At 64.9% G+C, this 57,671-nt stretch carries 50 protein-coding genes (1 of these 50 running past the window's edge); 35 read left to right on the top strand and 15 right to left on the bottom strand.

The window, feature by feature from the left end; genetic code table 11:
* Positions 1–223 precede the first annotated feature (223 nt).
* Complete coding sequence (locus tag C4S71_RS12035; protein ID WP_086510618.1) at positions 224–745, bottom strand: peptidylprolyl isomerase; 522 nt, start codon at positions 743–745, stop codon at positions 224–226.
* Positions 746–1,145: 400 nt separating this feature from the next.
* Here C4S71_RS12035 and C4S71_RS12040 point away from each other — a divergent pair, with 400 nt between their 5' ends.
* From C4S71_RS12040 to C4S71_RS12080, 9 genes are all read left to right on the top strand, one after another.
* Complete coding sequence (locus C4S71_RS12040) at positions 1,146–3,149, top strand: heme lyase CcmF/NrfE family subunit (protein WP_103969274.1); 2,004 nt, start codon at positions 1,146–1,148, stop codon at positions 3,147–3,149.
* Positions 3,149–3,724, top strand: coding sequence for a DsbE family thiol:disulfide interchange protein (locus tag C4S71_RS12045; RefSeq protein ID WP_103969275.1), 576 nt, complete (start codon positions 3,149–3,151; stop codon positions 3,722–3,724). Before C4S71_RS12040 ends, C4S71_RS12045 begins: the two co-directional genes overlap by 1 nt.
* Positions 3,721–4,194, top strand: a complete 474-nt coding sequence (locus C4S71_RS12050; RefSeq protein ID WP_086510602.1) for a cytochrome c-type biogenesis protein — start codon at positions 3,721–3,723, stop codon at positions 4,192–4,194. The genes C4S71_RS12045 and C4S71_RS12050 overlap by 4 nt, the downstream gene beginning before the upstream one ends.
* Positions 4,195–4,208: 14 nt before the next feature.
* Complete coding sequence (ccmI, locus tag C4S71_RS12055) at positions 4,209–5,102, top strand: c-type cytochrome biogenesis protein CcmI (protein WP_103969276.1); 894 nt, start codon at positions 4,209–4,211, stop codon at positions 5,100–5,102.
* Between the two features lie 30 nt (positions 5,103–5,132).
* On the top strand, positions 5,133–5,897 hold the full coding sequence (locus tag C4S71_RS12060) for a Crp/Fnr family transcriptional regulator (protein ID WP_160113381.1): 765 nt from the start codon (positions 5,133–5,135) through the stop codon (positions 5,895–5,897).
* Between the two features lie 256 nt (positions 5,898–6,153).
* Positions 6,154–7,770 (top strand): nitrite reductase, encoded by a 1,617-nt coding sequence (locus C4S71_RS12065; protein ID WP_103969277.1) that lies wholly within the window; start codon positions 6,154–6,156, stop codon positions 7,768–7,770.
* Positions 7,771–7,965: 195 nt separating this feature from the next.
* Positions 7,966–9,600 carry a NapC/NirT family cytochrome c gene (locus C4S71_RS12070; RefSeq protein WP_103969278.1) on the top strand — a complete coding sequence of 545 codons (1,635 nt, stop codon included), beginning with the start codon at positions 7,966–7,968 and terminating at the stop codon, positions 9,598–9,600.
* Positions 9,601–9,619: 19 nt separating this feature from the next.
* A complete protein-coding gene (locus C4S71_RS12075) occupies positions 9,620–10,006 on the top strand; it encodes a cupredoxin domain-containing protein (RefSeq protein WP_103969279.1) in 387 nt (128 codons plus the stop codon).
* A 31-nt stretch (positions 10,007–10,037) separates the two neighbouring features.
* Positions 10,038–10,586 (top strand): hypothetical protein, encoded by a 549-nt coding sequence (locus C4S71_RS12080; protein WP_103969280.1) that lies wholly within the window; start codon positions 10,038–10,040, stop codon positions 10,584–10,586.
* A gap of 70 nt (positions 10,587–10,656) precedes the next feature.
* Here the strand turns inward: C4S71_RS12080 and C4S71_RS12085 are convergent, their stop codons facing one another.
* From C4S71_RS12085 to C4S71_RS12140, 12 genes are all read right to left on the bottom strand, one after another.
* Complete coding sequence (locus tag C4S71_RS12085; RefSeq protein WP_103969281.1) at positions 10,657–11,019, bottom strand: DUF6164 family protein; 363 nt, start codon at positions 11,017–11,019, stop codon at positions 10,657–10,659.
* Positions 11,019–11,597: a hypothetical protein gene (locus C4S71_RS12090; protein ID WP_103969282.1), complete on the bottom strand. Its 579-nt coding sequence runs from the start codon at positions 11,595–11,597 to the stop codon at positions 11,019–11,021. Before C4S71_RS12090 ends, C4S71_RS12085 begins: the two co-directional genes overlap by 1 nt.
* A gap of 91 nt (positions 11,598–11,688) precedes the next feature.
* Complete coding sequence (locus C4S71_RS12095) at positions 11,689–12,078, bottom strand: c-type cytochrome (protein ID WP_160113382.1); 390 nt, start codon at positions 12,076–12,078, stop codon at positions 11,689–11,691.
* A gap of 28 nt (positions 12,079–12,106) precedes the next feature.
* The gene (locus C4S71_RS12100) at positions 12,107–12,703 is read right to left on the bottom strand and encodes a nitrous oxide reductase accessory protein NosL (protein ID WP_103969284.1); all 597 of its coding nucleotides are present in this window, start codon (positions 12,701–12,703) and stop codon (positions 12,107–12,109) included.
* Positions 12,704–12,868: 165 nt separating this feature from the next.
* Positions 12,869–13,693 (bottom strand): ABC transporter permease, encoded by an 825-nt coding sequence (locus C4S71_RS12105; RefSeq protein WP_103969285.1) that lies wholly within the window; start codon positions 13,691–13,693, stop codon positions 12,869–12,871.
* On the bottom strand, positions 13,690–14,637 hold the full coding sequence (locus C4S71_RS12110; protein WP_103969286.1) for an ABC transporter ATP-binding protein: 948 nt from the start codon (positions 14,635–14,637) through the stop codon (positions 13,690–13,692). The genes C4S71_RS12105 and C4S71_RS12110 overlap by 4 nt, the downstream gene beginning before the upstream one ends.
* Complete coding sequence (locus tag C4S71_RS12115; RefSeq protein ID WP_235014351.1) at positions 14,634–15,941, bottom strand: nitrous oxide reductase family maturation protein NosD; 1,308 nt, start codon at positions 15,939–15,941, stop codon at positions 14,634–14,636. The genes C4S71_RS12110 and C4S71_RS12115 overlap by 4 nt, the downstream gene beginning before the upstream one ends.
* Positions 15,942–15,998: 57 nt before the next feature.
* Positions 15,999–17,894 carry a TAT-dependent nitrous-oxide reductase gene (gene nosZ, locus C4S71_RS12120; RefSeq protein WP_103969287.1) on the bottom strand — a complete coding sequence of 632 codons (1,896 nt, stop codon included), beginning with the start codon at positions 17,892–17,894 and terminating at the stop codon, positions 15,999–16,001.
* Positions 17,895–17,897: 3 nt separating this feature from the next.
* Positions 17,898–20,039: a transcriptional regulator NosR gene (gene nosR, locus C4S71_RS12125; protein ID WP_103969288.1), complete on the bottom strand. Its 2,142-nt coding sequence runs from the start codon at positions 20,037–20,039 to the stop codon at positions 17,898–17,900.
* 284 nt (positions 20,040–20,323) lie between these two features.
* On the bottom strand, positions 20,324–20,635 hold the full coding sequence (locus tag C4S71_RS12130) for a c-type cytochrome (RefSeq protein WP_086510589.1): 312 nt from the start codon (positions 20,633–20,635) through the stop codon (positions 20,324–20,326).
* A gap of 97 nt (positions 20,636–20,732) precedes the next feature.
* Positions 20,733–21,179: an Rrf2 family transcriptional regulator gene (locus tag C4S71_RS12135; RefSeq protein ID WP_086510588.1), complete on the bottom strand. Its 447-nt coding sequence runs from the start codon at positions 21,177–21,179 to the stop codon at positions 20,733–20,735.
* Positions 21,180–21,245: 66 nt separating this feature from the next.
* A complete protein-coding gene (locus tag C4S71_RS12140; RefSeq protein WP_086510587.1) occupies positions 21,246–21,641 on the bottom strand; it encodes a YbaN family protein in 396 nt (131 codons plus the stop codon).
* A 64-nt stretch (positions 21,642–21,705) separates the two neighbouring features.
* On the opposite strand from C4S71_RS12140, the gene C4S71_RS12145 reads away from it, so the two are divergent.
* Positions 21,706–22,923 carry an NnrS family protein gene (locus C4S71_RS12145; RefSeq protein WP_255408529.1) on the top strand — a complete coding sequence of 406 codons (1,218 nt, stop codon included), beginning with the start codon at positions 21,706–21,708 and terminating at the stop codon, positions 22,921–22,923.
* A gap of 70 nt (positions 22,924–22,993) precedes the next feature.
* Positions 22,994–24,379 carry an oxygen-independent coproporphyrinogen III oxidase gene (hemN, locus tag C4S71_RS12150; protein WP_103969290.1) on the top strand — a complete coding sequence of 462 codons (1,386 nt, stop codon included), beginning with the start codon at positions 22,994–22,996 and terminating at the stop codon, positions 24,377–24,379.
* A 65-nt stretch (positions 24,380–24,444) separates the two neighbouring features.
* Here hemN and ytfE read toward each other — a convergent pair whose 3' ends face one another.
* Positions 24,445–25,101: an iron-sulfur cluster repair protein YtfE gene (gene ytfE, locus C4S71_RS12155; protein ID WP_010626212.1), complete on the bottom strand. Its 657-nt coding sequence runs from the start codon at positions 25,099–25,101 to the stop codon at positions 24,445–24,447.
* A 151-nt stretch (positions 25,102–25,252) separates the two neighbouring features.
* Between ytfE and norR the strand changes: the two genes are divergently transcribed.
* The 4 genes from norR to C4S71_RS12175 all read left to right on the top strand — a co-directional run bounded on the left by norR (position 25,253) and on the right by C4S71_RS12175 (position 30,450).
* Positions 25,253–26,797: a nitric oxide reductase transcriptional regulator NorR gene (norR, locus tag C4S71_RS12160; protein ID WP_103969291.1), complete on the top strand. Its 1,545-nt coding sequence runs from the start codon at positions 25,253–25,255 to the stop codon at positions 26,795–26,797.
* A gap of 214 nt (positions 26,798–27,011) precedes the next feature.
* Positions 27,012–27,494: a ubiquinone anaerobic biosynthesis accessory factor UbiT gene (ubiT, locus tag C4S71_RS12165; protein ID WP_103969292.1), complete on the top strand. Its 483-nt coding sequence runs from the start codon at positions 27,012–27,014 to the stop codon at positions 27,492–27,494.
* Between the two features lie 37 nt (positions 27,495–27,531).
* Complete coding sequence (locus C4S71_RS12170) at positions 27,532–29,643, top strand: adenosylcobalamin-dependent ribonucleoside-diphosphate reductase (RefSeq protein ID WP_086510582.1); 2,112 nt, start codon at positions 27,532–27,534, stop codon at positions 29,641–29,643.
* Positions 29,644–29,694: 51 nt separating this feature from the next.
* Positions 29,695–30,450 carry a ribonucleoside-diphosphate reductase gene (locus tag C4S71_RS12175; protein WP_086510581.1) on the top strand — a complete coding sequence of 252 codons (756 nt, stop codon included), beginning with the start codon at positions 29,695–29,697 and terminating at the stop codon, positions 30,448–30,450.
* Between the two features lie 342 nt (positions 30,451–30,792).
* On the opposite strand, the gene C4S71_RS12180 is transcribed toward C4S71_RS12175, so the two are convergent.
* Positions 30,793–31,542 (bottom strand): DeoR/GlpR family DNA-binding transcription regulator, encoded by a 750-nt coding sequence (locus tag C4S71_RS12180; protein ID WP_086510577.1) that lies wholly within the window; start codon positions 31,540–31,542, stop codon positions 30,793–30,795.
* Positions 31,543–31,694: 152 nt separating this feature from the next.
* Here C4S71_RS12180 and C4S71_RS12185 point away from each other — a divergent pair, with 152 nt between their 5' ends.
* The 20 genes from C4S71_RS12185 to C4S71_RS12280 form a co-directional block, all read left to right on the top strand.
* Positions 31,695–32,132: an arsenate reductase/protein-tyrosine-phosphatase family protein gene (locus C4S71_RS12185; RefSeq protein ID WP_103969293.1), complete on the top strand. Its 438-nt coding sequence runs from the start codon at positions 31,695–31,697 to the stop codon at positions 32,130–32,132.
* 389 nt (positions 32,133–32,521) lie between these two features.
* Positions 32,522–33,703, top strand: a complete 1,182-nt coding sequence (locus C4S71_RS12190) for a polysaccharide export protein (RefSeq protein WP_103969294.1) — start codon at positions 32,522–32,524, stop codon at positions 33,701–33,703.
* A 42-nt stretch (positions 33,704–33,745) separates the two neighbouring features.
* Positions 33,746–36,001: a polysaccharide biosynthesis tyrosine autokinase gene (locus C4S71_RS12195; protein WP_103969295.1), complete on the top strand. Its 2,256-nt coding sequence runs from the start codon at positions 33,746–33,748 to the stop codon at positions 35,999–36,001.
* A gap of 6 nt (positions 36,002–36,007) precedes the next feature.
* Positions 36,008–37,810 (top strand): ABC transporter ATP-binding protein, encoded by a 1,803-nt coding sequence (locus C4S71_RS12200; RefSeq protein WP_103969296.1) that lies wholly within the window; start codon positions 36,008–36,010, stop codon positions 37,808–37,810.
* Positions 37,811–37,831: 21 nt separating this feature from the next.
* On the top strand, positions 37,832–39,004 hold the full coding sequence (locus tag C4S71_RS12205; protein WP_103969297.1) for an O-antigen ligase family protein: 1,173 nt from the start codon (positions 37,832–37,834) through the stop codon (positions 39,002–39,004).
* Positions 39,005–39,017: 13 nt separating this feature from the next.
* Positions 39,018–40,097, top strand: coding sequence for a phytase (locus C4S71_RS12210; protein WP_103969298.1), 1,080 nt, complete (start codon positions 39,018–39,020; stop codon positions 40,095–40,097).
* Between the two features lie 28 nt (positions 40,098–40,125).
* On the top strand, positions 40,126–42,114 hold the full coding sequence (locus tag C4S71_RS12215) for a polysaccharide biosynthesis protein (RefSeq protein WP_103969299.1): 1,989 nt from the start codon (positions 40,126–40,128) through the stop codon (positions 42,112–42,114).
* A gap of 1 nt (position 42,115) precedes the next feature.
* Entirely contained in the window at positions 42,116–43,099 is a 984-nt protein-coding gene (locus C4S71_RS12220; protein WP_103969300.1) for a ParB N-terminal domain-containing protein, read from the top strand.
* Complete coding sequence (locus C4S71_RS12225) at positions 43,077–44,969, top strand: hypothetical protein (RefSeq protein WP_146064599.1); 1,893 nt, start codon at positions 43,077–43,079, stop codon at positions 44,967–44,969. The genes C4S71_RS12220 and C4S71_RS12225 overlap by 23 nt, the downstream gene beginning before the upstream one ends.
* Before the next feature lie 65 nt (positions 44,970–45,034).
* Positions 45,035–45,742, top strand: coding sequence for a hypothetical protein (locus C4S71_RS12230; protein WP_103969302.1), 708 nt, complete (start codon positions 45,035–45,037; stop codon positions 45,740–45,742).
* 41 nt (positions 45,743–45,783) lie between these two features.
* Positions 45,784–46,713, top strand: a complete 930-nt coding sequence (locus C4S71_RS12235) for a hypothetical protein (RefSeq protein WP_146064600.1) — start codon at positions 45,784–45,786, stop codon at positions 46,711–46,713.
* A complete protein-coding gene (locus C4S71_RS12240; RefSeq protein ID WP_146064601.1) occupies positions 46,661–47,620 on the top strand; it encodes a glycosyltransferase family 2 protein in 960 nt (319 codons plus the stop codon). Before C4S71_RS12235 ends, C4S71_RS12240 begins: the two co-directional genes overlap by 53 nt.
* Before the next feature lie 57 nt (positions 47,621–47,677).
* On the top strand, positions 47,678–48,139 hold the full coding sequence (locus tag C4S71_RS12245) for an adenylyltransferase/cytidyltransferase family protein (RefSeq protein ID WP_103969305.1): 462 nt from the start codon (positions 47,678–47,680) through the stop codon (positions 48,137–48,139).
* A gap of 67 nt (positions 48,140–48,206) precedes the next feature.
* Positions 48,207–50,240, top strand: coding sequence for an HAD family hydrolase (locus C4S71_RS22305; protein WP_235014352.1), 2,034 nt, complete (start codon positions 48,207–48,209; stop codon positions 50,238–50,240).
* A 239-nt stretch (positions 50,241–50,479) separates the two neighbouring features.
* Entirely contained in the window at positions 50,480–51,787 is a 1,308-nt protein-coding gene (locus C4S71_RS12255) for a glycosyltransferase (protein WP_103969307.1), read from the top strand.
* 57 nt (positions 51,788–51,844) lie between these two features.
* Positions 51,845–52,855 (top strand): UDP-glucose 4-epimerase GalE, encoded by a 1,011-nt coding sequence (galE, locus tag C4S71_RS12260; protein ID WP_103969308.1) that lies wholly within the window; start codon positions 51,845–51,847, stop codon positions 52,853–52,855.
* A 375-nt stretch (positions 52,856–53,230) separates the two neighbouring features.
* The gene (locus C4S71_RS12265) at positions 53,231–54,502 is read left to right on the top strand and encodes a NupC/NupG family nucleoside CNT transporter (RefSeq protein ID WP_086510575.1); all 1,272 of its coding nucleotides are present in this window, start codon (positions 53,231–53,233) and stop codon (positions 54,500–54,502) included.
* 39 nt (positions 54,503–54,541) lie between these two features.
* Positions 54,542–55,315 (top strand): deoxyribose-phosphate aldolase, encoded by a 774-nt coding sequence (deoC, locus tag C4S71_RS12270; protein WP_103969309.1) that lies wholly within the window; start codon positions 54,542–54,544, stop codon positions 55,313–55,315.
* Positions 55,315–56,676 carry a thymidine phosphorylase gene (deoA, locus tag C4S71_RS12275; RefSeq protein WP_103969310.1) on the top strand — a complete coding sequence of 454 codons (1,362 nt, stop codon included), beginning with the start codon at positions 55,315–55,317 and terminating at the stop codon, positions 56,674–56,676. Before deoC ends, deoA begins: the two co-directional genes overlap by 1 nt.
* On the top strand, positions 56,673–57,671 hold the 5' portion of the coding sequence (locus C4S71_RS12280) for a phosphopentomutase (RefSeq protein WP_086510572.1). The gene runs 240 nt beyond the window's last position; the window shows 999 of its 1,239 coding nt (coding positions 1–999); its start codon is at positions 56,673–56,675; its stop codon lies beyond the right edge, outside the window. The genes deoA and C4S71_RS12280 overlap by 4 nt, the downstream gene beginning before the upstream one ends.

The following is a 57,671-nucleotide window of genomic DNA, read 5'->3' on the forward strand; positions in this document are numbered from 1 at the left end:
CTTCGGGGCCAGCCTACGGCTGTTTGTCGCTTCGCTCGGTACTGTGCTCCGTGCGCCTTGCGACCCACAGGGATGTGGGAAGTGCGTTGGTTCGTAGGGAACGAACCTAGCCGCTTCATCCCGCTCGTCGATTTGTTCAGCGCTTCCCTAAAATACCCAAGCCCATACGACGACGCCCGCCATCGACCGATGGCGGGCGTCGTCGTGTCTGGGTGGTGCTCGTTTACTGCACTTCGGCGCGCTCGATGATCACGGCCTCGCGCGGCACGTCCTGGAACGGGCCGCGGCTGCCGGTGGGCACGCGCTTGATCGAATCGACCACGTCCATGCCTTCCACCACGCGGCCGAACACCGCATAGCCCCAGGCCTGGCCGGAGTGGGTGCCCTGGTGGTTGAGGAAGGCGTTGTCGCTGACGTTGATGAAGAACTGCGCGGTGGCGGAGTGCGGGTCGCCGGTGCGGGCCATGGCCAGGGTGCCGCGCTCGTTGCGCAGGCCGTTGTCGGCCTCGTTGACGATCGGGTCGCGGGTCGCCTTCTGGCGGAAGTCCTGGTCGAAGCCGCCGCCCTGGATCATGAAGCCATCGATCACGCGATGGAACAGGGTGCCGTCATAGTGACCATCCTGCACGTAGGTGAGGAAGTTCTCGACGCTCTCGGGGGCCTGGTCCTTGAACAGCTCGATGCCGATGGGGCCGTGGTTGGTGTGCAGCACGACGTCGGCCGCCTGGGCGTGGGCGGCGGCCAGCGGCAGGCTGGCGGCGGCGAGCAGGGTGATCAGAGTTCGCTTCAGCACGGTAGCTCCTGTTGTTCGTGATGAGTGTTTGAGATGAGTGTTTGCGGTGAGTGTGAGGCGGGGAAAAACGCTGTGCCTAGCTTACGTCCAGACGTGTCCGCTGTCAGGCTTTCGTCGCCCGAAGTAGGGCGCGACATCCGGCCGCGCCCGTTTGTTTGACATGGATCACAACCCCACCGTGAAAAGAAGTATTGTGTATGGATATTTAACGCCATTGGTCGGACCATTCCTTTCATGCCGGCCGGGGCGCATCCGCTTGCAGCTTCTCATCGTCCGCCTCGGCCACCCTAGTCGTCAGTGACCGGTCGCCGCGCTTCTCTTCGGCACCGGGGAAAGCGGGAGGTACCGGCCCATGGTGGCGGAACTCGGAAATTTTGCCCTTATCCTGGCGCTGTGCCTGGCGCTGGCTCAGAGCGTGCTGCCGCTGGTGGGCGCCCAGCTCGGTAACGCCCGGCTGATGCGCACCGGGCGCTTCCTGGCCACCGGCCAGTTCGTCTTCCTCTCGCTTTCGCTGGCGGTGCTCACCTGGGCCTTCGTGGTCGACGACTTCACGGTGCGCTATGTGGCCAGTCACTCCAGCCTCACCCAGCCGCTGATCTACAAGGTCACCGCGGTATGGGGCGGTCACGAGGGCTCGCTGCTGCTGTGGGTCTTCACCCTGGGCGCCTGGGGTGCCGCCGTGGCCTACTTCAGCCAGTCGCTGCCCCGGGAGATGCTGGCGCGGGTATTGGCGGTGCTGGGCATGGTCTGTGTCGGCTTCATCGCCTTCACGATCTTCACTTCCAATCCTTTCGAGCGCATCGTACCGGGTCCCATGAATGGACGCGGCATGAACCCGCTGCTGCAGGATCCGGGCATGATCCTGCATCCGCCGCTGCTCTACATGGGCTACGTGGGCATGGCGGTGGTCTTCGCCTTCGCCATGGCGGCCCTGCTCGGCGGTCGCCTCGATGCCGCCTGGGCGCGCTGGTCGCGACCCTGGACCACGGTGGCCTGGGTGTTCCTGACGCTGGGCATCGCGGTGGGCTCCTGGTGGGCCTACTACGAGCTGGGCTGGGGCGGCTGGTGGTTCTGGGATCCGGTGGAGAACGCCTCCTTCCTGCCCTGGCTCACCGCCACGGCGCTGATCCACTCCCTGGCGGTGACCGAGAAGCGCGGTGGCTTCAAGGTCTGGACCCTGATGCTGGCGATCATCACCTTCGCCCTGACGATACTCGGCGCCTTCATCGTGCGCTCGGGAGTCATCACCTCGGTGCACGCCTTCGCCACCGACCCGGAGCGCGGTGTGTTCATTCTGGGCATGCTCACCCTCACCCTGCTCGGCTCGCTGACCGTCTATGCCTGGCGGGCGCCCAGGGTGGGCCTTGGCGGCGCCTTCGCCTGGTACTCCCGCGAATCCCTGCTGCTGGCCAACAACGTGCTGCTGACGGTGGCCTGCACCGCGGTCTTCATCGGCACCCTCTATCCGCTGGCGCTGGATGCCTTCGGCCTGGGCAAGATTTCGGTGGGCTCGCCCTACTTCGATGCGGTATTCGCGCCGGTGATGCTGCCGCTGCTGCTGCTGGTGGGGCTCGGCCCCTCGGTGATGTGGAAGCAGGCCAGTCCCGGCGAGACCTTCCGCCAGCTGCGCTGGGTGCTGGCGGTCAGCGTGGTGGCCGGCGGGCTGTGGCCGCTGACCGTGGGCGCCTGGCGCCCGATGACGGCGCTGTCGCTGATGCTGGCCACCTGGATCGTGCTCACTGCGCTGCTGGACATGCACAAGCGCATGGGCTCGGCGCGCCAGCCTCTGGCCGCGCGGCTGCGCAAGGTCATGCGGCCGAGCTTCCTGGGCATGCACCTGGCCCATGTCGGCCTAGCGCTGATCGTGGTGGCCATCGCCATGGTCAACACCTACGAGGTCGAGCGTGACGTGCGCCTGCAGCCGGGGCAGAGCGCGTCGGCGGCGGGCTTCGACTTCACCCTGCTGCGCATGGAAACCGTGCGCGGCCCCAACTGGGATGCGGACCAGGCCGTGGTCGAGGTGCAGCGTAACGGCCGGCTGGTGGCCACGCTGCTGCCCCAGCGCCGCTATTACGACACTCACGCCGAGATGCCCATGAATCAGGCCTCGCTGCATCGGGCGCCGACCCGTGACGTCTACGTCTCGCTGGGCGAGCGGCTGGTGGGCGATGCCTGGAGCTTCCGGCTCTACTACAAGCCCTACATGTTCTGGATGTGGTCCGGCGCCATTCTGCTCTCGCTCGGCGGCCTGCTGGCGGCCTGCGACAAGCGCTATCGCCTGACCAGAAACCGCGTGGTCAGGCCGCAGCGGCGGCCGGAAGCGGCCACTGCACGACCGCAGGAGGTGGCCGGCTGATGAAACAACGCTTGCTACTGCCCCTGCTCGCCACGCTGGCTCTGCTCGGCCTGCTGTTCGTCGGCCTGGGCATGAACTCCCGCGACCTGCCCTCGCCGCTGGTAGGCAAACCGGCGCCGGCCTTCGCTCTCGAAGCGCTGGAAGACGCCGAGCGCCTGATCACCGAGCAGGACTTCATCGGCGAGGTGGCGCTGGTCAACGTCTGGGCCACCTGGTGCAGCACCTGCCGCTCCGAGAAGCCGCTGCTGATGGAGCTGGCTGCCGGAGGCATTCCCATTCACGCCTTCAACTACCGCGACGAGCGGGATGCGGCGCTGCGCTATCTCGGCGTCAGCGGCAATCCCTACCGCACCATTGCCTATGACCCCCGCGGCGATGCCGGCATCGACTGGGGCGTCTACGCCACGCCGGAAACCTACGTGCTCGATGCCGAAGGGGTGATTCGCTACAAGCGCATCGGTCCGCTCTCCCGGCAGCTGCTGCTCGATGAGGTGCTGCCGCTGGTCGAGAAGCTGAGAGCGGAGCAACTGAGAGCGGAGAAGCTGCGCGAGGCGAGGGGGGTGGCGCAATCATGAAGCGATCCCTGTTCCTGAGCCTGCTGGGCCTGCCGCTGTGGCTGGCGGCGGGGCTAGCCATGGCGCTGGCCATCGGCCAGCCGGTCGAATTCGACAACGAGGCCCAGAAGCGCCAGTACGACACCCTGGTGCGCGAGCTGCGCTGCACGGTGTGCCAGAGCGAGACCATTCACGAATCCAACGCCGAGCTGGCCGCCGACATGCGCCGGCGGGTCTACGACATGACCCTGGCCGGCCACGACGCCGATGCCATCATCGAGTTCATGGTGCAGCGCTATGGCGATTACGTGCGCTACCGGCCGCCGCTGCAGGCCAACACCTGGCTGCTGTGGGCGAGCCCCTTCCTGCTCATGTTCGGTGGCGCTCTGGTGTGGTGGCGCATCGTCGTCGGGCGGCGAGGCATGGCCGAGCGCCCCGATTTCACCGAGCAGGAGCGCGCCGTGCTCGAACGGCTGCGCCACGACGCCTGACCCCGGAGGACGTGATGAACGGACTGTTTCTACTCTTTGCCCTGCTGCTCTGCGTCCTGGCGCTGGCGTTCGTGCTCTACCCGCTGCTGCGCGAGCCACGACGAGAGACGCTGCCGTCGCGCCGGGCGATCAATGCCAGCGTGCATCGCGACCGGGTTCGCGAGCTGGATCAGGACCTGGCCGCGGGCACCCTGACCCAGGCCCAGTACGCCACGGCCGTGGCCGATCTGGAGCGTGAGCTGCTCGACAGCGGTGCCATCGAGCCCGACGAAACACCCGCGGACGCAGGACGCGGTGGGGCGCGTGCGGTGGGCGCTGCCGCCATCGTCAGCATTGCCGTGCTGCCGTTCATGGCGATCGGCATCTACCTGGCGGTGGGGCATGCCGAAGAGGTGTTCGCCACTCAGCGGCCTGCCGGAGAGATGGCGGTTGCCGAGCCGACCGCAGCCACCGAGGCCGAGCTGCGAAGACAGTTCCAGCTGATGGCGCAGCAGCTCCAGGGCCGCCTGGCCCAGGCGCCGGAAGATGTCGAGAGCTGGGTGCTGCTGGGCCGCACTCTGGTATTCCTCGACGACCTGGACGCCGCCGAACGCGCCTTCCGCGAGGCCATGGCCCACGGCGGCGACCGCGACCCCGACCTGCTCACGCGCTATGCCGACGTCATGGCCGAGCGTCAGGGCAGCCTGGCTGGCGAGCCTCTGCAGCTGATCGAGCAGGCCCTGGAGATCGACCCCCATCATGCCCAGGGGCTGTGGCTGGCCGGGTCGTGGGCCTACCTGGAAGGCGAAATGGCGAGCGCCCGCGGCTACTGGGAGCGGCTGCTCGGCCGGCTGCCGCCGGACTCGCCGGAAGCCGAGGTGATACGCGGCAACCTGGCCCAGGTGGCGCAGGCCACCACGGAAGGCTGAACCGGAGTTGCCATGATGAAGGAGAAACCGATGAAATCGCCGCTGAGTCGTGAGGCCCTGCAGGCCGTCAGGCAGGTACCGCTGTTCTCGGGGCTCGAGGACGAGACCCTGGCGCTGCTCACCGACGGCGCCCTGGAGCGCAGCTATCGCCGCGGCACCCTGCTGTTCAGCGCCGGCGAGCCGGCGGACCGCTTCTACGTGGTGCTGAGCGGCTGGGTGAAGCTGTTCCGCGAGAGCCCCGACGGCAACGAGTGCATGGTGGGGCTGTTCACCCGCGGCGAGTCCTTTGCCGAGGCGGCGATGTTCGACCGCCTGGGGTTCCCGGTCAACGCCGCCGTCGCCGAGGACGCCCGGCTGCTGGTGTTCACCGCCGATCACTTCCTGACCACGCTGGAGCGCAACCACGGCCTGACGCTCAACCTGCTGGCCAACCTGACGGGCATGCTGCGCTATCTGGTGCGGCAGCTCGACCAGTTGACCAACCAGCCGACCTACCAGCGCCTGGCGGCCTTCATCGTCTCCCTGTGTCCCTGCGAGACCAACCGGGCCACCGTCTGCCTGCCCTGCGACAAGCTGCTCATCGCCGGCCGGCTGGGCATGAAGCCGGAGAGCTTCTCGCGGGCCATGGCCCGGCTCAAGGAGGTCGGGGTGAGCTGCGAGCGCAACTGCGTGCACGTCGAGGACATCGCCGCCCTGCGGCGCTTCGCCAACACCGACGAAGAGGAACCGCTCTCACCGTTGCCCTGTGCCGCCCTGGATGCCCCCCGGGCGGCTGCGATGCGCCCCTGTCGCTGACGCACCCACCCTTCTACACGGCCCGCACAGCGGGCCGTTGCATGTCTGGCGGAGGTTATTTCGTCTCTCTTCTGACATAAGTCAACTCCAGAATGCATCAATTGACAGTGGTCAAGTGAGCCAAAAGTCAAAGCTGCTACTAATGGCGGCAGGTGGGGGGTGGCTGAAGCGCATGGTCGCCGAGCGTAGAGAAGAAAAGGTCATGCCGGACACCCGCCAGCCACTACCCGAAGGGGAAAACCAAGCGAGGCACGATATGCACAAGAGAGCATTGACCAAGGGGATCTTTGCCCTGAGCTTTCCATTGGCCGCGATGATGGGTACCGCCCAGGCCGCGGCCCCGGAAATGACGGCCGAGGAAATGGAGCGCGCCAGCGCCATCTACTTCCAGCGCTGCGCCGGCTGTCACGGCACCCTGCGTAAGGGCGCCACCGGCCCCAACCTGCTGCCGCAAAATACTCAGGAGATGGGGCAGCGCCGCCTGGAGAGCATCATCGCGCTGGGTACTGAAGGCGGCATGAACAACTTCGACGGCATCCTGGACGAAGAGGAGATCACCCTGATCTCCAAGTACATCCAGCAGACCCCGGAAGAGCCGCCGGAGATGTCGCTGGCCGACATCCGCGAGACCTGGCGCATCCTGGTGCCTCAGGAAGAGTGGCCGGACTCGCCCCAGCACGACCGCAACTGGGAAAACTTCATGGTCACCATCCTGCGTGACCGTGGCGCCATGGGCATCATCGACGGCGACACCAAGGAGCTGATCACCGAGGCCGAGACCGGCTATGCCGTGCACGTGGCCAAGTCGAGCTCCGACGGCCGCTTCTGGTACGTCCAGGGCCGTGACGGCCGTCTGACCAAGATCGACCTGTGGATGGATCCGCCTCAGGCGACCGCCGAGGTGTTCATCGGCATCGACGCCCGCGACGTGGCGGTGTCCCATTACGGCGAGTGGGCGGACAAGTACGTCATCGGCGGCGGCTACTGGCCCCCGCACTTCGTGATCGCCGACGCCGACACCATGGAGCCGCTCAAGGTCGTCTCCACCCGCGGCTACGACACCGAGGGCAACTACGTCCACGAAGCCCGCGTGGCGGCGCTCTACGATACGCCTCATGCGCCCTCCTTCCTGGTCAACGTCAAGGAGACCGGGCAGGTCTGGCAGGTCGACTACAGCGATATCGACAACCTGCGCATCGACCACATCGCGTCTGCCGAGTATCTGCACGACGGCTTCTTCGACTCCACCGGTCGCTACTTCATGATCGCGGCGAACTTCAGCCACAAGATGGCCTTCGTCGATACCGTGGAGCGCAAGCTCGTCGGCCTGCTCAACACCGGCCAGATCCCGCACCCGGGTCCGGGTGCCAACTGGATCGACCCGGAGTGTGGTCCGGTGGCCGGTACCACCCACCTGGGTGAGGGCCTGGTGACCTTCTGGGGCACCGATCCCGAGGGCCATCCGGAGCATGCCTGGGAGATCTGCGGCACCGTCGAGACCGACGGCCCGGGTCTCTTCCTGCGTAGCCACCCGAACTCTCCGCACGTCTGGATCGATCAGGCCATGCACCCGGAGGCCGACGTCAACCAGTGGGTCATGGTCATGAACAAGGAGACCCGCGAGCTGACCCCGATCCACGTTGCCGACCGTCCCGCCGAGCATGATGCGGTGGCCGTGCACATGGAGTACGACCAGTCCGGCACCGAGGTGTGGGTCTCCATCTGGGCCCGCGGCCGTGGCCACCAGGACGATGGCGCCATCGTGGTCTTCGACGACGCGACCCTCGAGGTCAAGGAAGTCATCGAGAACCTGAACACGCCGACCGGCAAGTTCAACGTCTACAACCGTCTGAAGAAGTACGAGCGCGGCTAAGTCCGCCGGCCGGAGCGCCCCGCGGCGCTCCGGCTTCTTCTTCAGTCGCTTCGCGCGAAGCGCCTGCAGAAGAAGCCGACAGCCCAGGCACCACCGGGAGGCAGGCATAAGCAACAAGCACGACTCGTGGCACGACATTTTGGGGAGAGCGAGATCATGGGGGAGCGTCTACGAAACTGGCGCAGGATCACCATCATGGGGGCATCGTTGGGTGCCGCCGTGGTGTTCTTTGTTGCCGGCATCCTGTTCTGGGGCGGTTTCAACACCGTGATGGAAGCCACCAACAGCATGAAGTTCTGCAGCACGGCGTGCCACGAGATGAGCTGGGTGCATGAGGAGTACCTGGACCGGCCCCACTACCAGAACGCCACCGGGGTCGGGGCCACCTGCTCGGATTGTCACGTGCCGGACTCCTGGGGACCGAAGATGGTGCGCAAGATCGAGGCCAGCCGCGAGGTGTGGCACTGGATGCTGGGCACCATCAATACCAAGGAGAAGTTCGAAGGCAAGCGGCTGCAGCTGGCCGAGAATGTGTGGCGCTCCATGCTGCGCACCGACTCGCGTGAGTGCCGCAACTGCCACGACTGGTCGGCCATGGACCTCGAACAGCAGGCGCCGCGCGCCGCCCGCGAGCATGCGCGCGCCTTCGAGCAGGGCCAGACCTGCATCGAATGCCACCAGGGTATCGCCCATGAGCTTCCCGAAGACTGGGACGAGTCCCCGGTGTGGGCCTATCGCTTCGAGCATGACGAGCCCGTCACCGATCTGCCGGAGCGCGGCGAGCCGGCCATGCCGCTGGAAGCCGAGGATCTGGGCGAGGCCGTGGCGGCCGAGGGCGACATCGCCTCGACGCTGGACTGGTCCGACGTACCGGCGCTGGACGTGACCCTGTTCCTGCCCGGCCAGGCGTCCATCGAGTGGATTCAGGACGGAAGTGCCCACGGCGGCGGTCGTGCCTTCAGCTTCGGCGACCGCTGCGTGTGGTGCCATGCCGGCGAAGAGGCGCAGATCGGTGCGCTGGCCACCAGCGCCGAGAAGATCGAGACCTATGATCTCGGCGACAAGCGCGGCCACATCCCGATGACCGTGCAGGCCTCCTTCGATGACGACTACCTGTTCATGCGCTTCCAGTGGGAAGCCGGCGAGCACGCGCCGCTGCCCTTCGTCGACGGCGGCCGCATGGACCCGGACAACCCCATGAAGCTCACCGTCAGCTTCGCCGACGAGCGGGTGGACATGGCCGACCGTGGCGGCTGCTGGGCCAGCTGTCACCACGACTCCACCTACATGCCCGATGCCCCGGAAGCGGAAGCGCTGGCCCAGAGCGAGCTGGCCGAACGCCTCGACATGATGAACGGCGTGACCAAGTACCTGAGCGAGAGCCGCAGCGAGATCGAGATTCGCGGTCGCCGCGGAGCGCCTCGCGGGGGCTGGGACAAGCTCAAGGACGAGGCCGAGATCGCCGAACTGCTGGGTGGTGGCGTCTATCTCGATATCGCGCGCTACAAGAGCGGTGCCGAGCTCACCGAGAGTGGCTACATCCTCGAGCAGCGGCATCTCTCCGAGAGCGAGGCGGTGGTCATGACGGCGACGGAGGAGAATGGCGTATGGACCGCCTACCTGACCCGGGCGCTGCGCACCGGGGTAGAGGGCGACAAGCCGCTCGCCACCGACCGCAAGTACAGCTTCAACGTGGCGCTGCACGACGACTATGCCGCCTCCCGCTTCCACCACGTCTCCTGGCAGTACGGCCTGGCCTTCGACGCCGAGATACCCGGCGACTTCGAAGAGGACATGGTGGAGATCAACGCCACGCGTATCGCACGGTGATGCGAAGGAGGAAGGCGCAATGAAAATGCACGAGCGGCTTCTGACCACCCTGGGCCTGCTGGCCGCCCTGCTGATCGGCGGGGCGGCCCAGGCCGACGAGAACGAGCAGGCCACGAGCGCAGCCGAAGTAGCTATCGTCGAGGTCGAAATGGTCAGCAACCGCTTCCAGCCCGAAGCGCTGGAAGTGACCGTCGGCACCACGGTGCGCTGGGTCAACGCCGAGCGCCGCTCCAACCACGACATCTATTTCCCCGACGAAGAGATCGCCTCCGGGCGCCTCTTCCCCGAGGAGAGCTGGGAGCGGACCTTCGATGAAGAGGGCACCTACGAGTACTACTGCCAGCCGCATCACAACCGCGGCATGGTCGGCGTGATTCGCGTCGTGGCTGCCGAGCTAGACAACTGATGATGGGCGTTTCGGCCCAAGAGGAGTTCGCATGGCAATGATCACTCGACCCGCAGCGCTGTTCGGCGGGCTGCTCACGGCGCTGACGCTGACCGTCGCCGGTGCCGCGGCGGAAGAGATCACGGGCTATCGTAGCGCCGAGTTCGGCATGACCTCGCAAGAGGTGCTGGCGCGGCTCGAGAGCGACGAGGTCGCCAACATCGAGCGGCACCAGACCGAGGATGACGACCTGCTCATCGACGTCGAGCGGCAGGCGGAGGGCGAGCCGGTGACCGATCTGCGCTACGTCTTCCCGGCCGGCAGCGACCGGCTGGCCCTGGTGGTGGCCTTTCACCCCAACGTGGCGGATCACGCGGTGGTCAAGGAGCAGCTGATCTCGCAGCACGGCCAGCCCTGGGGAGAGGAGATGACCGAGTGGTGGTTCGAGCAGCTCAAGGGTGACATGCCGGAAGAGCCCAACGGCCTGACGATCTGGGGCGGGGGCGAGAGCGCACACAATGAGCGGGGGCGGTTGGTCCGGCTGTGGCGCTTCGACGACTATCTGTCGGTGGAGTATCTGGATACCCGGCTGCTGCGGTGAGATGAGCCGGCAAAGGTAAGCCGCTGCCCGCGGGCGGCGGCTGTCGTGTCAGGCAGTTTTCAGGCAGAGCCTAGATGAGGCCCAGGAAGGGCACTAAAGTCAGCGCCAATATCGCCGCCACGGCGCACACCACCAGCAGCATCTGCAGGGGGTGATGGCGCAAGCGCTGCCACAGCGTGGGCGCCTGGCCGCGCTCGACCCGCTCGGCATGTTCCTGCTGCACCCGCTCCTGCCGCTCGGCCTGGTAGCGGGCGAGCACTTTCCGCGCCGCTTCCAGCTGGGTGTCGTCGCGCAGCCAGATGGCATCGACCCCCAGGCGCCAGAAGCCGGCGTGGGTCTCGTAGGTGTCGAAGCCGTGTTCGTCGAGCAGCCGGCGTACCTCCCAGGCTTCCTCCTCGGAGACGTTGGCCAGCCGGAACAGCAGCGTCGCCATCAGCCGGCCGCCTCGCACAGCCGCTCGGCGCGGGCGATGGCGTCGCCGGCGCCGGCCAGATCGAAGCTCATGAACCAGTAGTTCTCGTCGCCGCGGTCGAAGCGCAGCCGCAGGGTTTCGCCCTCGCGCATCTCGTCGATCAGCAGGTCCAGCTCGTCGAGATAGAAGTTGACGTAGAAGCCGCGGTCGCCGCGCTGGGTGATGAACTCCGCGGCACCGCTGTGGATGGTGGCGTAGTCGACCCGCAGGTCGCCGGGCACCAGGTTGGCCACGCGGCTCTCCGACTGGAGCTCCTCGAGTTCGACGCGCACTTCCAGCCACGGCAGGTCGCACACGCCGGGAGTGTAGTTCACGCTGAGGATGGAGTCGCTGTAGCTGTGCTGCTCCAGGGCGCGGAAGTGGCGCTCCTCGCCCAGCGACAGGACCACCGAGTGCCAGTGGCCGTGGGCTTCGACGTCGCTCACGTTGTAGTTGGTGGCCAGCGCCACGTTGGCAAAGGGAAAGGCCGCCAGCAGGGCCGTAGGCACCAGGCCGGCGAGCAGCCGCCGGGCGGCGCGTGGCCGAAGGGATCGGGTCATGTTCGTGTTCCTGATCGACAGGCCTGGGATGGTAGCACTCGCAGCGCGCCGCGCCGACCCCGTCAGGTCTCGGTTGCGGCAAGGAGTGGCCTCACGGTGCGCTTGCGTCGGCGTTGGTGTCCTCGGCGCGCGGTTCCAGCTGTGGCTGGGGTTCAAACTGTGAATAGTAGGCCGCCAGGTCGGCAATGTCCTGATCGCTGAGGCCGCGGGTCATGCTGGCCATGAGGTGGCCGCGCTCGCCGGCCCGCAGCGCCTGCATACCGGCGATGAAACGCGCTTCGCCCATGCCGGCGATGCTCGGGTAGCGGGAGGTCACGCTGCGCCCCTGATGACCGTGGCAACTGGTGCACAGCTTGGCCATGTCGGCGCCGCGCTGCGCGTCGCCGACCAGCGGTGGGGAGGTGGCATCGCCGGACCAGGCGGCCTGGCTCAGCGATATCAGCAGGGTGGCGATGGCAAGCGAGGTGAGCTTCATGACCATGGGCTGGCCCCCCTGCAGTGGGTGCGTATCAGTGGCCGTGCATGGCGCCACCATGACCGGCGTGGTCGTTCACTTCGTTGCCATGGCCTGCGTGACCGGGCATGCCGCCGTTGTGCTGCATGCTGGCATCCGCCCGCGCGAGCTCGGTCAGCAGCTCCAGGTCGATATCGCCGAAGGCCAACACCTTGCCGCCGTGGGTCTCGCTGAAGGCCTCGGCATGATGGCGCTCCCTGAAGGATGCCAGTGTATGGCCCATGGCGCCGCGCTGGTCGTGGCCCGCCACGTACCAGGCTTCGCTGGCCAGAATGAAGGCATCGTCGGCCGGCCGGCTCCAGGGGGTCACGGCCACGTCGTGGACCCAGGCATGGCTCAGCCGATTCTCGTTCTCGGGCTGCAGCAGGAAAGCGAACATGTCGGTGGTGGAGCAGAACTTGCGTACCGCATCGTCGCGATTCAGGTAGGCCTGGCCCTTGGGCCCGGGCAGCTCACCGATCAGCATGCCGCAGACGTGGCAGCTGTCGCCATCGGTGATCGGCTGGGCTGCGGCAAGGGGCTTGTCTTCGCTGCCGCTGCAGCCGGCCAGCAACACGGCGAGGGTCAGGGCGGCGAGGGTGGTGTGTGTCATGGTCGTTCTCCGAAGGCTATGTCTGAAAACTGCCTGCGCTTGGCCATACGGCGTTAAAAATCAGCTCAAAGTACTCATTTACACCTCGTAAACTCCGTCTTTTCGCTGATTTTTGCCTTGTCTGACCTTCGCTCGACGACTTTTCAGACACAGCCTAGTCATGGGTCAGGCGGAATGGTGGCGAAAGCGCAGGATGGCCAGTCCCAGCGGAGCCACGATCCAGCCGACCAGGATCAGCAGCAGCCAGCCAGCATGGAAGGCGGTGTTCTGGGCAATGGCGGTCACCCCGGTATAGGCCTGGGCGGATTCGAAGCCGACCATGTTGATCAGACGGAAGCCGTCGGTGGGGTTGAGCAGCAGCAGCCACGGCAGCCAGTCGCCGCCGCTCTGCACGCTCACCAGCAGCGCCAGCAGGCCGAGATCGAACACCAGCACGAACAGGAACCACACGCCCAGCGCCAGCCCGGCGGCGCGCGCCTTCTCGGTGACCCACACGCTGATCAGGTAGGCGAAGGCGATGAACACCCAGCCCAGCAGCACGCTGCTGAGGATCAACAGGCCGAGGCTGGCGATAAGATCGCCGAGCGCCACGCCGTCGGCGGCGAAGGCGATCACCACCCCGGCAATGCCGAAGCCCAGCGCCGTGGCGGCGCCCAGGATCAGCCCGTGACCGAGGAACTTGCCCAGCAGCAGCGAGGTGCGGCTGAGCGGATAAGTCAGCAGCAGCAGCAGGGTGCCGGATTCCTGCTCGCCGACCACCGCGTCGTAGGCCAGCAGCAGGGCGATCAGCGGGATCAGGAACACCGCCAGGGTCGACAGGCTGACCACGGTGGTGGCCAGCGACGTGAAGCCCATGCCGCCGCTGGCGGCGGCGCCGAACCAGGCGATGCCGACGGCGAGTGCGGCCAGGATCAGCGCGATGGCCAGCACCCAGCGATTGCGCAGGCCGTCCTGGAACTCCTTGCGGGCGACGATAAAGGTGGTGTTCATGGCGTGCCTCGCTGATCGGAGGTGGACGAAGCCGCGGCGACGGGCGCCGAGAAGTGAGCGTACAAGTGCTCCAGCGTCGGCGGCAGCACGTCGATGTCCTCGACCCCCGGCGTGCCGGTCAGCCGGCGCAAGGCGCTCATCTTGGCCGAGGGGTGCACGCCGAGTTCCAGCGCCGAGCCGTTGAGATAGCGCGGGGCGATGCGCGTATCGTCCCAGCCGGCGGACCAGTCGATCCCCGGCCAGCGGCCCTTGGCGCGAATGGTCAGCGGCAGCGAGGCTTCACGACGCAGCTCCTCGAGGCTGCCCAGCGCCAGGCGCCGGCCGGCGCCGAGGATCAGCGCGCGGTCGATGTAGGGCTCCACCCCCGGCAGCACGTGGGAGGAAAGCAGCACGGTGCAGCCGCGCTCGCGCAGCTCGCGCACGGTTTCGTAGAAGTCGCGGGTGGCGGCGGGGTCGAGCCCGGTGGTGGGCTCGTCGAGCAGCAACAGGCGTGGCTCGCCGAGCAGCGCCTGGGCCAGCCCGAGACGCTGACGCATGCCCTTGGAGTAGGTCTTGACCCGACGCTTGGCCGCGTGGTCAAGGCCGACCTTTTCGAGCAGCACGTCGACCTGGCGACGATCGATCCGCTTGAGCCGGGCGAAGTAATCGAGCACTTCACGACCGCTGAGCTGCTCGTAGAAGCTGACGTTCTCCGGCAGATAGCCCAGATGGCGGCGCAGGATTTCGGCATGCGCGCCGTCGGGGGCGCCGCCGAGCACCTCGAGCGTGCCGGCGCTGGGCGAGATCAGGCCCAGGATCAGCTTCATGGTGGTGGTCTTGCCGGCGCCGTTGTGGCCCAGCAGGGCCAGCACCTCGCCCTCCTGGACGGTGAGATCGAGGCTGTCGAGGCGGGTGAGCTCGCCATGGCGCTTGGTCAGCCCGTGGCATTCGATGACCGGATTCATGAGTGGGCCTCTCCAGAGTCGGGGGCTTGCATCAGCGGCGCGCTGTCACGCACGCCCTGGGCGCGGAAGATCGGGAACTGGCGCTGCACCCAGCGCAGGGCCACCACCGCGGGACTGTGCAGCAGCAGGCGCGCCTCGGGGTGGCGCCACAGCAGGCGGTCCACGGCGTCGTTGGGCTCGTAGGGGGTATCGCCGACGCCGTCGCCGTCGAGGTCCCAGCCCAGGTAGTCGCTCCAGTAGTTGCCGCGGCCGTCGCGGGACCACTCCTGGCTGCGCGTGGCCACGTACATCACCTGCTGACGGTTGTTGATGAAGGCGTTGTCGTAGAGCCGGTTGTTCTCCGAGCCGGCGGTGAGATGAATGCCCAGCTCGCTGTCGGCCAGGCGATTGCCGCGAATCTCGTTGCTCTGGGAGTTGTAGATGAACAGCGCCTTGCCTTCGGCGCCCAGGGTCACGCCGTGCTCGCTGCCGCCGGGGCCGTGCCAGGCGGTGATGCCGCGGATGTCGTTGTCGGCGATGGTGCTGTAGTTGACGTAGTTCATCAGGATGCCGTAGTTCATGTCGCGCTCGGAGCGGTTGTTCACCACCTGCAGGTCGCGGGACATCATCAGCGCATAGCCGGCGCGGGTGCCGCTGGTATGGTTGCCCACGATCTTGCCGCCGTGGGTGAACATGTAATGGATGCCGAAGCGCGAGTCGCGCAGGCGGTTATTGCGAAAGGTCAGGTCGCGACTGGTATCGACGTAGATGGCGTCGCGGCTGTCGCGCACGTCGTTGTCGGCGATGGTACCGCCGGTGATGTTGTAGAGCCGGATGGCGTCGCCACGATCCTGCGAGCGCACGGCGGTATTGCCGGCGATACGATTGCCGATCACGCTGGGCGCTTCCAGGTGCCACAGCCAGAGGCCGAAGGCCACGTTCTCCAGCACGTTGTCCTCGACGTGGATGCGGTGGGCCTCGCGCTCGGCATGAATGCCGGCGTTCATATCGGTCAGGTTGAAGCCAGAGTTGCGCAGGGTCAGGCCCTCGATGTGCACGTCCGGGGAGGTCACGCGAATCACGTCGCCGTTGCCCTCGCCGTCGAGAATGGCGCCGGGCTCGCCGCGCAGGGTCAGCGGCTTGTCGATCAGGATGCTGCCGCTGTACAGCCCTTCGGCGAGGATCAGCTCGCTGCCGGGGGCGGCGGCATCGATATGAAGCTGGAGAGGACCGTCGCCGGGCGCGATGCGCAGCTCGCCGAAGGCGAAGGTCGCCGTCAGCAGTAGGCCGCAGCCACCCAGTAGAGAAAGAAGAAAGTGTCGCACCACGGTCACCTCGAGTAGGACAGTGGCCGGCCCCGCAGGGCCGGCCGGGTTACCACGTCACGCGGGTTCTACGAGCATGCGACCTGACATCTCCATGTGCAGGGCGTGGCAGAACCAGCTGCAGTAGTACCAGTGGACCCCGGGCTTGTCGGCCACGAAGGTCACCGACGAGGTCTGCTGCGGGTGGATCTCGAAGTTTATGCCGTGGTTGACCAGGGCGAAGCCGTGGCTGACGTCTTCGATGGTGTCCATGTTGGTGACCACGATAGTGACTTCGTCGCCCTGCTTCACGCGGAACTCGGTGGTGCCGAAGCTCGGCGCCACGGAGGTCATGTAGACGCGCACCTTGTTGCCGTCGCGGATGACCTTGTTGTCCGTCTCCAGCGTGACGCCATCGGCCCGGGCCATGGCCACGGTCTCGGCGAAGTAGGGATCGTCGCGGGTGTAGACCTGCGACGGATTGAGCTGGTCGGCACGGATCATCAGCGCATCGTGGGGCTCGGCGTAGGTCGGGCCGTCGTGCACCAGCTTCATCTGCTCGCCGGTGATGTCGATCAGCTGATCGTTCTCGGCATGCATCGGGCCTACCGGCAGGAAACGGTCCTTGGAGAACTTGCACAGCGCGGTGAGATACTTGCCGTCGACGTCGCGGCTACAGGCCAGCGAGGCCTTGAGGTGGCCAATGTTGTAGTGCACGTCGATGCGGTCGCGAATGTAGTTCACCTCCTCGCCGTTGTAGGCGCGAATGGCGTCCTCGATGTTCCACTTCACCACCTGGCTGTCGAGGAACAGCGAGGTGTAGGCGTTGCCGCGGTCGTCGTAGGTGGTGTGCAGCGGCCCCAGGCCCACTTCCGGCTCGGCCACCACGACGTTGCGCGGGTCGGACAGGCCGCCGTCGAACCACTCGGCCACGCGGGACCACTCGATCACGGTACAGGTCGGCGACAGCTTGCCGCTGACCACGCAGTACTTGCCTTCCGGCGGCGCGGTGTTGACGCCGTGGGGGCTGCGCGGGGTCGGCACATAGAGGGCGAAGGCGTTACGGCCCTCGTGGGCCTGCTCGCGGGCGTCGACCACCGGTACCGGGGAGTCGCCGATGGTGGTGTAGTTGCCGGCGGCAACGGCCGCTTCGATGGCGGGGACGTCGAAGATCACCGTCCAGTCGCGCTCCGGGCCCATCATTTCCGGCAGGGTCATGCCGCGCGCCGAGTTGTAGCAGGAAGCGGCGACGAAGCGGCCGGTGTAGTCGGTATCGCAGTTGTCCAGGTTACCGTCGACGATCGCCTGCCACTTGAACTCCATGGTCTCGGCATCGATACACGTCATCATGGTCCAGTATTCGGACGGATCGTCCAGGTATTCGCCGTTGTTGTTCAGCGGCACGATCATCTCGCCTGCCGCGAAGACCCGCTCGGTACTCGGCACGCGCTGCAGGGTGAGGCCGTGGATCGACTGCACGTTGGGAATGGTGAGAATCTTGTCGGCACGCATGATGTCCAGACGGATACGCGCTACCCGAGTGTTCAGCTTGTCGTTGATGAAGCACCAGCGGCCGTCGTAGCGGGCGTCGGTGTAGCTCACCTTGGGGTGGTGGGTGTCGCCGTTGAGCGGGGCGTTGGGCCCCAGCACGCGCTTGGACTCGTTGGTGATGCCCCAGCCGGTGGCGCTGTCGACGTTGAATACCGGGATGCGCAGCAGTTCGCGCATGGAGGGCACGCCGAGGATGCGCACCTCACCGGAGTGACCGCCGCTCCAGAAGCCGTAGTATTCGTCCAGCTCACCCGGCTCCACGTGGTGTTCGTTGTTGGTCGCCGCCTCGGCGGGACGACTGCGTACCAGGGCACCGGCGCCGAAACCGCCCGCCAGGCTGGCCCCGGCCACACCGGTCACTGCGCTGTTGCGCAGGAAGTGCCGGCGGCTGAGGTCCTTGATGTGGTCGTTCTTGTCGCTCATGGTTCACTCCTCCTGAAGAGTGGGAATGCGCTGCAGTTTGGCCTGGCTGCCCTGCGCAGCATCGGCCGGGAAGGATTCAACGGCACCGCCCTTGGAGGAGGCGCGAGCGGCCTTCTCGAAGCGTTTGCGGCGCTTGACCATCGGCGGACAGCGCCGGTCGTCGTGGTAGGTCACCTGGCAGTCCAGGCAGTAGTGACACTCGTTGGCATTGATGCGGCCGTCGGGATGGATGGCGGCCACTTCGCACTCGTTGGCGCAGATCTGACAGGGGGTGCCGCAGCTGCCGCGATGGCGCTTGAGCCAGTCGAACAGGCGCAGGCGGGCGGGAATCGCGAGCCCCGCGCCCAGCGGGCAGATGTAGCGGCAGTAGGCCTTGTGGGTGAAGGCCGAGACGGCGAGCAGGCCAAGGGCATAGGCCAGGAAGGCCCACTCGCGCTGGAAGCGCATGGTCACGGCGGTCTTGAACGGCTCCACCTCGGCGTAGCGCTCGGCCTGACCCAGCGAGTGCAGCGAGACGGCGAACAGCGCCAGCAGGATGATGTACTTCAGCGCCCACAGCCGCTCGTGCACGGCGAAGGGCAGCTCGAACTGAGGCACCTTGAGCCGGCGCGCAGCCTTGTTGATCAGCTCCTGCATGGCGCCGAAAGGGCACAGCCAGCCGCAGAACACGCCGCGGCCCCACATCAGCAGCGTGACGGCGACGAACGACCAGAGGATGAACATCATCGGGTCGATCAGGAACGACTCCCAGCTGAAGCCGCCCATCAGCGAGTGCACGAAGGTGAGGATGTTGACCACCGAGAGCTGGGCCAGGGAGTACCAGCCGATGAACGTCACGGTGTAGATCAGGAAGCCGACGCGCAGCGGGGCCAGCACGCGCGGATAGCGCACCAGCACGTCCTGGAACAGCATGATCGCCGTCAGCACGGCGAGGCCTGCGCCGAGTACCACGATCTGGAAGGTACGGTCACGCCACACCTGGACCCACAGCGCTTCCTCCACCGGGGGCTCGAAGCGCTCGATGAAACGCTCGGGAATGCTGTAGTGGGCGTTGAAGCGCACGAACTCGGTTTCCAGCGGGCCGGCGGCCCGGCGCACCAGCAGGCCCAGCTCCCAGGGCTCGCCGGGGTCGAACTCGGCCTCGTTGCGCACGATGAAGATGTCGCGCTCGGTCAGCCTGGGCGCGCCGTCGATGGCCAGGCGCACGATGCGACGGTGGTCGCGGTCCTGGAAGGCGATGTTGGTGTTGCCCTGGGCCGCCTCGACGCGATCGAAGATGCCGCCGCGCACATAGCCCGAGCCCTTGAAGGAATAGTCGCCACTGGCCATCACGCCGATGGCGTGCTCGCCCTCTTCCAGGCGCTCCATCAGCTGCTCGTAGACCACGTCACCGAGCAGGTTGCGGCCGGCGGTGGGGGCGTTGAGATAGGTCACGTAGAGGTCGATGAAGGTGCTGTCGGGGGCCGCACCGCTGGCGTACTCCTCGGCCGCGGTGCCGACGAAGGCCGCGTCGATCTCGCCGTGGGTCAGGTGCAGGCGGCGAATGGTGCCGTCGCCCACCAGGGTTTCCCAGTCGGCCGGCTCGAACACGTCGTAGCGCACCTCGGCTGGTGGCGTGGCCAGCGGATCGTCGATCAGCCCCTGCTCGGCGGCCACCCGCCGGGCGGAACGCATCACCGTCTCGGTGAGCACGATCACGGTGACCGTGGCGCCGGAGATGGCGTCCAGGTTTTCACCGACGCGCAGCCGCTCGCTGACGTAATGGGGAACGTGGGCGTCGGCATAGTCGACCAGGCGCTGCTCGGGGATGCCCACCAGCATGATCGGCTCTTCGTGGCCGAGAATGGTGGCCTGGGTGATGCGGGCCTCCAGGTCGATGCCCACCAGCATGTTGATCGGTTTGCCGGAGTAGGCCGGAATCGGCGCAATATCATCGGTCTCGAAGGCGTAGCCGAGCAGGGTCTCGCCGGCGTAGACCGCCTTGGCGGCATGCTCGCCCTCCACTTCCGCCAGTCGCGTGGCGCTGGGGAAACCCGCCTTCACCTGGGACAGCTCGAAGGCCTGCGCGGACGTGCCGAGCAGCATCGACAAGCCGAAGGCACAGGCGAGGGCCAGGGAGAGGAACGGGCGGTGCCGGATGGACATGGGCCTTCCTTATCAAGTGCGTGTTCGAGGCCAGGGAAGGGAGTTGCCAAGAACATGCATTTGAAATGTTGCTTATGTGTTGTTGCCCATCATGCCAGTTGACCGCTTGGTCTTAATTGACTTGGGTCATGCCCGGTGTGGCCCAGGTCAAGCCGGAGGGAGTAATCCCAAAGGGTTACGTGTCTTGGAGGCGCGCGATGCGCTGAAGGAGGAGGGCGCAGCGGGGCGCTAGCGCCCCGCTGGATGGTGGGCAGGCCACCGCTGGTCGCGAGTCGCGAAGAGAGTTAGAGCACCGGCTCGAGCATGAAGTCGACGGCGGCCTTCACTTCCTCGTCGCTCAGGTTGGCGTGACCACCCTTTGGCGGCATGGCGCCGATACCATCGATGGAGTGGGCATACAGGGTGTCCATGCCTTGCTCGAGGCGCTCGGCCCAGGCGGCTTCGTCGCCCTTGATAGGAGCGCCGGCGGCGCCGGTCATGTGGCACGCCATGCACGCCTGGTTGTAGATCGCCTCGCCATCGGGCTCGGCCTGGGCTGCGGTGGCGAAGGCCAGGGCGGCAGAGCCGGCAAGCAGGGCGGCGGTAAGTTTCTTCATGGGTTTCTCCTTATGCTTGATTCACGGTGAAGCCAGTCGTTTTTACTTCCACTCGGTGGCTGGCCTCGATTTGCAGCCAAAGCGGATTTTGGCATATCTATGCAGTGCCTGTCGGGATCTGCATCAAGCGAGCGAGTTGGGGCTGCCGCCTGCCGAGCATGTCGGCAAGGGTGTAACGGTCCAGAACTTCCATGAAAGCGCCCATCGCCTCATTGAGAATAGGCTTGAGCCGGCAGGCCGGCGTGATGATGCACTCGTTGTGATCGCGGAAGCACTCCACCAGGCCGAGCTCGTGTTCGGTGTCGCGTACCACCCCGCCCAAAGTAATCTCCTCCGGGGGGCGATTGAGCAGCAGGCCGCCGTTCTTGCCGCGAATGGTGGTGATGTAGCCGCGATGACTGAGATCCTGAACCACCTTCATCAGATGGTTGCGCGAAACGCCGAAACTCTCTGCGATCTCGTGGATGGTGGCTCGCTCTTCCCCTTTGACGGCGAGGTAGAGCAGAACGCGCAGCGCATAGTCGGTGTAACGGGTCAGATGCATGAAGTTCGGCCTGTCTTGATGGGCGTCAATTGAGGTGCGCTAACATCTTCTCATCATAACATTGCTTCATTGTTGGCTCGCGTTGGGCAGGGCTGTGGCATCGGGTCGCGTCACTATGAAGGTGGCCACACAGCCGAAAATCGCCGCTGTCGTTCCCAGCACGAAACCGGGTGCACCGCCGAGCCATAGTACCAGCCAACTCAGAGCAAGCAGAGCGATGGCGACGGGCTTCGTTCTTCTGGGAATGGCCCGTTGTTCGTGCCAGGCCCGCAGCGGCGGGCCCAGTCGAGGATGATGCCATAGCCAGCGTGCCAGGCGCGGCGAGCCCTTGGGCGCCGCCCAGGCGGCCACCAGCAGGAAGGGGGTGGTCGGCAACAGCGGCACCACCAGCCCGGCGGTCCCCAGGCCGATGGCACCGTAGGCCAGCATTCGCCAGCCGAGGCGTAGCGCGGACTCTCTCATCTCACCCTCGCGAATTTTCCGCGGCGCAGTTTCGCGCGCTCACTCTAAGTAGTATTTTATATACATGTTTAAAAACTTTGCCAAGTCTACGTTCGCCCCAGGCCCCCAAGCGGGGGAGTCGCGTCTTCCGGCTTGGCGCTGGCTGTTCCCTTTGGCGGCCTTGCATGCCGCCCTGATGGTGCCGCTCTCGCTGCTGGCGCTCTATCACGGCTGGGCGGTGGTGCAACTGGCAACACCGGCGGCGCATGCGCGCGAGATGCTGTTCGGCTTCGCCCTGGCGGTGATCGCCGGCTACCTGCTGGGGCCGGTGCCACGCCGCCAGCTGGCCGTACTGGTGGCACTCTGGCTGCTGGGACGAGTGGGCGTGCTGACCTGGCCAGGCGCGGTGGTGGCCTCGCTGGCCGATGGCGCCTTCGCGCTGTGGGTGGCCGGGCGCCTGGTGCCGCGCTTCATTGCCGCCAAGAAGTGGCGCAACCGGCTGCTCTCGCCGTTGCTGGGCATGATCTGCCTGCTGGCGGTAGTGACCCTGACCTGGCGTTATCTCGACGACATGCCGACCACGGCGCCGCTGATGCATCAGAGCGTGCTGTGGCTGGTGCTGCTGATGACCTTCATGGGCGGTCGCGTCATCGTTCCGGCCGTCAACGGCTACTTTACGCGAGAGTTTCGCCAGGCCGGGGTGGGCGTGCAGCCGCGCCTGGAAGCCGCGCTGATCGTACTGCTGGGGCTGGCGCCCTTTGTCATGCTGCTCGATCTGCTGCGCCCGCTGGCGGCCTTGCTGGTGTTGGCGGCGGGCCTGTTGGTGCTGACCCGCATCTGGCACTGGCGGCCGCTTGACTGCCGCGAGCGGCCGGACCTGCAGGTACTGATGCTGGGCTATGCCTGGTTGGCCATCGGTTTGGTGCTGCTGGCGCGCAGCTGGTGGGCGCCGCAGCATGCCAGCACCGCCTTGCATGCCTTCACCGTGGGAGCGCTGGGCAGCCTGGCCAGCGCCATCATGCTGCGCCACGTGATTCTGCGTGCCAAAGGTCGCCCGGAGTGGGAGCGAGCGCTGCTGCCGCTGGCCGGGTTGTTCGCTACGGCGGCGGTCCTTCGCCTGTGGGCGATCGAAGCCGGCACTGCCTGGCTGCTGCTGCTGTGGGCCTCGGCGCTGGCCTGGAGCCTGGGCTGGCTGCTGGTGGCCTGGCGGCTGCGGGTGTGGATTCGCCGGTTGCCGTCGCCTGAGATAAGCAAACTTGACTCGGGACAAGAGAGGGGCGAGCTGCCGAGACGCTGGCGATAGCCGATGTCATACTCACTGGCATTGGGCATGGCGAGCCCCATGCCGAGGTTTCAAGAGGTCGAAGTCGATCATGCAAGACGAGCTGCTGTTCAATCGCCCCCTGGTGGAGAAGTACGACCGCCCAGGGCCCCGCTATACCTCCTACCCGACGGCGCCCCAGTTCCATGCGGCCTTCGCCGAGGACGACTACCGCGCCGCCGCCGAGCGCAGCAACCGCGTCGCCTCGCCCAAGCCGCTGTCGGTCTACGTGCACATCCCGTTCTGCAAGAGCCTGTGCTACTACTGCGCCTGCAACAAGATCATCACCCACAACACCGAGCGGGCGGCGGAGTATCTGAGCTGGCTGAAGCAGGAGATCGGCGTGCAGGGCGCGCTGTTCGACGAGACCCGGCGCATGACCCAGCTGCATCTGGGCGGCGGCACGCCCACCTACCTGAGCAACGCCCAGCTCGGCGAGCTGATGGCGGCCCTCGACGAGGCGTTCCATTTCGCCCCGGTGGAGGAGCGCGAGTTCTCGCTGGAGGTGGATCCGCGCACGGTCACGCCGGCGCAGATCCATGAGCTGCACGACCTGGGCTTCAACCGCCTGAGCTTCGGCGTGCAGGATTTCGACACCAACGTGCAGAAGGCGGTCAACCGCCTGCAGAGCGAGGAGCAGGTGGTCGAGCTGGTGGCCGCCGCTCGCGAGGCCGGCTTCCAGTCGGTCAGCGTGGACCTGATCTACGGCCTGCCGCTGCAGACGGTGGCGAGTTTCGACGCCACCCTCGACAAGATCATTGCCCTGCGCCCCGACCGCATCGCCAGCTACAGCTACGCCCACCTGCCCGAGCTGTTCAAGGCCCAGCGGCTGATCCGCCCCGAGGACATGCCGCCGCCGGAGCGCAAGCTGGAGCTTCTCGAGCTCACCATTCGCCGCCTCACCGCCGCCGGCTACGTCTACATCGGCATGGATCACTTCGCCCTGCCCGACGACGAGCTGACCCTGGCCAGGGAGAACGGCACCCTGCAGCGCAACTTCCAGGGCTACTCCACCCACGCCGACTGCGACATGATCGGCCTGGGCATCACCTCCATCGGCAAGGTCGGCGACAGCTACAGCCAGAACGTCAAGGAGACCGCCCAGTACCAGGCGCGCCTGGAGGAGGGGCGCCTGCCGGTGATGCGCGGCTATCGGCTCAACGACGACGACCGCCTGCGCCGCGACGTGATCAACGCCCTGATGTGCCACGGGCGCATTGACTTCGCCAATATCGAGGCGCGCCACGACATCGTCTTTCGCGACTACTTCGCCGAGGCTCTCGCCCAGCTCGAGGAGATGCAGGCTGACGGTCTGCTGACCATAGGCGCCGACGCCATCGAAGTGCTGCCCGCCGGCCGCCTGATGATGCGCAACATGGCCATGGCCTTCGACGCCTACCTGAAGCCCAATGAAGGGCGCTTCTCGCGCACCGTCTAAGACACCCACCGAAACGCAAACGGCGCCCCGCGGGGCGCCGTTTGCGTTTCGGCGGGTGTACTTCCTCAGCCGGCCCGCTCGAACAGCAGATTGTTCTCCAGATGAATGTGCTCCATCAGGTCCTCGCGGAACTCACGCAGGCCAGTGTAGAGGGCGCGCCAAGTGGTGCAGGCGCCCTTGGGTGGGGTGATGTCGTCGGTGAGCAGCATCACCTGCTCCAGGTTCTCGCCGTGGTCGTCGTGCTCGTGGCGCATCACCGCGATCGGCCCCTGGGCCTGGGCGCCCAGGCCGCTGCGCAGCATGGGAAACAGGATCTGCTCCTCCTTCTGCATGTGGCTTTCCATCTCCTGGTGAATGTCCATCAGCAGGTCGGCCAGCCCGTTGGGGCAGCTCTCGCGGTCGCCGTGAACCTGTTCCACCCGCCGTGCCATGCGGATCAGCTCGGGCAGCTGCTGACGGTGCACGTCGTGGTAGCGGGTCAGGATGTGCTCGATCAGCTCGTCGTTGCTGGCCTCACGCCAGTCGCGCTGCTCGCTGCTGGCGGCCGGCAGCGCCTCGAGTTCGGCAACCAGCTTGTCGACATGCAGGCCGGCGCGCTCGGCGGCCTGGCGCAGGCTGATACGCCCGCCGCAGCAGAAGTCGATGTTGTAGGTATGAAAGATGCGGGTCGCGCCGGGCAGCGACAGGGCGATACGGCCAACGGTCTGATCGGACAGGTTCATGTGACGTTCCTCTGCAATTGGGGATGCCATCTGTACAGAGCAAGCGGCGTGCCATGTTTTTATTGTTTGTTTTTCAATGGCATGTGGTGAGGATGGTTAAATTTACCTCATCGTGATAGGGTTTAATTTACCCTTAGAGGTATTATTAACCATGCTCGATGATTCCCTGCTGGCCGACCTGACCGCCGATCTGCCCAGCGCCGTGCGTCTGCAGCGCCTGGTCCGCACCCTGCGCGAAGGCTTTCGCTGCGGTGCGGTGTGCCTGCTGCAGCTTCAGCAGGACGTGCTGGCGCCGGTGGCGGTTGAGGGGCTGGTGCGCGAGGCACTGGGGCGGCGCTTCGAGGTGGCGCGCCATCCGCGCCTGGCCGCCATCCTCACCAGTCGGCGCTCGACCCTGTTCCCACCGGACTCCAGCCTGCCCGACCCCTACGACGGCCTGGTCGAACAGCAGCCGGGGGAGCCGCTGCACGTGCACGACTGCATGGGCATCAGCCTGCACGTGGAGGGCGAGCCGTGGGGCGTGCTGACCCTGGATGCGCTGGTGGCGGGTACCTTCGACGAGACCGCCTGTACGGCGCTGGAGCGCTATGCGCTGCTGGTGGAGGCTGCAGTGCGCGTCTCGCGCCTGGAACAGGAGGTGCGTGCGCTGCGCATGGCGGGCCATGGCAGCATCGCCCATGTCGAGTCGGGCGAAGGCGGCGAGATCCTCGGCCACAGCGCCGAACTGCAGCGCCTGCTGCACGAGCTCGACGTGGTGGCGGAATCGGACCTGCCGGTACTGCTGATGGGCGAGACCGGGGTGGGCAAGGAGCTGTTCGCCCGGCGCCTGCACCAGCGCTCGCCGCGGCGCGATCAGCCGCTGGTGCAGGTCAACTGCGCGGCGCTGCCCGAGACCCTGGCCGAGAGCGAGCTGTTCGGTCACGTCAAGGGGGCCTTCTCCGGCGCCACGGCGGATCGGGCGGGGCGCTTCGAGGCCGCCGACGGCGGCACGCTGTTCCTCGACGAGGTGGGCGAGCTGCCGCTGGCGATCCAGGCCAAGCTGCTGCGTGCGCTGCACAACGGCGAGGTGCAGCGCCTGGGCGAGGACACCCCGCGCCGGGTCGACGTGCGCATCATCGCCGCCACCAACCGCCAACTGGCCGACGGTGTGCGCGACGGCCTGTTCCGCGCCGATCTCTACCATCGGCTGTCGGTCTATCCCGTCGCCATTCCGCCGCTGCGTGAGCGCGGCAGCGACGTGCTGGTGCTGGCCGGACACTTCCTCGAGATCAACCGCGCCCGACTCGGCGTGCGCAGCCTGCGCCTGGCACCGACGGCCGAGACGGCGCTGCTGGGCTACCGCTGGCCGGGCAACGTGCGCGAGCTGGAACACGTGATCAGCCGGGCGGCGATCAAGGCGCTGGGCCACGGCGCCCGGCGCGATGACATCGTCACCCTTCAGCCCGAGTGGCTCGACCTGTCTCATGGCGAAACGTTGAAGGGCGCACCGTTGAAAGCCGATTCCCGCGCACCCGATACCCAGGCGTTGGCGACGCACGACATCGAACCGCTACGCCGTCAGGTCGAAGACACCCAGCGATGGGCGATTCGCCAGGCCCTGGCGGCGTGCGACGGCAACTGGGCGAATGCCGCCCGCCGCCTCGCCGTGGACCCCAGCAATCTGCACAAGTTGGCGCGCCGCTTGGGGATCAAATAGTTACGAATTGCAAGCCCCAGCGTTTAAAATAAAGTCCATATCTGGTGCTTGATCGGTCGGGGTCGGCTATATATGGTAGCCAAGGCCCCGGTCGGGGCATTGGTACAGGCTTGACGCATATCAGTGCAGGCAGGCGGCGTCGAGCTTAGGATGATCGGTTTCATGGCCACCTGGCCGCACCGAATCCATGGGTTCGCTCCACCGGAGAGTCGCTATGCTTCCGCTATCCCTGTCGCGCTTGCCACGTCCGCCCGCCCCGACCCGCCTGATTCGCGCCATCGACCCTCGCGTGCCGCTTGTCCTGAAGCGCCAGCTGATCGAGCCGCTGCTCAACCGCACCTTCGCCGAACCCCTGGCCGAGGGCGAGTTCGATGTGCTCGAAGGGCGGCGTATCTCGCTGCACATCGAGGACCTGGGCGTGGCACTGACGCTGACTCTCGAAGACGAGCGCTTCCGGCTCAGCCCGGAGCTGGGAGAGGCCACCATTCGCGGCGGCTGGCGCGAATTCCTGTGCCTGGCGACCCGGCGCGAGGATCCCGACGCCCTGTTCTTCCAGCGCCGCCTGGTGATCGAGGGCGACACCGAGCTCGGCCTGATGGTCAAGAACCTGCTCGACAGCCGCGAGGAGGGCCTGGCCCAGGGCCGGCTCGGCGAATGGCTGGCGCGCTTCGAGCGCATGGCGCGCCAGGAACGTTGAACGATTCGAATTTTTGACCCTTACTGGAGATTCCTGCATGAGTACTTCCACCAAGGCCGTCAAGACATCCCTCGAGGTGCCTATGCAAGCGCCCTCACGCGATATCTGGGACTCCAAGTATCGGCTCAAGGATCGTCATGGCCGCCCCGTCGACAAGGATGTGGCAGCGACCTGGGAGCGCGTCGCGCGTGCCCTCGCCGCGGTGGAAGGCGACAAGGCCGAGGAGTGGCTGCCCAAGTTCCGCTGGGCGCTGGAGAACGGTGCCATTCCGGCCGGGCGCATCATGTCCAACGCCGGCGCCGAGGACTACAAGCCGGCGGTGAGCCTGATCAACTGTACCGTCTCGCGCACCATCCGCGACTCCATGCACGACATCCTCTCCTCGGTGGTGGATGCCGGCATGACCCTCAAGGCGGGCTGCGGCATCGGCTATGAGTTCTCCACCCTGCGCCACAAGGGCGCCTTCGTGTTCGGCGCCGGCGCCGGCACCAACGGCCCGCTGGCGTTCATGGATATCTACGACAAGATGTGCTTCACCGTGGCCTCGGCGGGCGGCCGCCGCGGTGCGCAGATGGGCACCTTCGACGTCGGTCACCCCGACGTGCGCACCTTCATCGAGGCCAAGCGCGAAGCCGGTCGGCTGCGCCAGTTCAACCTCTCGCTGCTGATCACCGACGAGTTCATGGAGGCGGTGAAGAACGACGCCGACTGGCCGCTGGCCTTCCCGCTGCACGCCGGCGAGAAGGATGACGTCAAGCCCGAGGACCTGATCTACCGCGACTGGCCGGTGGTCGAGGAGGGTTACACGGTGGACGCCGAGGGGCGGGTGGCCTGCCGCATCGTCGAGGTGATCAAGGCCCGCGAGCTGTGGGACACCATCATGCGTTCCACCTACGACTTCGCAGAGCCGGGCTTCATCCTGATCGACCAGGTCAACCGCATGAACAACAACTGGTTCTGCGAGGAGATCCGCGCCACCAACCCCTGCGGCGAGCAGCCGCTGCCGCCGGAAGGCGCCTGCCTGCTGGGCTCGGTCAACCTGACCCGCTTCGTCATCGACCCCTTCGGCAAGAAGCCGCGCTTCGACTGGGAGCGCTACCGCCAAGTGGTGGCGATCTTCACCCGCATGCTCGACAACGTGGTCGAGATCAGCGGCCTGCCGCTGCCCGGCCAGCGCCGCGAGATCGAGGCCAAGCGCCGTCACGGCATGGGCTTCCTCGGCCTCGGCTCGACCCTGACCATGCTCAAGATCCCCTACGGCTCCGCCGAATCGCTGGCCTTCACCGAAGAGGTGAGCCGCAACCTGGCCATCGAGGGCTGGAAGCAGGCGCTGGAACTCTCCCGCGAGAAGGGCATGGCGCCGATACTCGCCGAGGACTTCGAGATCACGCCGAAGATGATGCGCGAGCGCCCGGAGCTGGCGAAGGACGGCTACGAGATCGGCGACAAGGTGCCGGGGCGCATCCTGCACGCGCGCTACAGCCGCTACATGCAGAAGGTCGCCGAGGTGGAGCCGGAGCTGGTCGCGGCGCTGGCCGAGCACGGCGCGCGCTTCACCCACCACAGCTCCATCGCGCCGACCGGCACCATTTCGCTGTCGCTGGGCAACAACGCCTCCAACGGCATCGAGCCGTCGTTCTCGCACCGCTACTTCCGCAACGTCATCCAGTCGGGCAAGAAGACCAAGGAGCAGGTGGAGGTGGTCTCCTTCGAGCTCGCCGCCTACCGCCACTTCATTGCCAGCGACGCGGTGGAGAGCGACCTGCCGGACTACTTCATCACCGCCGATGCGGTCACCCCGACCCAGCACGTGGCGGTGCAGGCGGCGGCCCAGGCGTGGGTCGACTCGGCGATCTCCAAGACGGTCAACGTGCCCACCGAGTTCCCCTTCGAGCAATTCAAGGACCTCTACCTGGACGCCTACGAGAGCAAGCTCAAGGGCTGCACCACCTTCCGCTTCAATCCCGAGGCGTTCCAGGGCGTGCTGGTGCGCGAGGACGACCTCAAGAACACCACCTACGTGTTCGAGCTGGAGAACGGCGAGACGCTGGAGCTGGCCGGCGACGAGAAGGTGGTTTACGACGGCGAAGAGCACAACGCGGCCAATCTCTATGACGCACTAAAAGAGGGTACCTATGGGAAGTGGTAACCGCTCGATCCGTTTCTGCGTCATGAAGACAAGTATTGGAGGAGCCAACTGATGGCCGTCGAAATCAAGTCCAAGATCGTTTCCTACAGCGTCAAGAAGGCGGTGCAAGAGGCGCCGCTGGCCGACGAGAACCCGCTCACGGTACGCATTCCCTCGCGCCCGGAAGGGACGCTGGAGGCCGTCTCCGAGAAGATCTCCTACGTCGGCGCCGAAGGCCGCAAGAAGGTCTACCTGCTGGTCTCCTTCATGCCGGTGGAAGGCGTGCTCGACGGCAAGCGCGTGGTGATCGAGCGCCCGGTGGAGTTCTTCTTCCCCTCCGGCCAGCTCTCCAGCGAGCACCAGTGGATCACCGCCACCATGCGCAGCCTGTCGCTGGCCGCCCGCGGCGGCTATGTCACCCAGGCGGTGGCCGACCTGCGCAAGGTGGCGTGGGACAAGGGCCTGGTGCGCTGCGGCATGAACCGCTGGGGCAAGCCGATGTTCCACGACTCCGAAGTGGCCGCCATCGCCTGGTCGATCCAGCAGATCCTCTACCGCCGCGGCTTCCTCGATCAGGACGGCAACCAGGTGCCGGTGGAGGAGCTGGTACGCCGCTACGCCCACCGCCTGACCCACGGTCATCCCTGGCAGCCGCCCACCCCGGAAGAGGAGGCGCAGGCCGAGAAGCAGGCCAAGGCGGCAGTCGCCGACGAGAAGGGCGACGGCCCCACGGTGGTGGGCCACTGCCCGGAGTGCCGCGGCGAGCTGATCATGATGGATGGTTGCCCGACCTGCTATGCGGGCTGTGGCTGGTCCAAGTGCGGCTAAGAAAGCACTGTACAGCTGGCTGCGCGAGCGAGTCGCTGCGTTGCGCGGTGCCGAAGCGTCGGACCGTCGGAATCCTCACCTATACCCCATAGGCTCCGGTTGACTCGCAGCCTTCGGCTTCTCGCCCCTTCGGGGCCAGCCTACGGCTGTTTGTCGCTTCGCTCGGTACTGCGCTCCGTGCGCCTTGCGACCCACAGGGATGTGGGAAGTGCGTTGGTTCGTCGGGAACGAACATAGCCGCTTCATCTCGCTCGCCAAGCTGACCAGCACTTTCTGAAACTGTCTGCACGGACATGCTATGCCCCCAGAAGCCGGACTTGTTCCGGCTTCGTCGTGTCCGGGTCAGGCGGCGACGATCCTGGGGCCGCCGTTGGCCGGCGGTAGCGCCATGTCGCCGTCGGTGATGACCACGTCGAAGTCGTCGAGGCGGGCGAAGTAGGCCGGGCGCACCTGGCCGATCTTGCTTTCGTCCACCACCAGCAGGCGCTGCTCGGCGCAGGCGATGGCGGCTTGCTTGGGGGCGACCTCGTGGAAGTGAAAGCAGCTCACGCCGCGCTCGGCGTGTACCCCGGCGGCCGAAATGAAGGCGCGATTGATGCCCAGGCGCTTGATCGCCGCGCTCATGTCGTCGCTGCCGAAGGAGTGCGAGGTGGTGTGATAGAGGCCGCCCAGCAGTACCAGGCGTACGTCGGGTATCAGGCTCACGGCATTGGCGACATTGAGTGCGTAGGTCACCACGGTAAGCTGGCGGCGCTCGCCGAGCAGGCCCGCCAGGGGCAGCAGGGTGGTGCCGCAGTCGATGAACAGGGTGTCGCCGTCTTCGATGAAGCCGGCGGCCCGTTCGCAGAGCCTGCGCTTGGCCAGGGCGTGGCTGTCCTGCTGCTGGTCGAGGTCATACACCGGCGCATAGTGATTGGCCATCACAAGGCGTCCACCGAGCAGGATCATGGCGCCGTCGCTTGCGGCCACGTCACGGCGAATGGTCATCTCGGAGACGCCGCACATCTGAGCGGCCTCGCCGAGGGGGAGGGTGCCGCCACCGGCCAGCGCCTGCTGCAGACGGGCCAAGCGCATGGCGCTGCGGTCTTTCATTCGCTGCTCTCCAACTTCACACTCCACGACTTGACTCGAAGATCGCTTTGGCTGGCCCTATGCTGAGCCAGGCGACGAGTATTTTCCACTCCCGCAGTCGCCAGGCGCTATAGTCCTGGCATGTTCTCTCTCCATGCGCATGCGGTGCCGTCATGATTCGCTCCATCCTGGTGGTGTGTCGCGGCAATGTCTGTCGCAGCCCCGTGACTGCGGCAATGCTTCAGCGACGCCTGCCCCACTGCCGAGTGGCATCGGCAGGGCTGGCCGCGTTGGCCGGTCGCGGCGTGGCACCGGAGGCGCTGCATCTGGCCGAGGCCGACGGGATCGACGTCAGGGAGCATCGTGCCCGCCAGCTCGATGACCAACAGCTGGCCGAGGCCGACCTGGTACTGGTAATGAGCGAAGGCCAGCGCCGCGAAGTCACCGAGCGCTGGCCCCAGGCGATGGGAAAGGTCATGCGCCTGGGGCACTGGCTGGCGCAGGGGCAAGGGCTGGACATTCCCGATCCGTATGGTCGTTCGCCGGCGGTGTTCGAGCGGGTGCATCGGCTCCTGGGCGATGCCAGCGATACCTGGATCCCGCGACTTTGAGCGGTCAACGGCCCTGCTGCGCAGGGTTTTGCAACGACCTCGGTATGTGTTTCGTCTCCTCCCCTCAGTAGTGGTTCTAACGCCACCGGCTGACGTTTTTCACCCTCTTCATCCCCTTGGCTGATTTTTCTTCTGAGTCTTTTTTTGCCGCCAATTTTCAGCATCTGGCTGAGGCAAAAACCATCTGGCCACACCGAAACGTCCATGTAACCTAAATGTATCTTCGTCATCATCATCTTGTCATGCTCTTGTGGATGCCAATGTAACGAAATGTATATTTTGCATCATGATGTGACGAACTGATAAGGACGGGAAAAGTTCAGGCTTCGGATGGCTGCCATGAATCCGGGGCGGTAGCGTGTCACGGGGATCCTGAGGGGGATCGAGCAATGACTACGATCATTGAGGGAAGTCCATCTATATGCGCTTCCGGCGGACCGGATGGTCGCACCACCTGTACTGCAGCGGCAAGGCTTACCTTGTCCCTTTTCTTATTGATTCTGATGCTCTCATTAGCGGGATGTGCCTTGGCTCCGGGGGGGCATATCAACCACAACCGACTCGAAGAGTCATTGGATTCACGCGTCGACATACAGCCGATAACCCCTGAGCTGGTCATGGGAATGCAGCTGGTCGAGCCCGCCTCGCGTCCTCTTCCAGCCGATCTGCAGCGGGAGCTTCAGAACTACGAGTACCGTATTGGCCCGGGAGACGTGATCAGCGTCATCGTCTACGACCATCCCGAGCTCACCATTCCCGCCGGCAGCGAGCGGGCGGCATCGGAAACCGGTAACCGGGTGCGGCCGGATGGCACCATGTTCTATCCCTACGTGGGGCGCGTGCAGGTGGCGGGTATGACCCTCGAGGAGCTGCGAGGCCTGATCAGCCGGAGGCTCTCCCAGGTGATTACCGAGCCCCAGGTGGAAGTGGGTATTGCGGCATTCCGCTCGCAGAAGGTCTACGTGAGCGGGGCGGTGGAGCGGCCCGGTGCGCAGCCACTCACCATCGTGCCGCTGACGGTGCTGGATGCCATCAGCGAAGCCGGCGGTGCTCGTAACGATGCCGACTGGCACAACGTACTGCTCAATCGCGACGGACGCGAGGAGCGTATTTCCCTGTTCGCCATGCTGCGCCAGGGTGACCTGACGCAGAACCGCCTGCTGCGCGACGGCGATCTGCTGCACGTGCCCACCTCAGAGAATCAGAACGTGGTCGTGCTCGGCCAGGTGTTGAGGCCAGGCGCCATTCCTTTGGGCAACGAGCGCCTGTCATTGACCGATGCTCTGGCCCGCGCGGGAGGGGTGAACGAGAGCCGTGCCCAGCCCTCGGGAATTTTCGTGGTACGCGGAAATCCGCCGGAAAGTGAAAAATTGGCCACGGTCTATCAGCTCGATATCAGCGATGCTACTCGTTTGATGCTGGGTACGAGATTTCCGTTGAATCCTCAAGATGTGGTCTACGTGACTTCAGCACCGCTGGCACGCTGGAACAACGTCATATCCTTGTTGATCCCTTCGGTAACGCTCCCGGGTGACGTGGCGAGATCCATAGACAATGTCGGTGAAATTTGAACTCTGTCTCATCGCTGGCACAGTCAATGAGAGGCACCACCTATGACGATTTTTCCAAACCCACCTGCATCACCCCAGTCGCCTGCAGAGAGTGGCGATATCAGTCTGAGGAAGTTGCTCGACGCTTTGAATGACAAGAAAAAGATCATTTTCCTCAGCATTTTCGTATTTCTGTTGGCGGGTTATTTCCATGCGAGCTCGCAACCGCGTATCTACCAGTCCGACGCGCTCATTCAGGTGGAGAACCGCGCAGCGATTCTGGGGCTGCTGCAGTCCCTGGCCGGCGGGGAGCAGGTGGGAAATCCGACGGCAGCGGAGCTGGAGATCCTGCAGTCGCGCATGGTCATGGGAGAGACCGTCGACCGCCTCGATTTGACCCTGATCATCGAGCCGCGCCGAATGCCGTGGGTGGGAGATTTTCTAGTCAATCACGGGGTCCGGCACGCCTGGCTCGAGCGCTTCACGCCGACATTCGTGCGCGAGCGGCTGCCCGGTGCGCTGGCCTCGTCGGGTTCGCCCTATGTGTGGGCGGGGGAGTCCTTGCGCATCTCCCGCTTCGAGCTGCCGGCGCAGGGGGAGGGGCTCCGGCACACCCTGAGAGTCACCGGCGCCGACACATACGAGCTGCTGCTGGACGGCACCACGCTGCTGCGTGGTCGCACCGGCGAGACCGCCAGAAACGACGAAGGCTATCGACTCTTCGTCAGCCAGATGGTGGCCCATCCGGGAGCCGAGTTCGAGGTGCGTCGCGTCTCCCGGCTCAGCGCGATCGGCCAGCTGCAGCGCAACTTCATGATCGTGCCGCGGGGCAAGGACTCGGGGGTCTATCAGGTATTTCTCAGCGGGCCGGATCGTGAGCTGACGCAGCAGACGCTGGATACCATTACCGGGGTCTTTTTGACGCAGAACGTGCAGCGACAGTCGGAGGAGGCCGAGAAGCAGATCGCCTTCCTGGACGAGCAGATTCCCCAGGTCAATGCGCAATTGACGGAAGCGGAAAATCAGCTGAACAGCTACCGGGCTCAGCGCGACTCCGTCGACCTGACGTTCGAGACCCAGAACCTTCTCAACAGGATGGTGGCCGTCGAAAACCAGTTGACCGAACTCGCCCTGGCCGAGGCGGATCTGGCCGAGCGTTTCCGGCCAACGCATCCCAACTATCAGGCGCTGCTGCGACAGCGCTCGCAGTTGCAGGCCGAGCGCGAGCGGTTGAACGGGCTGGTGGGTGAGCTGCCTGAGACTCAGCAGGAGGTGCTGCGCCTGACCCGCGACACTCAGGTCAACCAGCAGGTCTATGTGCAATTGCTCAATCAGCGTCAGGAGATGCGCCTGCTGAAGGCGGGCACCGTGGGTAACGTGCGGATTCTCGACAATGCCGAGATGCGACCGGGGGCCATTTCACCACGGGTTTCGCTCACTACCCTGGTCAGCGCCATGATCGGTGCCGTGCTGGCCTGTACGGGCGTCATCCTGCGCCTGCTGTTGAGCCAGGCGATCAAGAGCCCCGACCAGCTCGATGAGATCGGTCTGCCGGTATATGCCACCCTGCCTGCTTCACAGGAGCAGACCCGGCTCACACGACACATTCGGCCGCCAGGCTCGAAGCAGCAGCAGGACGTCTTCCGCGGTCTGCTAGCGGTGGAGGAGCCCGCCGAGCTCGCCGTCGAGGCGCTGCGCAGCCTGCGCACCAGCCTCTACTTCGCCATGCTCGAGGCGGGTAACAACCGCTTGATGATTGCCGGAGCGGGGCCGGGGGCGGGCAAGAGTTTCGTGGCCGCCAACCTGGCCACCGTTTGTGCCCAGGCCGGGCAGCGGGTGCTGCTGGTCGATGCCGACATGCGTCGCGGCCGCCTGCACCATGCTTTCCATGCCAAGGGGATGCCGGGGCTGTCCGAGCTGCTGGCCCAGCGCATCGAGCTCAACGACGCGATCCGTACCTCCGAGGTGGAAGGGCTGGACTACGTGGCTCGCGGCACGGTACCGCCCAACCCCTCCGAGCTGCTGATGCAGCGCAGCTTTCACGACTTCCTGCAGGCGATGAGCGAGGCCTACGACCTGGTGGTGATCGACACGCCGCCGGTGCTGGCCGTCACGGATGCTGCCATCGTCGGCAAGCTGGCCGGTACCAGCCTGCTGGTGGTGCGCTTCGGCGTCAGTCCGCCGGCGGAGATCAAGGCGGCCAAGCGCAGGCTGGAGAGTGCCGGGGTACGGCTCAAGGGGGCGATTCTCAATGGTCTCGAGAAGCCGACCAGCAGCCGCTACGGCCACTACGGCAACTACATCTATGCCTATCGGTGACAGGGAATGTTGAGCCAACTACGTGAGCTGTACACGCTGCTGACCTCGGACCAGCGCCGTCGACTGCTGCGGCTGCAGGGCTTGATCATCATCATGGCCTTTGCCGAGATCGCCAGCGTGATCGCCATCGGTCCCTTCATGGCGGTGGTGGGTGACATGAGCCGCTTGCAGGGCGAGGGCTGGCTGGCCCAGGCGTATCGGTGGAGCGGTGTCGAGAGCCCCGAGCGGTTTCTCACCCTGCTGGGAGTCTGCGTGCTGGCGGTACTGCTGGTGGCGGCACTGTTCTCCATGTACACCACCTGGCGACTGTCGCTCTATGGTGCGCGGGTCGGCGCCGAGCTCTCCAGCCGGCTGTATCGCTACTACCTGCATCAACCCTGGCTCTTCCATGCCGGCGGCAGCAGCAGCCGGCTGATCAACCGTGCCTCTCAGGAAGTCCAGCGGGTCACCAACCGGGTGGTCAACCCGTTCATGCAGCTCAATGCCAAGCTGGTGATGGTCACCTGCATGTCAATCACCATCTTCGTCTACAACCCGAAGGTGGCCGCGACCGGCATCGTGATCTTCATCCTCTCCTATCTGCTGCTGTACAAGACGGTGCGCCGCTTTCTGGTGTCCAATGGCAGGCGTGTGTCGCGTTTCCAGGCCAAGCGTTTCAAGCTGATGACGGAGGGCTTCGGCGGCATCAAGGATCTGCTGCTGCTGCGTCGTCAGGCCACGTTCACGCACCAGTTCGACAAGGCCAGCCAGCAGGTGGCGCGTGGCCAAGGGGTATCGCAGGGCTTGAGCGAGGCGCCGCGCTATGCCATCGAGATGGTCGCCTTCGGTTCGGTGATCCTGCTGGTGCTCTATCTGCTCAATGCCCACCAGGGCAATCTGGGTACCATCCTGCCGGCGCTGTCGATCTATGCGCTGGCCGGGTTCAAGATGCTGCCCGCCTATCAGAAGATCTACGCATCCATCTCGCATATCCGCAGCAACCTGGCGGCCTACGAGACGATCCGCGACGACCTGGTGGCCAGTTGCTCCCATGCCGAGGCCGAAGTTCGCGGGAACGACGGGGCGCTGCCGCCGCTGGTGGCGAAAACGAGCATCCGCCTCGACGACGTGCATTTTCACTACCCGGGCAAGCGATTGCCGGCACTCAACGGACTGAGCCTGGAGATTCCGGTTGGCGCCCGGGTCGGGCTGGTGGGGGAGTCAGGCTCCGGCAAGTCCACCGCCGTGGATCTGCTGCTGGGACTGATTCAACCCCAGCAGGGGCGGATCCTGGTGGACGAGGTGGCGTTGGACGAGGCAACCCTGCCGTGCTGGCAGGCCGGCATTGGCTTCGTGCCCCAGCACATCTTCCTGGCGGATGCCACCGTGCTGGAGAACGTGGCGTTCGGCGTGCCGCGTGAGGAGATCGACGTGGCGCGGGCGCAAGAGGCGGTGCGCATGGCTCAGCTCGAGCCGCTCCTGGCCTCACTGCCCGAAGGGCTCGAGACTCTCGTCGGCGAGCGTGGCGTGCAGCTCTCGGGGGGGCAGCGTCAGCGCATCGGTATTGCCCGGGCACTCTATCGCAATGCGCAGGTGCTGGTGCTCGATGAGGCCACCAGCGCGCTCGACGGCATTACCGAGCAGCGGGTCATGGACGACATCGATGCCATTGCCGGCGGCAAGACGCTGGTGATGATCGCTCATCGTCTGACCACGGTGAAGGAGTGCGACATGATCTACATGCTCGACAAGGGGCGCATCATCGACAGCGGCACCTACGACGAGCTGGTCGCGCACAACCACACCTTCCGCATGATGGCCAATCTCTAGTCACTTCTACGAGGCATGCTCATGCACCTGCTAGCCGCCATTCTGCTGTTCCTCGGGCTGAGCCTGGCGAGTCTGTATGTGTTTCCCAGCGGTCAGCCTCAGCCCGCCGACTTCCTGCTGCTCGGTTTTGCCGTGTTGATGTCGCTGCTGGCGCTCACCGATCGCGGCAGGGTGCTGTCGTCCTTCGTCATCTGTTGGGCGTTGATGGTGCTCTGGGTGCTGCTGGTCAGCCTGGGCTGGACGCTGGTCATGGAGCGCACCTCCTTCTTCATCTACCCTGCCTTCTTCTTCTTCAACTTCCTGGTGGGCATGGCGCTGCTGCGCTTTCTTGGCGTTTCGGGCGAGGCGGGGCGCAGCCTGATCCGTAATGCCATCTCCATCGCCTTGCTGGTCGCCGCCAGCCAGGTGCTGCTGCAACTGGGAGCCGGGGCGAACCGCACTACCGGCAGCTTCAACAATCCCAATCAGCTGGCCTACTTCTCGCTGTGCGGGATCGTGATCCTCATGTTGCTGGACGATTTCCGGCCACCGCTGCGGCCGCTGATGCTGGCCGGCTTGGTGGCGGCCGTGGTCAGCATACTCGCCGCTTCATCCCTGGGGGCCATGGGCGGTGCGGTGCTGGTCGGCCTGGGCTGGGTGGTGGCCAATCTGGATCGGCTGCGCCGTTTCGCCAGGCTGCTGCTGGTGGCGCCGCTGATCCTGGGGGTGGTGGTGATGGTGAACTTGAGCTCGGATGGCCAGGTGCAGAGCAATCTGCAATCGCGCATGGATCGCGCCCCGGACAAGGTGGAGAACGCCTACGAGGAGCGCAAGTACGATCGCCTGGCCAACTTCCCGGAATACGCCATTCTGGGGGCGGCGGAGGGCGAGCGGCGGCGCTTCTATCCCTATCACAGCAGCGAGATCCACTCCTCCTACGGCAACATGCTGTTTGCCTATGGCATCCCGGGTTTCGGGCTGTTCCTGGCCGTCATCTTCATTGCGCTGAGCAGAGCGCCGCTCTACGTCTGGATGGGTGTGGCGGGGCCGCTGATCTATTCGATTACCCACAACGGGCTTCGCTCGACCCTGTTCTGGATGATGCTGGCGATCTGTTGGCATCTCTATCGGCAGGGGAGGCGGCGGCATCGGGCCTCAGCCGTTGCTGCTCCGACCGTGGCGGAGTCGGAACGCTATACACGCAGTTCATCATGACGCGGAGTCCATCATGAGCCTACGGAACCTGACCTCTTGGCGGTCGTTCAAGTATCTCATCGGCCTGGCGTGCCTGGTCGGAGCGGGGTGGATGCTGGTATGGCCCGGGGCCACCACTTCGCCGGCCGCCTCCCAAGCCCTGGTCATCATCAGCGCCGAGGGCGAGACGGTACCGGTGGAAAGCGGCGGCGATGCCGCCGACGACCCGGCCATCTGGTACAACGCCCAGGCGCCTGAGCTCAGCCTGGTACTGGGTACCGACAAGAGGCGCGGCCTGGAGGTCTACGACCTGGCGGGGGAGCGGGTGCAGTCGCTGCCGGTGGGCAGGTTGAACAACGTCGACCTGCGCCAGGACGTGCTGCTCGACGGACGCCGCCGAGACATCGCCGTGGCGACCCATCGCGACACCGACAGCCTGGCGGTCTTCGAGATCGATGCGAGCGGAGAGGTGAGCCTGATCGGCAAGGTGGCGACAGATCTGTCGGAGATCTACGGCGTTTGCCTCTACCGCCACGGCGAAGAGCTGCATGTGTTCACCAATGGCAAGGATGGCAGCTATCTCCAGCATCGCCTCGACATCGTGCAGGGGGGGCCGCAGGTCGAGCTGCTGCGCTCCTTCCAGCTCGACTCCCAGCCCGAGGGCTGTGTGGCAGACGATCAGCGCTCGCTACTGTTCGTCGGCGAGGAAGCCTTTGGCGTCTGGGTCATGCAGGCGGCGCCGGATGCGACCACCGGCCGCGAGCTGGTGATCGAAGCGACATCTCCTTTGAAGCCCGACATCGAAGGGCTGGCCCTGTACGGCGACCGCTACCTGATCGTCTCGAGCCAGGGCAATCACCGCTTCGCCGTGCTCGATGCCAGCCCACCCTATCGCCTCCGGGGAATGTTCCGTATCGACGAGGACGGCGAACGCGGCATCGGCAGCGTGCGTGAGACCGATGGCATCGAAGTCAGCGACCTTAGCTTCGGCGAGCGTTTCCCTCTGGGGTTGATGGTGGTGCAGAGCGGCAGAAACGTTTCGACGAACCAGAACTTCAAGTATCTCAACTGGGCGCAGATAGCCGAGGCCCTGGAGCTTTCAGTGCCGCAGTGAGAGGTCATGCGAATCAGAGGGAATTGCCATGCTGATCCCCTTGCAGCCGCTGCTGCGGCTTCCACGCTGTATCAAGCGGCGCGTACTGGTGGCGATCGACGCGCTCGTCGTCATGGCCAGCGTGCACCTTGCGGCTGCCCTACACCAGGAGAGTCTGTCGGCCTTCCTCGACCTGCAGCTAGGCTCGACGAGCCTCGTCGTGGCCCTGATCAGCCTGGTGCTGTTCCAGTGGCTGGGCCTGTATCGGGTGGTGATCCGCTATATGAACCACACCACGGTGCTGAGGGCGGCACTGGCAGTGATGGCATCGGTCTGCGTGCTATTGCTGGTGACGCAACTCAAGAGTCCCCCGCTGGTGATGCCCATCATCATCACCTATGCCCTGCTGGTACTGCTGGGGATCGGCGGCGTGCGCTTCCTGCTGCGTGAGCTTTATCTGCAGCATCAGCGGCGCAAGTGCCGTCCGGTCATCATCTATGGGGCCGGGGCGGCCGGCTGCGAGCTGGCGGTGGCGCTGCGGCACGGCATCGAGTTCGAGCCGGTGGCCTTCGTCGACGACTGGCGCGGTCTCGACGGTGCCCTGGTCGAGGGCCTGCGCGTCTATCAGCCGGTCGCCCTGGCGGCGCTGATCGCGGAGCACAAGGCGGCGATGGTGCTGCTGGCCATCCCCAGCGCGCCGCGCTGCCGGCGCCGGGAGATCCTGCAGCGTCTCTCGGCGCTCTCCGTTCCGGTCAAGACCATTCCTGGCAGTGCCGATGTGATCGCCGGTCGTGCGAGCCTGTCGGAAGTGCGTGACGTGGCCCTGGAAGACCTGCTGGGCCGGGAGCCAGTGCCACCCTTCCCGGAGCTGCTGGATGCCGATATCCGTGGCAAGACGGTCATGGTGACCGGTGCCGGCGGGTCTATCGGCAGCGAGCTGTGCCGGCAGATACTGGGGCAGCAGCCGGCCTGTCTGCTGCTGCTCGACAAGTGCGAGTTCGCTCTCTACGCCATCGAGCAGGAGCTGCTGCGGCACCCGGCCATGCGCACAGGTGTCGAGCTCAAGCCGCTGCTGGCATCGGTGCAGCACCGCGATGCGCTGGCGACGATCTTCGCCACTTTCGAGGTAGACACCGTCTATCATGCCGCGGCCTACAAGCATGTGCCGCTGGTGGAGTACAACCTGGTCGAAGGCCTGCGCAACAATGTGTTCGGCACCCTCGAACTGGCCCAGGCGGCCATGAAAGGCGGTGTGGCAACCTTCGTCATGATCTCCACCGACAAGGCGGTGCGGCCCACCAACGTGATGGGGGCCTCCAAGCGCCTGGCCGAGCTGATCTGCCAGGCTTTCGCCCGGGCGGGAAGCCAGACCCGCTTCTGCATGGTGCGCTTCGGCAACGTGCTGGGCTCGAGCGGCTCGGTGGTGCCGCGTTTCCGCCAGCAGATCGAGCAGGGGGGGCCGGTCGAGGTCACGCACCCCGACATCACGCGCTACTTCATGACCATTCCCGAAGCGGCCCAGCTCGTCATTCAGGCCGGCGCCATGGGTAGCGGGGGAGAGGTCTTCGTGCTCGACATGGGGGAGCCGGTGCGCATTCATGACTTGGCGGTGAACATGATTCGGCTCTCCGGCTTCTCGGTGAAGGACGAGCGTGACCCGGTGGGGGATATCGAAATCGTCTATACCGGGCTGCGGCCGGGCGAAAAGCTCTATGAAGAGCTGTTGATCGGCGCTGCTGCGACGCGTACCTGTCATGACCGCATCATGACCAGCTCCGAGCGCTACTGGGAGTGGCCGATGCTCGATGCCTTCCTGCGCAGGCTCGAAACGGCGCTGGCCGGTACCGATCATGCCCTGATTCGTCAGCTGCTGCGGGCGGCGCCGCTGGATTACCGACCGACGGACGAGCTGGCCGATCTGATCTGGCAAGCCCGTCAGGCTCGGATCGCTACGCCCGCTGTTCGCCATATCCAGGCGGGGCTGCCCTCCGGCGCCACGCTCACGGCCATGCTGGGTCCGGTGGCCAAAGGGGGCTGACATGAGAGTCGAGCCGCTACTGATCAAGCATTGGCTGATTCGCAAGGGGGAAAAGTGCGGCTTTCATCTGCTGTCGATGAAGCGTTTCCGCCCTGTGGATGCGCGCAGCCACGAAGGCAACCCGCTGGCCCTCAGCTATCGCCACCCAGGGCGCCGGCTGCTGCTGGATGCCCCTGTGGCCTGGGGCTTCGGCCTGTTCAATTTCCCGTTCGGCCGTCCGCGGCCCCTTGCCGGCGTGATACCGCGTGCCCTGGCCAATCCTGGCCAGGAACGAGCGCTGATCCGGGAGGCGCTGGTGGCGTTCTATCAAGCCTGGCAGCCTCGCTCGGCAGCCGAGTTTTTTGGTCTGGACAGGTGCGAGAGCGAAGCGCTGGATGCGCTGCCAACCTGGCTTTCGCCATGGCCCTGGGACCCGCTAACGCTGGAGCAGAAGCGCATCCAGCGACGTCGCGCTGAAGAGCGAGAAAACGCCAGGGTGCTGGGAAAAGAGCTTGGTCTTGAGGCCGGCTGGAAGTTCTGCGGGCCGGTGAGTGAGCTCAAGCTACACGTCGAGGTGGAGCGCCTGGCACGGCTGGTGGAGTCGATACGCACCCATGGCGTGCGCCGCCATGACGGCACCGATGGTGACATTCGCGCCCTTGTGCTGAGCCATCCCGACGGTCGCTGGCGCTGGCAGGTGCTGGTGGGACAGCATCGCTATGCCGTGATCAGCGCCCTGGGCCAGGAGCGCATCGCCATTCGTGTAGAGCAGTTCGTGCGTCGTCAGGAGGTCATGCTGTGGCCGGGCGTGGCTTCCGGTCTGTTCACACCTTCGGCCGCACTCAAGGTGTTCGACGACTGTTTCAGCGAGGGTGGCCGTTGCATCGAGCAAGAGCTGCCCGAAGCCGTCACGACGGGGCAGGAGCCGCGAGAACCGAATCAGGGGGAATCCCATGATGAGCTGGAAGCGAGTTCGGAACAGGTTGGCCCGGGGACCCCGGGGTAAGCGACGCGCCCCTCGGCACTATTACGTTGCCGGGCAGGCGGGGTTCGATAGGCTGGCCGAGACCTTGGCGGAGCGCGGCGTCGACCATCTTTTCCTGCACTGGCCCGGCGCGGAGGTGGCCTGGCCCAGCGGTGAGGAGGTGGTGCTGCTGGTGGCCGACGACGGCCTGCCGCAGGCAGCGGCGCTGCTCGGCACCACCGCGCGGTCGGGCGATCTGCGCTGTACCCTCTACAGCGTGGGCGGGCTGCCGGGCAGTGACCGCAACAAGGTGGCCTACCTGCCGGTGCGACGGGCACGTGAACTGCTTGCTGCGGCCCGTGCCCAGCCCGCCCCCCGCCTGGCCAGCGATGCAGAGCGACTGATGGCACTGAGCGTGGAAGCAGTTTACCACCTCGGCTTGGCCAGCGGCCTGGCCAGCGAGAGCGCCATCGGCGATGGCTACATGGCATCGCCCCACGCCAGCGCCATCAAGGCGCTGAACGCCCGCTGCGGCCTGTGGCCGCCACCTATCCGGCTCGACCTCGAGTCGCTGGATGGGCTGCTCGGCGAGGCTGGCTGGGCACCGCTTTCGGATACCGTGGAGAAGCTGTCTGCAGTCAATCCCTGGCTGAAGCTGCGCCTGCAGGTCTCGACCCAAGACGTCGCGCCGGGCCTGGCGGTATATCTCATCCGTGAGCGCGGGCTGGAGAGGCTCGATGGGCTGCGGGAGGTGCTTGTCCGCAACGGGTTCGACGTGCTCCATGAGGCGCCGATCAGCGGTGAGCAACGCGACGAGGTGGCCGATCTGATCCGCGGCGGCAATTGGGGGCGAGGACCGTACCCGACCAGTGGAGGCCTGCCTGCGTACCTCCTGGTGACCCACGATGTCTATCCGGACCTCTCGCCCTCGAAGGCATCGGGCGCCTCCGAGCTGGTGGACAATGCCCGAGTGTTCACGGTGAAGGAGCAGATGCGCCGCCTGGTCAACCGGGGCCAACCCACCTCGCAGCACTGCAACCCCGTTCACTCCTCCGACAACGCCATGCAGGCCGTGGAGTATCTCGGCATTGTGGCGCCCGAGAGAGTGGATGAGGTGGTGGCGTGCGCCCGACAGCGCAATGCCGCCTTCGCCTCGCCATACCCGGTGCTGGCCGATTTGAGCAAGCATGCCCGCCGGGCCAAGGTGGAGCTGATCGACTTCCACGGGCGGTGGGCGATCTGCAAGACCTTTCGACCGGGTCGCGAGCGTTTCCTCGAGCGTGAGGTCAAGGCGCGTGAGTTGGGCAGCTCGCTGCCGGAGGTCTCGCGCATCCTAGAAATCGGCTCTCACTATCTGGTGTTCGAGTGGTACGAAAACAGTCTGCCGAGCATTCTTTCGCCCAAGCCGTTGTTCTACCCGCATGGGCTGCTGCCGATATGGGCGATCGAGCGGCTGCGAGCGATCATCCTGCACTACCGACAGCTGGGCTATGAGTGCATCGATTTCAATCCCCACAACGTGATCTACGACCCCTGCAAGGGGCTCAAGGTGATCGATTTCGAGTTCCTTCAGCCCGGCGATCAAGAGCAGGACACCTTGAAGGGTAACTACGCCTGGTATCCGGTGCCGGACACCTTCCCCGGTGACATACCCCCCACGACCCAGCGTCGCCCCTACCTGCGTCGCTGGCTGACGTATACCGGTCTGCCGCGCTTCATGTGCCTTTATTCCTTTCCACGCCCTGTGCTGGTCGTGGTGCGGCGTATCACGCTGGTTGCCATCACCTTGGCAGGCGTGCGTCGCATGGGCTGGCGCAAGCTACGGCGCATGACCGGAAAGAGTATGCCACGGGCCAAACCGGTGCAGGAGGTCGGTCGGTCTGGGGCCGGCAGCCTGAGATCGCCGCAATAGCACCCATGCAGGACAGCACGACGCGCCGGGATGCGCAAGTGCATCGATGAACGGGGGTGGGGAACATGCTGCTCAACAAGATCAAGCGCTACGCCAGGCAGCGCTATGCCAGCCACCTGGGGCGACCGATGACGCACCGGCGCTACATCGACGGACGGCTGGGCATGATGGGCTTTCTCGATGCGCTCAAGAAGAGGGAGGTCGATTACGTCGTGCTGCGCTGGTTCGACTCCCTGCCTGTCATCGAACCGGGCGAGGACGTCGATATTCTCGTTGCCGACGAGGATGTCGGAAAGCTCAGCGAGTGTGTGAGCGTCAATCGTCGCAAGCGGGATATCGCCTGCGACCTCTACAGCGTCAGCGGACTGCCGGGAACGAGCCATCACCAAGGCAGCTACTACCCCGCGGCGAAGGCTCGGCAAATTCTTGCCAACGCGATCTGGATGAAGGGACTCGTTCGCGTTCCCGCGGCCGATGAGCACTTCCTGTCACTGAGCTATCACGCGATTTACCACAAGGGATATCTGTCGGGTATCCCGTCGGAGTTCAGTGAGCGCAATGCCCAGGTCAGGCCGCCCAAGGACCACGACTACCGGGGCATTCTCGAGACGCTGCACGGTCAGTCGAGCTATGCCGCCCAGGAGCTTGACATGACGCTCGAACGGCTCGATGCCTTTCTTGCAGGGCTGGGGTGGCGACCCGATCGGGACACTCTGAGGCGACTGGCGAAGCGCAACCGGTGGATCGCTGACAACTACAACTTCCTTGGCTGATCCAATCCCTCACGCAGCCTAGGCGGAGTGGAGCAGATGCCATGAAAGCATCATACGCAGGCCTGAGTTTTCCATCTGAGCCCATGTCACGCAGCGCCGCCGTCGAAGCGCTGGAGCGGAGCGGCTCTTGCTGGCGGCTTGCCCTCAAGCCGCGTGGAGCGTGCGGGCGTGAAAGGCTGCCTTGTGCCCTGGCCGAGGTCGGCTACCGCGAGCGTGTGCGGCTCACACCGCGTGCCAGAGCGAACTTGGAAGCGCTGGTCGGGATCATTCTACCGGGGCGAGAAACCGCGCTGGAGCTGCTGGTATATCAACCGTTACCTGTAGCCGAGGGAGGCCACCATGCACCGCGGGATGGCTGGCTGATTCTGGTTGGTGAGGAGGCGGCCCAGTTGGCGCGCTGGCTGCTCGACGACAGCGCCGGCCACTTCCTGCGTCATGCCCGCCTGGGGCGTTATACCGTCACTGCGGCCAGACTCTCGTACTTTCGCTCGTTCCTCGCCAACAATCGCTTCCGCCATGACGAGGTGCTGCTGGATGCGAGTCTGGTGCTCGAGCTGTACGGGTTACGCAAGGCCGAGTGCATCGACTACTTGGCGCTTGCGGCCGAGGTGAGGCATCGGCCGCGCATCAGGCGCAACGACGACGACAGCCATCACCACCGATGTTCGCTGCGGGAAATGCTGGCCACCCCTGGCTGCCATTTTCGTCTGGGTGAGCTCCGCTGCGTCTCGTTCGAGCAGATCATCCGCTTCAAGCGCTCGCGCGGCACCTTCGCGGACCGCCGTGACCTGAGCATGATGCAGGCCTTGGTGACGGGCAATCGCCTGGCAATACTGTGGCACCGGGCACTCTATGAGATCGATCTGGGACGTCGGCTCCTATCTGACTGGTTGATTCAACGGATACGACCTGAAGCTAGTGGACAAAGGCTCGCTTTCTCTCATCGCTGGCGTCGCCGTCGGAGCCACTGACATGGCATTCTTCTCGGTCGTGATATCTGTCCTCAATCAGGTAGCGACGCTGACGGACTCGCTTGCCAGCCTCTATCAGCAAACCTATCGCGATTTCGAGGTCATTGCGGTGGACGGCGGCTCGACCGACGGCTCCTACCAACTGCTCGAACAACATGCAGGCAAGGGCCGGTTACGCCTGTATCGACAAGACGAGGGTGGAGCCCAGGAGGCCAGAAACTTCGGTGCGGAGCAGGCCAGGGCCGCCTGGCTGGTGTTCTTCGATGCCGACAGCATCCTGCTCTTCGATCACCTCTCCCGCCTTGCCGATGCCATTGGCAAGCATGCCGACATCGAGCTGTTCGTCAATGCCTATCAGCAGATGGAAGGGCATCGCAGGCTGCCACGAACTGCCAGCCTGCCCAGTGGGGTGACCACTCGCCGGGAGGCGTTGGCAGCCATTGCCCAGCATGACTTCATCCATACCGGTGCCACCTGCATTCGTCGCGGGCGCTTTCTGGCGCTTGGTGGCTTTCCGCTCGGCGGCTTGCGCGACGATGGCGATATCTATTTCTGGCTCAAGGTGCTGTGCGAGCTGGCGGCGATCCACTACGACAATACCGTGACCTGCCTGTGGCTCAGTGATGACCGCAACGGTAATCGGGATGCAGGCGAGCCGGCTCCCCCCCGCTCCGATGCCGAATGGCTTGCGCAATGTTCGGCTCGGCTGTCGTGGCGGGAAGCGCGTTATCTACGGGCGACCATCAATCGCAAGGTACTTGCCCGGGCGGCCCGGAAGAAGCGGCTTGGACTCTCGGTGAAGGCCGAACTTGCCGCGATCTCGCTGTCCGGACTGGGCCTGAGCCATTGCGCACGTGTCGCCGTACTGATGCTTCCCCAGTCCTGCTATGAGCGCTATCGGAAGTGAATGAGGGAAATGACCGCGAAGGGTTCGGACGATTTGTCCGCACAGGAGGATAACGTGATGAGCGGATGCGTGATTACCTATGGCACCTTCGACATGTTCCATATCGGCCATCTCAACCTGCTGCGTCGCCTGGCGGAGATGGGCAGTCGCCTGATCGTGGCGGTGTCGACCGACGAGTTCAACGCCGGCAAGGGCAAGCGTACCCTGATCCCGTTCGAGCAGCGCGCCGAGATCGTGCGCTCGATCCGCTATGTGGATACCGTCATTCCCGAGACCTGCTGGGAGCAGAAGGTCGACGACATTCAGCGCTACGACGTGCACACCTTCGCCATCGGCGACGATTGGCGCGGTCATTTCGACTACCTGTCGCGCTATTGCGAGGTCGTCTACCTGCCCCGTACCGACGGGGTTTCGACCACTGACCTCAAACGCTCGCTGAACCGCTTCAGCAGTGTGTCCCGTGAAGACTTGCTGCGTGCCTTCGACGTGCTCGAGGCGCTGCGCAAGGACTTCGGCTGAAACCGCTGCGGCCATAGGAGGCGGGCAGCCTAGCGGGGCAGAAATGCGCTAAATACGAGATGCGGATATGGACGTGAAATCGGATGGGATTTCCACCTCGAAACACGTAGCGAATATAGCGACGTGCGCCCTAGCGAGCCGGGTCATTTCCTATGACGTTTTCGATACGTTAGTGACGCGCCTGGTAGGTACCCCTTCCGCCGTTTTTCTACTGCTGGGAAGACGGCTCTGCTCCAATGGGTTGATAGAGTGCACACCCGCTGCATTTGCAGAGCATCGTATGGAAGCAGAGCGTCGAGCAAGACGGATCGCTCATCCGCGTGATGTAACCCTTGAAGCGATCTATCGCGAGTTGAGCTTTGCTCTGGAGATGACGGAGAGAGATATCGGGGCGCTGGCCGAGGCTGAGTGTGCGCTTGAGGTCGAGCTGATCCGCGCAATTCCCGAAATGCGCGATCATGTCAAACATGCACGCGTGCGCGGCGATAGGATAGTCTTCCTCTCTGATATGTACCTGGGCTCGGAATTCATACAGGCCCGGTTGGCTGATCTTGGGCTGTTCCGCGAGGGAGACTCATGCTACGTATCATGTGAGATGGAGAAATCGAAGCGGCACGGCGATTCCTTTCTGCATGTGGCTGAGCGTGAAGGGGTATCGCCAGGAATGATATCTCATGTCGGTGACAATTACAGAGCGGATGTATTGGCAGCGCGAAAGTCCGGAGTCCGCCCGGAATATTACAATCATGCGCACCTGAATAGTTATGAAAAAATCCTTGAGAGCTACTCCATCGCCACGGATGGCCTAACGTCAGTGATGGCGGGAGCATCCCGCATGACGCGTCTTTCGGTGAATGCATCCTCTCCGACACAGGCTGCGCTAAGAGACATGTCAGCTGGCGTTATCGCACCGGTACTTGTCGGATATGTCTTGTGGTTGCTGCGGCGTGCAAAACGCCTGGGGCTGCGTAGATTGTACTTCGTTTCGCGAGATGGTCAGGTACTGCTGGACATGGCACGGCGACTGTCCCGGAAAATTCCATATTTTGATATGGAGATGAGATATTTCTACGGGAGTCGCCAGGCGATCCAGTTGGCAGGTTTGCATATCATTGATGATGCAGCACTAGCATGGATCATGCGGAGAACGGGGGAACGCTCCGTCCGAAGCTATCTAGCAAGAGTGGCCCTCGCGCCAGAGGACATACGCGAATCACTGTCAGAGGTAGGGCTCGGCGAGCGCTGCTGGAGTAAGGCCCTTACCGAGAAAGCGCACAAGAAACTGGCCGATCTACTTACGCGGGAAAACCCCTCAGAGATTATTCTGCAGAGAGCTTCTAAAGCCAGGGAGTTGTTGGTGCGATACGCACGGCAAGAGGGTATGCTGGACCCAGGCGAGTGGGGGCTTGTCGATACATGTGGGCGCGGTCAGATGCTGAATACGCTTTCTCGCCTGGTGGTCGAGAAGGGAGCCGTGGCGCCCAAGGCATTTTATTTTCAATTGATGCAGGGTGGCGAGGCCGGAAGCTGCTGCCAACGAGAAGCCTATTTTTGCAACGAAAGCAGCCGGAGTGGATACGTAAAAGTCATTCCAGACCTGACGCGTGTGATCGAAATAGCATGTTGTGGAGACCATGGCTTGGTTCAAGGTTATTCTGTGGCGGAGGGGAAAGTCGTGCCGGTTCTTAAGGCCGAGCGGAATACGGCAGCCATTGATGCAGGGCTGCCGTTATTGAGGCAAGCATGCGCAGCCTTCGTTGATAACCTGTATCTGGACCCAAAGGCCGTATATGTAGGGGCCGACTCGCGAGCCGCTAGTGCGAAATTGATAAGAAAGTTCTGGTATGCGCCAGAGCAGTGGGAAGCTAGAGCTTGGAGTGCAATGCCGATAGAGACGGATCATGCCGGCCTATCTATCAGACCACTTGCTCGTCCATTTACCGCGAGAGATATGATTTCGATGATTCTCAGGCTGCGGCTTCCTTCTCATGGGCGTTTATGGCCTCAGGGGAGTCTGGCGGCAAGTTCGGCTGGTTATACAATTGTCATGAGCTTTGCAACCAAGCTATGCCGTAAATTGAAAGCCATGATTCGACGATGAAAATGATGGCTCATTTTTCCTCGTGCGATACTTTTTTATACGTTAATTTCATCGCCAGGTCTACCAGATTTTCTTGTTTCACGCCGCCTTGAACCTTTTTTTTCAAATTAAAGATCATTGCCGATGAGCGCCGATTGAAGGTTTGTAAGGTCGGTATTAATCCCCCCGCTTCCCCGGTTATGGCTTCCTTGATGATAGAGGAAAATCAAGCTGGAGGCGAATGAAACTCAAGAAGGAAGATGACTTTGGTTTATATAAATCCCAAGGTGGCAGTGCTGGCCAGCAGGTTTCCTGAGCTCTCTGAAACCTTCGTGATGCAGCACGTCGTCGGGCTTCTTGAAAGAGACGTGGATGTCAAGGTGCTGGCGAACAGTGGGGACGCCATGGCCTGGAGTAGCCTAGGCAAGCACGCTTCGGGGATTAGGGAGCGTGTTTGGCATTACCGTATGCCCGTTTCCAAGAGGCAGCGTATCAGAGGCGCTCTTGGCAAGATAATAGCGCATGCAAGACACAAGCAGTGGGATTATTTATCTTCTTTCAATGTCATGGCTTATGGAGGCAAGGCCCTGAGCCTTCACTTTCCCTATGTTTTTGATCAGGCCCTTGCTATCGGCCCCGTCGATATCTTGCACTGTCATTTCGGACCTAACGGTATCCTCGGGGCACACCTGAAACGGCTCGGATTCTGTCGCCAGCTCGTCGTGACCTTCCACGGTATCGATGTGTCCAAAGTGCTCTATCAAGCGGGGAGACACCATCCGTACCGAGTGCTGTTTGAGCATGCGGATCTCATCTTGCCCATCAGCCACCGATGGGAGAAGAAGTTGATCGAATTGGGGGCGCCGGCGGACCGAGTCCAGGTCCACCGCGTGGGTATCGATGTAGATCGCTTCAGGTATCAGGAGCGCCAGCCCAGAGATGGAAGGCTCCGTCTAGCCACGACAGCACGTTTCACTGAAAAGAAGGGGCTGCGATACGCAATTGAGGCGGTGGCACTTCTTCGGCGTACTAGACCGGATTTGTTATTGCGATATGACATTATCGGCAGCGGTACGGAGTGGGACGCTATTAATCAGCTCGTCGACCGTCTTGGAGTCAAGGATTTAGTCAACCTTCACGGACCACGGCCGCACCACGAGGTGGAGACGATGCTCGCTCAGGCCGATGTCTTCATCCTTCCGAGCGTTACGGCGGCGAACGGGGATCAAGAAGGGGTTCCTGTCTCCTTGATGGAAGCCATGGCTTCCGGGATGCCGGTCCTAAGTACTTGGCATAGCGGCATCCCGGAGCTGGTTGAGGATGGAATATCTGGTTTTCTCGTTCCTGAGCGGGATCCCGAAATGCTGGCGGAGCGCATCGCCTACCTGGCTGATCACGCGGAAAGGTGGAGCGAAATGGGCTATTGCGGGCGTGTAAAGGTAGAGGGCGAGTTCAATCTTCTTCAACAGAATGATTCCCTGCTGGCGATATACCATGAACTCTTGTCAAGCCACAAAGGCTCCCCGAGTTCAGGGATCGGCTTCATCGGAAAACATCCGGCCCTCTAGCATGTGAATCTGCAGGGCGGATATAAACCCTGCATGAAGGGAAGGGAGTTCAGTGCTGTGACAATTCTGGTGACCGGTGGGGCTGGCTATATCGGTTCTCATACGGTGCTGACGTTGCTCGAAGCTGGGTATGGGGTAGTGGTGTTGGATAACCTCTGCAACGCCTCTCTGGAATCTCTCCGACGAGTAGAGAGAATGGCGGGGCGCGAGCTTGCCTTTGTGAAAGGAGATGTTTGCGATCAGGCCTGTCTCGATGCGATTTTCGCCGAGTGGGAGATCACGGCTGTTATTCACCTTGCCGGCTTGAAGGCCGTGGAAGAGAGCGTTCAGCAGCCATTGGACTATTACGGAAACAATGTGGGAGGCTCCCTCACCCTGTACCAAGCCATGCGGTCGGCGGGTGTCCATCGGCTGGTGTTCAGTTCATCGGCCACGGTCTATGGCGCTGAGGCACCGGTCCCCTACCGTGAAGATTTTCCCAGAGGGGTGCCCAGCAGTGCTTATGGTGCCTCCAAGGCGATGGTAGAGCAGATGCTCGAAGAGCTATGCAGCGTGGAAAATGCCTGGTCCGTGGTGATGTTGCGCTATTTTAACCCGATAGGAGCTCACGCGAGCGGCCAGATCGGTGAAGATCCCAGGGGTTTCCCCAATAACCTGATGCCCTATATTGCCCAGGTCGCCGCTGGGCGCCGCGAAACGCTGTCGATTTTCGGTGATGACTATCCCACCGTTGACGGCACCTGTGAGCGCGATTACCTGCACGTGATGGATCTGGCGGAGGGGCATGTCGTCGCGATGAAGCATTTGGATCGCACTGGCATACAGTGCTACAACCTGGGTACTGGTCGCCCGGTCTCGGTGCTGCAGATGGTGTCCCGTTTTATTGCCGTGAACGGCGTGGACGTGCCTTACTTGATGGCCCCCCGACGTGCCGGCGATCTACCGGCATTCTGGGCTGATCCCACCAAGGCTTGGAACGAGCTTGGTTGGCGGGCTCGTCGGTGCCTGGATAGCATGGTGCGTGATACCTGGCGCTGGCAGCAGCTCAATCCCGATGGCTACCCGTAAGCGCCGTGCGCCCGCTCTCGCATTTCTCTCCAAGATGAGGCCCCAATAGCACGAGCTGGACTTCGCCTCCGCCATGGCCTGAAGGGCATTTCCCAGCGCTGCTTCGAAGGACGCCGGCAGTCCGCCATAATCTTGCCCGGCCGTTACCGACGGGGCTCGGCCACTTGCCGCCGTGTCATGACCCGGCGCTGAGCAAGAACGCCGAAGCCGCCATCCAGCGATGGCGGCTTCGGCGTTTGTGCAAGGCGAATGTTGGTACTGTTACAGCGGATGTTATATTTTTCACATTCGTGCAGTCTTCCCCTGCGCTGATACCACGACAACCAGATGCGGCGGGTCCTGGCACATCGCCGCCGGCACCAAAGGAAGGAATCCATGACTGCCATCATGAGCCTGGTCGGCATGGCGACACTGATCGTCATCGCTCTCATCTTTTCCACCAACCGTGGGGCCATCCGCCTGCGAACCGTGGGTGGCGCCTTCGCCATCCAGGCCGGGATCGGCGCCTTCGTGCTCTACGTGCCGTTCGGTCAGACGGTGCTGCAGACCATTTCCGCCGGGGTCAGCCAGGTGGTGCTCTACGCCAACGACGGCATCGACTTCCTCTTCGGTGGCCTCGCCGATACCGGCAACATCGGCTTCGTCTTCGCCATCAAGGTGCTGCCGGTGATCATCTTCTTCTCCTCGCTGATCGCCGTGCTCTACTACATCGGCATCATGCAGTGGGTGATCCGCATCCTCGGCGGCGCGCTGCAGAAGGCGCTGGGCACCTCGCGCACCGAGTCGCTATCGGCCACTGCCAACATCTTCGTCGGTCAGACCGAGGCGCCGCTGGTGGTGCGCCCCTTCATCGCCCGCATGACCCCCTCGCAGCTGTTCGCGGTGATGTGCGGCGGGCTGGCCTCGGTGGCGGGCTCGGTGCTGGCCGGCTATGCGGCGCTGGGCATTCCCATGGAGTACCTGGTGGCGGCCTCGTTCATGGCGGCCCCCGGCGGCCTGCTGTTCGCCAAGCTGATCATGCCCGAGACCGAGAAGCCGGTGGACGACGTCGAGGAGGCCAGCGAGGTGATCGAGGCCGAGGACCGGCCGGTCAACGTACTCGACGCGGCGGCGGCGGGGGCCTCGTCCGGGCTGCGCCTGGCCGCCAACGTCGGCGCCATGCTGCTCGCCTTCATCGGGCTGATCGCGCTGATCAACGGCATGCTCGGCGGTGTCGGCGGCTGGGTCGGCTTCGAGCAGCTGAGCCTGGAGCTGATTCTCGGCTGGCTGTTCGCGCCGCTCGCCTTCGTGCTCGGCGTGCCCTGGGCGGAGGCCACCCTGGCCGGCTCCTTCATCGGCCAGAAGCTGGTGGTCAACGAGTTCGTCGCCTACATCAATCTGGCGCCTTACATCGACGGCGACGCGATAGTGACGAATACCGGCCAGGCCATGAGCGGCCACACCATCGCCATTCTCTCCTTTGCCCTGTGCGGCTTCGCCAATCTCTCGTCGATTGCCATCCTGCTCGGCGGCCTGGGCAGCATCGCCCCGAGCCGGCGCCACGACATCGCCCGCTTCGGCGTCAAGGCGGTGCTGGCCGGCACCCTCTCCAACCTGATGTCGGCGGCCATTGCCGGTTTCTTTCTCTCCATCGGCGGGGTGATCTGATGGTCGCCGCCAATTCACTTCGCTTCGACAGGTAACGTCATGACCGAACTGCAGCAGGCCGCGCGCCAGGCCCTGGCGCTGATGGACCTTACCAGCCTCAACGACGACGACAACGATACCGTCATTCGCGAGCTGTGCGCCCGCGCCAACACACCTGCGGGTCATCCGGCGGCGGTGTGCGTCTATCCCGCCTTCGTGTCCACCGCGCGCCAGGCGCTGGCCGAGCAGGGCCTGGCCGGCAAGGTCAAGGTGGCCACGGTGACCAACTTCCCCCACGGCGAGGCCGACGTCGAGCGCGCCGCGGCCGAGACCCGCGCTGCCATTGCCGCCGGCGCCGACGAGGTCGACGTGGTCTTCCCCTACCGCGCGCTGATGGCGGGTGACGCCGAGGTCGGCCGCGAGCTGGTCGAGGCGTGCAAGCGCGAGTGCGGCGACGCCGTGCTCAAGGTGATCCTGGAAACCGGCGAATTGAAGGAGGCGGGGCTGATCGACCGTGCCGGCATGCTGGCCATCGACGGCGGCGCCGACTTCCTCAAGACTTCCACCGGCAAGGTGGCGGTCAACGCTACCCTGGATGCGGCCAAGATCCTGCTCACCGCGATCAAGGCGAGCGGCCGCGACGTGGGCTTCAAGGCCGCCGGCGGGGTGCGCACCGCCGAGGATGCCGCCGCCTACCTGCAGCTCGCCGAGCGGGTGATGGGGGCCGAGTGGATCACGCCGGCGCACTTCCGCTTCGGCGCCTCGGGGCTGCTCGGCAGCCTGCTCGAGACCCTGGGCGTCGAGCAGGACAAGGGCTCGACGGAGGGCTACTGATGACGTTCCGTGCGCTTCCCCAGGAGCTTATCCGCGCCAAGCGCGATGGCCAGGCGCTCTCGCCCGAGGCGATAGGCGAGCTGGTGGGCGGTATCGCGGACGGCAGTCTCTCCGACGCCCAGGTCGGTGCGCTGGCCATGGCGATCTTCCTCAACGGCATGAATGCCGCCGAGACGGTGGCACTGACCGAGGCGGTGCGCGACTCCGGCGAGGTGCTGGCGTGGCGCGGTCTGGGCGAGGGGCTCGACCTGCCGGGGCCGGTACTCGACAAGCACTCCACCGGCGGCGTGGGCGACCTCGTCTCGCTGGTGCTGGGACCCTGGATCGCCGCCTGCGGCGGCTACGTACCGATGGTCTCCGGCCGCGGCCTGGGCCACACCGGCGGCACCCTGGACAAGCTCGAGGCCATTCCCGGCTACGACATCGCCCCCACGCGGCAGCGCTTGCGCACGCTGGTGCGCGAGGCGGGCGTGGCCATCGTCGGCCAGACCGCCGAACTGGCCCCGGCCGACCGGAGGCTCTACGCCATCCGCGACGTCACCGCCACGGTGGAGTCGCTGCCGCTGATCGTCAGCTCGATCCTGGGGAAAAAGCTGGCCTGCGGCCTCGACGCCCTGGTGATGGACGTCAAGAGCGGCAGCGGCGCTTTCATGCCCACCCTCGAGAAATCACGGGAGCTGGCGCAGACTATCGCCGAGGTGGCCAGCCGCGCCGGCACACCGACCACCGCGCTGCTCACCGACATGAGCCAGCCGCTGGCGCCCTGCGCCGGCAACGCCGTCGAGGTACGCGAGGCCATCGACCTGCTCCTCTGCAACAAGCGGGGCGGGCGCCTGCTGGAGGTGACCCGCACGCTTGCCGCCGAGCTGCTGCTGGCCGGCAAGCTGGCCGAGAGCCGCGATGCGGCCCTGGCCCTGCTCGACGAGCGGCTTGCCTCGGGGGCTGCCGCCGAGCGCTTCGCGCGCATGGTGGCGGGGCTGGGAGGTCCTGCCGACCTGCTCGAACGCCCCGAGCGCCATCTACCCCGGGCGCCCGTGGTGCGCCCGGTGCATGCCGCGCGCAGCGGCCGGGTCACACGCATGGACACCCGCGCCGTGGGGCTTGCCGTGGTGACGCTGGGCGGCGGGCGCCGTGCGCCGAGCGATGCCATCGATCATTCCGTTGGCCTGACCGGCATCGCCGCTCTCGGCGACGCCGTCGACGGCGAACGCCCGCTGGCCTGGGTGCATGCGGCAAGCGAGGCCGACGCCGAGCGCGCCGCCAGCCAGCTGCGTGCGGCCATCGAAGTGAACGACGTCGCGCCCGAAGGCGTCGTACTGCCTACACTCATTCAAGACGTGATCCGTCGGGAGGCGCCATGACTCGCGCCATCGTGCTGGTACTCGACTCCTTCGGCATCGGCGCGGCCCCCGATGCCGAGCGCTTCGGCGACGCCGGGGCGGATACGTTGGGCCATATCGCCGCCGCCTGCTCTCGTGGAGAGTGTGACGGTGCCGATCGTCAGGGCTCGCTGGCACTGCCCAACCTGGGCCGGCTGGGGCTGTTCCACGCCCACCGCGAGAGCACCGGCGCCTGGGCCGAGGGCGTCGAGCTGCCGGCCGAAGTGATCGGCGCCTACGGCCACGCCGGGGAGATCTCCTCGGGCAAGGACACCCCTTCGGGCCATTGGGAAATTGCCGGGGTGCCGGTGCGCTTCGACTGGGGCTACTTCCTCGACCGCGAGGAGAGCTTTCCGCCCGAGCTGCTCGCAGCGCTGATCCGCGAGGGCGAGCTGCCCGGCGTGCTGGGCAACTGTCATGCCTCGGGCACCGAGATCATCGCCCGGCTCGGCGAGCAGCACATGGCCAGCGGCAAGCCCATCGTCTATACCTCGGCGGATTCGGTGCTGCAGATCGCTGCCCACGAGGAGTCGTTCGGCCTCGCGCGGCTTCATGCCCTGTGCGAGACCGCCCGGCGCCTGCTCGAGCCCTACAACATCGGCCGGGTGATCGCGCGGCCCTTCGTTGGTCAACACGCCGATGACTTCTCCCGCACCGCCAACCGCCGCGACTACAGCGTCGAGCCGCCTGCGCCCACGGTGCTGCAGAAGCTGTGCGACGACGGCGGCGAGGTGATCGCCATCGGCAAGATCGCCGACATCTACGCCCACTGCGGGGTGACGCGCACGCTCAAGGCCAGCGGCCACGACGCGCTGATGGACGCCACCCTGGCCGCCCTGGACGAGGCCGGCGAGCGCTCGCTGGTCATGACCAACTTCGTCGACTTCGACACCCTCTACGGCCATCGGCGCGACGTGACCGGCTATGCCGCCGCGCTGGAGGCCTTCGACGCGCGGCTGCCCGAGCTGCTGGCCAGA

Origin of the sequence: Billgrantia desiderata (genome assembly GCF_900108215.1) — a bacterium.
In the GTDB taxonomy this organism is placed as follows: domain Bacteria; phylum Pseudomonadota; class Gammaproteobacteria; order Pseudomonadales; family Halomonadaceae; genus Halomonas; species Halomonas desiderata.

Bases quoted from the DNA above. Each gene is read 5' to 3' on its own strand.
- C4S71_RS12040 (WP_103969274.1), top strand. From the start codon at position 1,146: ATGGTGGCGGAACTCGGAAATTTTGCCCTTATCCTGGCGCTGTGCCTG.
- C4S71_RS12045 (WP_103969275.1), top strand. From the start codon at position 3,149: ATGAAACAACGCTTGCTACTGCCCCTGCTCGCCACGCTGGCTCTGCTC.
- C4S71_RS12050 (WP_086510602.1), top strand. From the start codon at position 3,721: ATGAAGCGATCCCTGTTCCTGAGCCTGCTGGGCCTGCCGCTGTGGCTG.
- ccmI (WP_103969276.1), top strand. From the start codon at position 4,209: ATGAACGGACTGTTTCTACTCTTTGCCCTGCTGCTCTGCGTCCTGGCG.
- C4S71_RS12060 (WP_160113381.1), top strand. From the start codon at position 5,133: ATGAAATCGCCGCTGAGTCGTGAGGCCCTGCAGGCCGTCAGGCAGGTA.
- C4S71_RS12065 (WP_103969277.1), top strand. From the start codon at position 6,154: ATGCACAAGAGAGCATTGACCAAGGGGATCTTTGCCCTGAGCTTTCCA.
- C4S71_RS12070 (WP_103969278.1), top strand. From the start codon at position 7,966: ATGGGGGCATCGTTGGGTGCCGCCGTGGTGTTCTTTGTTGCCGGCATC.
- C4S71_RS12075 (WP_103969279.1), top strand. From the start codon at position 9,620: ATGAAAATGCACGAGCGGCTTCTGACCACCCTGGGCCTGCTGGCCGCC.
- C4S71_RS12080 (WP_103969280.1), top strand. From the start codon at position 10,038: ATGGCAATGATCACTCGACCCGCAGCGCTGTTCGGCGGGCTGCTCACG.
- C4S71_RS12085 (WP_103969281.1), bottom strand. From the start codon at position 11,019: ATGGCGACGCTGCTGTTCCGGCTGGCCAACGTCTCCGAGGAGGAAGCC.
- C4S71_RS12090 (WP_103969282.1), bottom strand. From the start codon at position 11,597: ATGACCCGATCCCTTCGGCCACGCGCCGCCCGGCGGCTGCTCGCCGGC.
- C4S71_RS12095 (WP_160113382.1), bottom strand. From the start codon at position 12,078: ATGGTCATGAAGCTCACCTCGCTTGCCATCGCCACCCTGCTGATATCG.
- C4S71_RS12100 (WP_103969284.1), bottom strand. From the start codon at position 12,703: ATGACACACACCACCCTCGCCGCCCTGACCCTCGCCGTGTTGCTGGCC.
- C4S71_RS12105 (WP_103969285.1), bottom strand. From the start codon at position 13,693: ATGAACACCACCTTTATCGTCGCCCGCAAGGAGTTCCAGGACGGCCTG.
- C4S71_RS12110 (WP_103969286.1), bottom strand. From the start codon at position 14,637: ATGAATCCGGTCATCGAATGCCACGGGCTGACCAAGCGCCATGGCGAG.
- nosZ (WP_103969287.1), bottom strand. From the start codon at position 17,894: ATGAGCGACAAGAACGACCACATCAAGGACCTCAGCCGCCGGCACTTC.
- nosR (WP_103969288.1), bottom strand. From the start codon at position 20,039: ATGTCCATCCGGCACCGCCCGTTCCTCTCCCTGGCCCTCGCCTGTGCC.
- C4S71_RS12130 (WP_086510589.1), bottom strand. From the start codon at position 20,635: ATGAAGAAACTTACCGCCGCCCTGCTTGCCGGCTCTGCCGCCCTGGCC.
- C4S71_RS12135 (WP_086510588.1), bottom strand. From the start codon at position 21,179: ATGCATCTGACCCGTTACACCGACTATGCGCTGCGCGTTCTGCTCTAC.
- C4S71_RS12140 (WP_086510587.1), bottom strand. From the start codon at position 21,641: ATGAGAGAGTCCGCGCTACGCCTCGGCTGGCGAATGCTGGCCTACGGT.
- C4S71_RS12145 (WP_255408529.1), top strand. From the start codon at position 21,706: ATGTTTAAAAACTTTGCCAAGTCTACGTTCGCCCCAGGCCCCCAAGCG.
- hemN (WP_103969290.1), top strand. From the start codon at position 22,994: ATGCAAGACGAGCTGCTGTTCAATCGCCCCCTGGTGGAGAAGTACGAC.
- ytfE (WP_010626212.1), bottom strand. From the start codon at position 25,101: ATGAACCTGTCCGATCAGACCGTTGGCCGTATCGCCCTGTCGCTGCCC.
- norR (WP_103969291.1), top strand. From the start codon at position 25,253: ATGCTCGATGATTCCCTGCTGGCCGACCTGACCGCCGATCTGCCCAGC.
- ubiT (WP_103969292.1), top strand. From the start codon at position 27,012: ATGCTTCCGCTATCCCTGTCGCGCTTGCCACGTCCGCCCGCCCCGACC.
- C4S71_RS12170 (WP_086510582.1), top strand. From the start codon at position 27,532: ATGAGTACTTCCACCAAGGCCGTCAAGACATCCCTCGAGGTGCCTATG.
- C4S71_RS12175 (WP_086510581.1), top strand. From the start codon at position 29,695: ATGGCCGTCGAAATCAAGTCCAAGATCGTTTCCTACAGCGTCAAGAAG.
- C4S71_RS12180 (WP_086510577.1), bottom strand. From the start codon at position 31,542: ATGAAAGACCGCAGCGCCATGCGCTTGGCCCGTCTGCAGCAGGCGCTG.
- C4S71_RS12185 (WP_103969293.1), top strand. From the start codon at position 31,695: ATGATTCGCTCCATCCTGGTGGTGTGTCGCGGCAATGTCTGTCGCAGC.
- C4S71_RS12190 (WP_103969294.1), top strand. From the start codon at position 32,522: ATGACTACGATCATTGAGGGAAGTCCATCTATATGCGCTTCCGGCGGA.
- C4S71_RS12195 (WP_103969295.1), top strand. From the start codon at position 33,746: ATGACGATTTTTCCAAACCCACCTGCATCACCCCAGTCGCCTGCAGAG.
- C4S71_RS12200 (WP_103969296.1), top strand. From the start codon at position 36,008: ATGTTGAGCCAACTACGTGAGCTGTACACGCTGCTGACCTCGGACCAG.
- C4S71_RS12205 (WP_103969297.1), top strand. From the start codon at position 37,832: ATGCACCTGCTAGCCGCCATTCTGCTGTTCCTCGGGCTGAGCCTGGCG.
- C4S71_RS12210 (WP_103969298.1), top strand. From the start codon at position 39,018: ATGAGCCTACGGAACCTGACCTCTTGGCGGTCGTTCAAGTATCTCATC.
- C4S71_RS12215 (WP_103969299.1), top strand. From the start codon at position 40,126: ATGCTGATCCCCTTGCAGCCGCTGCTGCGGCTTCCACGCTGTATCAAG.
- C4S71_RS12220 (WP_103969300.1), top strand. From the start codon at position 42,116: ATGAGAGTCGAGCCGCTACTGATCAAGCATTGGCTGATTCGCAAGGGG.
- C4S71_RS12230 (WP_103969302.1), top strand. From the start codon at position 45,035: ATGCTGCTCAACAAGATCAAGCGCTACGCCAGGCAGCGCTATGCCAGC.
- C4S71_RS12235 (WP_146064600.1), top strand. From the start codon at position 45,784: ATGAAAGCATCATACGCAGGCCTGAGTTTTCCATCTGAGCCCATGTCA.
- C4S71_RS12245 (WP_103969305.1), top strand. From the start codon at position 47,678: ATGAGCGGATGCGTGATTACCTATGGCACCTTCGACATGTTCCATATC.
- C4S71_RS22305 (WP_235014352.1), top strand. From the start codon at position 48,207: ATGGACGTGAAATCGGATGGGATTTCCACCTCGAAACACGTAGCGAAT.
- C4S71_RS12255 (WP_103969307.1), top strand. From the start codon at position 50,480: ATGACTTTGGTTTATATAAATCCCAAGGTGGCAGTGCTGGCCAGCAGG.
- C4S71_RS12265 (WP_086510575.1), top strand. From the start codon at position 53,231: ATGACTGCCATCATGAGCCTGGTCGGCATGGCGACACTGATCGTCATC.
- deoC (WP_103969309.1), top strand. From the start codon at position 54,542: ATGACCGAACTGCAGCAGGCCGCGCGCCAGGCCCTGGCGCTGATGGAC.
- deoA (WP_103969310.1), top strand. From the start codon at position 55,315: ATGACGTTCCGTGCGCTTCCCCAGGAGCTTATCCGCGCCAAGCGCGAT.